Annotated in this window: 55 protein-coding genes, 1 tRNA gene and 1 other annotated feature (1 of these 57 running past the window's edge); of the genes, 32 read left to right on the plus strand and 24 right to left on the minus strand. The window is 55.1% G+C overall.

What is annotated here, in order from left to right; genetic code table 11:
• The 6 genes from LBW88_RS18865 to LBW88_RS18890 form a co-directional block, all read left to right on the plus strand.
• On the plus strand, positions 1-262 hold the end of the coding sequence (locus LBW88_RS18865) for an alpha-hydroxy acid oxidase (protein WP_224933700.1). Its footprint begins 779 nt before the window's first position; 262 of the gene's 1,041 nt are visible here — the last part of the coding sequence; its start codon lies beyond the left edge, outside the window; the stop codon is at positions 260-262.
• Entirely contained in the window at positions 262-1,185 is a 924-nt protein-coding gene (locus LBW88_RS18870) for an ABC transporter substrate-binding protein (protein ID WP_224933699.1), read from the plus strand. The genes LBW88_RS18865 and LBW88_RS18870 overlap by 1 nt, the downstream gene beginning before the upstream one ends.
• A complete protein-coding gene (locus tag LBW88_RS18875; RefSeq protein WP_224933698.1) occupies positions 1,185-2,561 on the plus strand; it encodes a dihydroorotase in 1,377 nt (458 codons plus the stop codon). Before LBW88_RS18870 ends, LBW88_RS18875 begins: the two co-directional genes overlap by 1 nt.
• A gap of 14 nt (positions 2,562-2,575) precedes the next feature.
• Positions 2,576-3,337, plus strand: a complete 762-nt coding sequence (locus LBW88_RS18880; protein ID WP_224933697.1) for a GntR family transcriptional regulator — start codon at positions 2,576-2,578, stop codon at positions 3,335-3,337.
• Positions 3,338-3,373: 36 nt separating this feature from the next.
• Positions 3,374-4,489 carry a mandelate racemase/muconate lactonizing enzyme family protein gene (locus LBW88_RS18885; protein ID WP_058961141.1) on the plus strand — a complete coding sequence of 372 codons (1,116 nt, stop codon included), beginning with the start codon at positions 3,374-3,376 and terminating at the stop codon, positions 4,487-4,489.
• A gap of 172 nt (positions 4,490-4,661) precedes the next feature.
• Positions 4,662-5,657: an acyltransferase gene (locus tag LBW88_RS18890; RefSeq protein WP_224933696.1), complete on the plus strand. Its 996-nt coding sequence runs from the start codon at positions 4,662-4,664 to the stop codon at positions 5,655-5,657.
• Here the strand turns inward: LBW88_RS18890 and LBW88_RS18895 are convergent.
• The 3 genes from LBW88_RS18895 to xylA all read right to left on the minus strand — a co-directional run bounded on the left by LBW88_RS18895 (position 5,642) and on the right by xylA (position 9,590).
• A complete protein-coding gene (locus LBW88_RS18895) occupies positions 5,642-6,574 on the minus strand; it encodes a GlxA family transcriptional regulator (protein WP_224933695.1) in 933 nt (310 codons plus the stop codon). The two genes, LBW88_RS18890 and LBW88_RS18895, sit on opposite strands and share 16 nt — an antisense overlap.
• 232 nt (positions 6,575-6,806) lie before the next feature.
• Positions 6,807-8,249, minus strand: coding sequence for a xylulokinase (gene xylB / locus LBW88_RS18900; RefSeq protein ID WP_224933694.1), 1,443 nt, complete (start codon positions 8,247-8,249; stop codon positions 6,807-6,809).
• Between the two features lie 18 nt (positions 8,250-8,267).
• Positions 8,268-9,590, minus strand: a complete 1,323-nt coding sequence (xylA, locus tag LBW88_RS18905; RefSeq protein ID WP_224933693.1) for a xylose isomerase — start codon at positions 9,588-9,590, stop codon at positions 8,268-8,270.
• A 296-nt stretch (positions 9,591-9,886) separates the two neighbouring features.
• Here xylA and xylF point away from each other — a divergent pair, with 296 nt between their 5' ends.
• From xylF to LBW88_RS18935, 6 genes are all read left to right on the plus strand, one after another.
• Entirely contained in the window at positions 9,887-10,879 is a 993-nt protein-coding gene (xylF, locus tag LBW88_RS18910) for a D-xylose ABC transporter substrate-binding protein (RefSeq protein WP_224933692.1), read from the plus strand.
• Between the two features lie 26 nt (positions 10,880-10,905).
• Positions 10,906-12,426 carry a xylose ABC transporter ATP-binding protein gene (locus tag LBW88_RS18915; protein ID WP_224933691.1) on the plus strand — a complete coding sequence of 507 codons (1,521 nt, stop codon included), beginning with the start codon at positions 10,906-10,908 and terminating at the stop codon, positions 12,424-12,426.
• Positions 12,419-13,600, plus strand: coding sequence for a xylose ABC transporter permease XylH (gene xylH / locus LBW88_RS18920; RefSeq protein WP_224933690.1), 1,182 nt, complete (start codon positions 12,419-12,421; stop codon positions 13,598-13,600). Before LBW88_RS18915 ends, xylH begins: the two co-directional genes overlap by 8 nt.
• Before the next feature lie 93 nt (positions 13,601-13,693).
• Positions 13,694-14,872 (plus strand): D-xylose utilization transcriptional activator XylR, encoded by a 1,179-nt coding sequence (gene xylR, locus LBW88_RS18925; protein WP_224933689.1) that lies wholly within the window; start codon positions 13,694-13,696, stop codon positions 14,870-14,872.
• Between the two features lie 61 nt (positions 14,873-14,933).
• Positions 14,934-15,028 (plus strand) — tRNA-Sec (locus tag LBW88_RS18930).
• Between the two features lie 263 nt (positions 15,029-15,291).
• Positions 15,292-16,143, plus strand: a complete 852-nt coding sequence (locus LBW88_RS18935; protein ID WP_224933688.1) for a helix-turn-helix transcriptional regulator — start codon at positions 15,292-15,294, stop codon at positions 16,141-16,143.
• On the opposite strand, the gene LBW88_RS18940 is transcribed toward LBW88_RS18935, so the two are convergent.
• A complete protein-coding gene (locus LBW88_RS18940; RefSeq protein ID WP_224933687.1) occupies positions 16,097-16,495 on the minus strand; it encodes a helix-turn-helix domain-containing protein in 399 nt (132 codons plus the stop codon). The genes LBW88_RS18935 and LBW88_RS18940 overlap by 47 nt on opposite strands.
• A gap of 192 nt (positions 16,496-16,687) precedes the next feature.
• Here LBW88_RS18940 and LBW88_RS18945 point away from each other — a divergent pair, with 192 nt between their 5' ends.
• Positions 16,688-17,065 carry a DUF1360 domain-containing protein gene (locus tag LBW88_RS18945; RefSeq protein WP_224933686.1) on the plus strand — a complete coding sequence of 126 codons (378 nt, stop codon included), beginning with the start codon at positions 16,688-16,690 and terminating at the stop codon, positions 17,063-17,065.
• A 2-nt stretch (positions 17,066-17,067) separates the two neighbouring features.
• Here LBW88_RS18945 and LBW88_RS18950 read toward each other — a convergent pair whose 3' ends face one another.
• Positions 17,068-17,532, minus strand: a complete 465-nt coding sequence (locus tag LBW88_RS18950; RefSeq protein WP_224933685.1) for an Rrf2 family transcriptional regulator — start codon at positions 17,530-17,532, stop codon at positions 17,068-17,070.
• Positions 17,533-17,603: 71 nt separating this feature from the next.
• Complete coding sequence (locus tag LBW88_RS18955; protein ID WP_224933684.1) at positions 17,604-18,674, minus strand: alpha/beta hydrolase; 1,071 nt, start codon at positions 18,672-18,674, stop codon at positions 17,604-17,606.
• Between the two features lie 96 nt (positions 18,675-18,770).
• On the opposite strand from LBW88_RS18955, the gene LBW88_RS18960 reads away from it, so the two are divergent.
• Positions 18,771-19,904, plus strand: a complete 1,134-nt coding sequence (locus tag LBW88_RS18960; protein WP_224933824.1) for an EpsG family protein — start codon at positions 18,771-18,773, stop codon at positions 19,902-19,904.
• A gap of 238 nt (positions 19,905-20,142) precedes the next feature.
• Positions 20,143-21,183 carry an acyltransferase family protein gene (locus LBW88_RS18965; RefSeq protein ID WP_224933683.1) on the plus strand — a complete coding sequence of 347 codons (1,041 nt, stop codon included), beginning with the start codon at positions 20,143-20,145 and terminating at the stop codon, positions 21,181-21,183.
• Positions 21,184-21,254: 71 nt separating this feature from the next.
• Here the strand turns inward: LBW88_RS18965 and LBW88_RS18970 are convergent, their stop codons facing one another.
• Positions 21,255-22,247: a LacI family DNA-binding transcriptional regulator gene (locus tag LBW88_RS18970; protein ID WP_224933682.1), complete on the minus strand. Its 993-nt coding sequence runs from the start codon at positions 22,245-22,247 to the stop codon at positions 21,255-21,257.
• Between the two features lie 402 nt (positions 22,248-22,649).
• Between LBW88_RS18970 and LBW88_RS18975 the strand changes: the two genes are divergently transcribed.
• A complete protein-coding gene (locus LBW88_RS18975) occupies positions 22,650-24,113 on the plus strand; it encodes a sugar porter family MFS transporter (protein ID WP_224933681.1) in 1,464 nt (487 codons plus the stop codon).
• A 15-nt stretch (positions 24,114-24,128) separates the two neighbouring features.
• Here LBW88_RS18975 and LBW88_RS18980 read toward each other — a convergent pair whose 3' ends face one another.
• From LBW88_RS18980 to LBW88_RS18995, 4 genes are all read right to left on the minus strand, one after another.
• Positions 24,129-25,262, minus strand: a complete 1,134-nt coding sequence (locus LBW88_RS18980; protein ID WP_224933680.1) for an ROK family protein — start codon at positions 25,260-25,262, stop codon at positions 24,129-24,131.
• A gap of 16 nt (positions 25,263-25,278) precedes the next feature.
• Complete coding sequence (gene dnaC, locus LBW88_RS18985; RefSeq protein ID WP_224933679.1) at positions 25,279-26,019, minus strand: DNA replication protein DnaC; 741 nt, start codon at positions 26,017-26,019, stop codon at positions 25,279-25,281.
• Positions 26,019-26,555, minus strand: coding sequence for a primosomal protein DnaT (dnaT, locus tag LBW88_RS18990; RefSeq protein ID WP_224933678.1), 537 nt, complete (start codon positions 26,553-26,555; stop codon positions 26,019-26,021). Before dnaT ends, dnaC begins: the two co-directional genes overlap by 1 nt.
• Before the next feature lie 92 nt (positions 26,556-26,647).
• On the minus strand, positions 26,648-27,340 hold the full coding sequence (locus LBW88_RS18995; RefSeq protein WP_224933677.1) for an autotransporter domain-containing protein: 693 nt from the start codon (positions 27,338-27,340) through the stop codon (positions 26,648-26,650).
• Between the two features lie 142 nt (positions 27,341-27,482).
• On the opposite strand from LBW88_RS18995, the gene LBW88_RS19000 reads away from it, so the two are divergent.
• From LBW88_RS19000 to LBW88_RS19040, 9 genes are all read left to right on the plus strand, one after another.
• Positions 27,483-28,043, plus strand: a complete 561-nt coding sequence (locus tag LBW88_RS19000) for a DNA-3-methyladenine glycosylase I (RefSeq protein ID WP_224933676.1) — start codon at positions 27,483-27,485, stop codon at positions 28,041-28,043.
• A 110-nt stretch (positions 28,044-28,153) separates the two neighbouring features.
• On the plus strand, positions 28,154-28,816 hold the full coding sequence (locus LBW88_RS19005; protein WP_224933675.1) for an OmpA family lipoprotein: 663 nt from the start codon (positions 28,154-28,156) through the stop codon (positions 28,814-28,816).
• Between the two features lie 161 nt (positions 28,817-28,977).
• Positions 28,978-29,982: a LacI family DNA-binding transcriptional regulator gene (locus LBW88_RS19010; protein WP_224933674.1), complete on the plus strand. Its 1,005-nt coding sequence runs from the start codon at positions 28,978-28,980 to the stop codon at positions 29,980-29,982.
• Between the two features lie 58 nt (positions 29,983-30,040).
• Positions 30,041-31,066 (plus strand): LacI family DNA-binding transcriptional regulator, encoded by a 1,026-nt coding sequence (locus tag LBW88_RS19015; protein ID WP_224933673.1) that lies wholly within the window; start codon positions 30,041-30,043, stop codon positions 31,064-31,066.
• A 122-nt stretch (positions 31,067-31,188) separates the two neighbouring features.
• Positions 31,189-31,938: a sugar phosphate isomerase/epimerase family protein gene (locus LBW88_RS19020; RefSeq protein ID WP_224933672.1), complete on the plus strand. Its 750-nt coding sequence runs from the start codon at positions 31,189-31,191 to the stop codon at positions 31,936-31,938.
• A 7-nt stretch (positions 31,939-31,945) separates the two neighbouring features.
• On the plus strand, positions 31,946-32,887 hold the full coding sequence (locus LBW88_RS19025) for a sugar kinase (RefSeq protein ID WP_224933671.1): 942 nt from the start codon (positions 31,946-31,948) through the stop codon (positions 32,885-32,887).
• 141 nt (positions 32,888-33,028) lie between these two features.
• Complete coding sequence (locus LBW88_RS19030; protein ID WP_224933670.1) at positions 33,029-34,309, plus strand: MFS transporter; 1,281 nt, start codon at positions 33,029-33,031, stop codon at positions 34,307-34,309.
• Between the two features lie 67 nt (positions 34,310-34,376).
• Positions 34,377-35,351: a glyoxylate/hydroxypyruvate reductase GhrB gene (gene ghrB / locus LBW88_RS19035; protein WP_224933669.1), complete on the plus strand. Its 975-nt coding sequence runs from the start codon at positions 34,377-34,379 to the stop codon at positions 35,349-35,351.
• An 82-nt stretch (positions 35,352-35,433) separates the two neighbouring features.
• A complete protein-coding gene (locus LBW88_RS19040; protein WP_224933668.1) occupies positions 35,434-36,675 on the plus strand; it encodes a valine--pyruvate transaminase in 1,242 nt (413 codons plus the stop codon).
• Between the two features lie 408 nt (positions 36,676-37,083).
• On the opposite strand, the gene LBW88_RS19045 is transcribed toward LBW88_RS19040, so the two are convergent.
• Positions 37,084-38,535 (minus strand): PLP-dependent aminotransferase family protein, encoded by a 1,452-nt coding sequence (locus LBW88_RS19045; RefSeq protein ID WP_224933667.1) that lies wholly within the window; start codon positions 38,533-38,535, stop codon positions 37,084-37,086.
• Positions 38,536-38,717: 182 nt separating this feature from the next.
• On the opposite strand from LBW88_RS19045, the gene LBW88_RS19050 reads away from it, so the two are divergent.
• The 6 genes from LBW88_RS19050 to LBW88_RS19075 are packed head-to-tail and all read left to right on the plus strand — an operon-like array spanning position 38,718 to position 44,440.
• Positions 38,718-40,184: a hypothetical protein gene (locus LBW88_RS19050; protein WP_224933666.1), complete on the plus strand. Its 1,467-nt coding sequence runs from the start codon at positions 38,718-38,720 to the stop codon at positions 40,182-40,184.
• A 17-nt stretch (positions 40,185-40,201) separates the two neighbouring features.
• Positions 40,202-41,479: an ATP-grasp domain-containing protein gene (locus LBW88_RS19055; RefSeq protein WP_224933665.1), complete on the plus strand. Its 1,278-nt coding sequence runs from the start codon at positions 40,202-40,204 to the stop codon at positions 41,477-41,479.
• Positions 41,467-42,177, plus strand: coding sequence for a class II glutamine amidotransferase (locus LBW88_RS19060; protein WP_224933664.1), 711 nt, complete (start codon positions 41,467-41,469; stop codon positions 42,175-42,177). Before LBW88_RS19055 ends, LBW88_RS19060 begins: the two co-directional genes overlap by 13 nt.
• A 5-nt stretch (positions 42,178-42,182) precedes the next feature.
• Entirely contained in the window at positions 42,183-42,983 is an 801-nt protein-coding gene (locus LBW88_RS19065) for a 2OG-Fe(II) oxygenase (RefSeq protein ID WP_224933663.1), read from the plus strand.
• A gap of 27 nt (positions 42,984-43,010) precedes the next feature.
• On the plus strand, positions 43,011-43,511 hold the full coding sequence (locus LBW88_RS19070) for a YbaK/EbsC family protein (protein WP_224933662.1): 501 nt from the start codon (positions 43,011-43,013) through the stop codon (positions 43,509-43,511).
• 23 nt (positions 43,512-43,534) lie between these two features.
• On the plus strand, positions 43,535-44,440 hold the full coding sequence (locus tag LBW88_RS19075; RefSeq protein ID WP_224933661.1) for an EamA family transporter: 906 nt from the start codon (positions 43,535-43,537) through the stop codon (positions 44,438-44,440).
• 56 nt (positions 44,441-44,496) lie between these two features.
• Here the strand turns inward: LBW88_RS19075 and ibpA are convergent, their stop codons facing one another.
• Positions 44,497-44,913: a small heat shock chaperone IbpA gene (gene ibpA / locus LBW88_RS19080; protein ID WP_100701655.1), complete on the minus strand. Its 417-nt coding sequence runs from the start codon at positions 44,911-44,913 to the stop codon at positions 44,497-44,499.
• Positions 44,907-44,978: a sequence feature (ROSE (Repression Of Heat Shock gene Expression) occurs in the 5'-region of heat shock genes and acts as an RNA thermometer to modulate expression.), on the minus strand. It overlaps the preceding gene by 7 nt.
• A gap of 212 nt (positions 44,979-45,190) precedes the next feature.
• Here ibpA and LBW88_RS19085 point away from each other — a divergent pair.
• On the plus strand, positions 45,191-45,538 hold the full coding sequence (locus LBW88_RS19085; RefSeq protein WP_167141026.1) for a YceK/YidQ family lipoprotein: 348 nt from the start codon (positions 45,191-45,193) through the stop codon (positions 45,536-45,538).
• Here LBW88_RS19085 and LBW88_RS19090 read toward each other — a convergent pair.
• From LBW88_RS19090 to LBW88_RS19140, 11 genes are all read right to left on the minus strand, one after another.
• The gene (locus LBW88_RS19090) at positions 45,516-46,778 is read right to left on the minus strand and encodes a DUF3748 domain-containing protein (RefSeq protein WP_224933660.1); all 1,263 of its coding nucleotides are present in this window, start codon (positions 46,776-46,778) and stop codon (positions 45,516-45,518) included. The two genes, LBW88_RS19085 and LBW88_RS19090, sit on opposite strands and share 23 nt — an antisense overlap.
• Before the next feature lie 227 nt (positions 46,779-47,005).
• Complete coding sequence (locus tag LBW88_RS19095) at positions 47,006-48,298, minus strand: MFS transporter (RefSeq protein WP_200573994.1); 1,293 nt, start codon at positions 48,296-48,298, stop codon at positions 47,006-47,008.
• A 344-nt stretch (positions 48,299-48,642) separates the two neighbouring features.
• Positions 48,643-49,791, minus strand: a complete 1,149-nt coding sequence (gene dgoD, locus LBW88_RS19100; protein WP_084932873.1) for a galactonate dehydratase — start codon at positions 49,789-49,791, stop codon at positions 48,643-48,645.
• The gene (locus LBW88_RS19105) at positions 49,788-50,405 is read right to left on the minus strand and encodes a 2-dehydro-3-deoxy-6-phosphogalactonate aldolase (protein ID WP_224933659.1); all 618 of its coding nucleotides are present in this window, start codon (positions 50,403-50,405) and stop codon (positions 49,788-49,790) included. Before LBW88_RS19105 ends, dgoD begins: the two co-directional genes overlap by 4 nt.
• Complete coding sequence (locus tag LBW88_RS19110) at positions 50,389-51,264, minus strand: 2-dehydro-3-deoxygalactonokinase (protein ID WP_224933658.1); 876 nt, start codon at positions 51,262-51,264, stop codon at positions 50,389-50,391. The genes LBW88_RS19105 and LBW88_RS19110 overlap by 17 nt, the downstream gene beginning before the upstream one ends.
• Entirely contained in the window at positions 51,261-51,959 is a 699-nt protein-coding gene (locus LBW88_RS19115) for a FadR/GntR family transcriptional regulator (protein ID WP_224933657.1), read from the minus strand. Before LBW88_RS19115 ends, LBW88_RS19110 begins: the two co-directional genes overlap by 4 nt.
• A 451-nt stretch (positions 51,960-52,410) precedes the next feature.
• Positions 52,411-53,220, minus strand: coding sequence for a sugar-phosphatase (yidA, locus tag LBW88_RS19120; protein WP_224933656.1), 810 nt, complete (start codon positions 53,218-53,220; stop codon positions 52,411-52,413).
• A gap of 88 nt (positions 53,221-53,308) precedes the next feature.
• Positions 53,309-54,598, minus strand: coding sequence for an MFS transporter (locus LBW88_RS19125; RefSeq protein WP_224933655.1), 1,290 nt, complete (start codon positions 54,596-54,598; stop codon positions 53,309-53,311).
• Positions 54,595-55,089, minus strand: a complete 495-nt coding sequence (locus LBW88_RS19130) for a YhcH/YjgK/YiaL family protein (protein WP_224933654.1) — start codon at positions 55,087-55,089, stop codon at positions 54,595-54,597. The genes LBW88_RS19125 and LBW88_RS19130 overlap by 4 nt, the downstream gene beginning before the upstream one ends.
• A 72-nt stretch (positions 55,090-55,161) precedes the next feature.
• The gene (locus LBW88_RS19135; RefSeq protein ID WP_224933653.1) at positions 55,162-56,085 is read right to left on the minus strand and encodes a dihydrodipicolinate synthase family protein; all 924 of its coding nucleotides are present in this window, start codon (positions 56,083-56,085) and stop codon (positions 55,162-55,164) included.
• Between the two features lie 43 nt (positions 56,086-56,128).
• A complete protein-coding gene (locus tag LBW88_RS19140; protein WP_224933652.1) occupies positions 56,129-57,325 on the minus strand; it encodes a PfkB family carbohydrate kinase in 1,197 nt (398 codons plus the stop codon).
• Between the last annotated feature and the right edge of the window lie 8 nt (positions 57,326-57,333).

The following is a 57,333-nucleotide window of genomic DNA, read 5'->3' on the forward strand; positions in this document are numbered from 1 at the left end:
TTTGCAGGCGGTCACTCGCGTGCCGCTGCTGCTGGATGGCGGCGTGCGCTGCGGCAGCGATGCGGTGGTGGCACGTTGCCTGGGCGCCTCACTGTCACTTAGCGTGCGACCGATCATCAGCGCCCTGGTAGCCGGTGGCGAAAGCGCAGTGTTCGATCTGCTCTCCGGCTGGATCAATGAAATCACCGCTATTAGCCACTGGTGTGGCGTCAGCGACATGTCCGCGCTCAACGGCAGTTTTGTCACGGAGGTGCGCGGCTGATGCAAACGTTAATCTTCAATCAGGGTGATGCCAGCGAATCACGCATCTATTACTGCGCCCACTATCTGGCCGACAGCCTCGGCTTCTTCGCCGCCGAGCAGTTGCAGGTCACTTTCACCACCAGCGCGTCTGGCGGACACACCGTGCAGGGCGGACAAGTGCCTGCGGTGCTCAACCGCGAAGCAGACCTCACGCTGGGCGGGCCGATGGTGGTGATGAAGCATTACCAGCAGCACGGCGCTGAGTTGCAGTGCTTTTGCGCCTCGGTTGCCGCCAACCCGTGGTTTCTGGCGGCAGCAAAGGCACAACCCGATTTTCAGCTGAGTGATTTGCGCGGCAAACGCGTGCTGGATGTCGGTAACGTTGGCACCGCCACACTGACCTTCCGCTGGCTGCTGGCACAGCATGGTTTGCTGGATCAGGTGGCGTTGATTGCCGGTAGCGGCGATCAGGCTCGCGATTTCGCGGCAGTGGCCAAGGGTGAAGCCGATTATGCGCTGCATGCCATGCACATGCTGGCACCGGCGATTGCCGCTGAGCAGTTGAGCAGCATCAGCAGCCTCGCCACGCTGTGCGGCAAAGTCCCCTGGAGCGCCTATATCGCGCGTGCCGATGTGCTGATTGAGAAAGCCGCAGCCTTTGCTGCCTTCTCACGCGCCATTCAGCAGGCACTGGCGTGGATCGCCACCCATGATGCCGAAGCACTGGCGGCGAGCGTGCAGCACTCTTATCCCGATTATCCGATCGATGCGCTGATCACCGGCTTAGCTGCTTATCAGCAAGCCCACGTCTTCGCGCCAGACTGCCTGATTCCAGCAGGTGAGTTTGACCACTTCAGCCAGTTGCTGAGCGCTATTGGCTGGTTGGATCCTTCTCAGCCCGTACCCTATCGCGAACTGGTCACACAAGCAGGAGCAGAATGATGAAACAACTCATTATCAACGGCCTGGTGGTGACAGAAACCCGCGCCGCACCGGCCGATGTGCTGATCGAAAATGGCAAAATCAGCGGCCTGCTGATGCCGGGTGCCATCGCTGACGGCGTTGATGAAATTATTGATGCGCAGGGTTTAATCATCGTGCCCGGCGCGATTGATGTGCACACCCACTTCACCGGCTCACATGATTTCCCCGAGCAGGAGTTGCGCGAAGGTACGCGTGGGGCGGCCGCCCACGGCGTCACCACCATCGTGGAGATGCCGCACTCGTTACCGCCTGCCACAACACTGGCGAACTTCTCCGCCAAGCAGCGCTGGCTGGCGGAGAACAGCTCGGTGGATTACGCCATGTGGGCCGGACTGGATGGCCGCAACGTGCACGAGTTAGCGGCGCTGGATCAAGCCGGTGCACTGGCGTTCAAAGCTTTCCTGTGCAGCGGCGCTCCCAACGGCGAAGCCACTGATGAGAAAGGCTTACCGCGCCTCGACGATGATGGCTTGCTGCGTGCGATGCGTGAACTGGCCACCTTTGACGGTTTGATTGGCGTCCACGCCGAAAACCACGACATCCTGATCGGTGCCGGCAGCGAACTGCGCCGCGCCGGACGCAAAGATACGCGCGCCCATGCGCTGGCCGGGCCAGAAATCGCTGAGATCGAAGCCGTGGGTCGCGTATTGGCGGTGGCGGAAGAGACCGGCGCACGCTGCCACATCGTGCACGTCAGCTCTGCGCGCGCCGCCGAAACCATCGTCGCCGCCAAAAACAAGGTACGCGCCAGCTTCGAAACCTGTCCGCACTATCTGATTCTCGATGAAGACGATCTGGTGCGCATTGGGCCGAATGCGCGCTGCGGCCCGCCGATCCGTCCACGTCCGGTGGTCGATGCACTGTGGCAGGTGCTGCTGCGCGGTGATGTCGACATGATCGCCTCCGACCACTGCCCCTACACCCCAGCGCAAAAACAAGCCGGCGAAGCCAGCATCTGGGACGCCGGCATGGGGCTAACCGGCGTTGAAACATTAAGTCCGATGTTCTTCAGCGCAGCGCATATCGATCGCGGCCTGGCCCTCACGGAGTTTGCTCGCATGACCGCCAGCGGTCCGGCCAAAGCCTTCCAGCTGTGGGGCAAAAAAGGGGCGATTGCGCCTGGCTTCGATGCCGATTTGGTATTTATCGATGCGCAGCAGAGCTGGATCGTGGAGGGGGAGAATTTCCAGGGGCTTGGCAAGTGGAGCGCATTTGAAGGCATGCGCTGTCAGGGTAAAGTGGTGCGCACACTGATTCGTGGTGTCACGGTATTCCAGGATGACCAGATGCAGGTTGCACCCGGCTTTGGTCAGTTCGTGACCCGACAGGTATAAACAGGACAATCACCATGGCAGGAAAATCATCCACCCCAAGCCGTAAAAGCAGCGCACCGCTGGCGCAGGAAGCCGCTTCAGACGGCAACTGGCAAGCCGCGCGTCCGCGCACGCTGGTCGATCACGCGGTTGACGCGATTCTCAGCGCCGCTTCACGCGGGTTGATTTTGCCCGGCGATCGCATCGTTGAGCCGGATTTAGTGGCGAAGCTCGGCATGAGCCGCGTGCCGATCCGTGAAGCGCTGCGCATTCTCGAGAGCCAGGGCATCGTCACCAGCGAGCCGTATAAAGGCATCCGTTTGATGGAGATTTCTCATCAGCGGCTGGAGCAGATTATCGATGTGCGCATCCCGCTGGAGACGCTGGCCTGCCGCCGCGCCATCGAAGCCGGACGCAACGGTGCCGAGCAGCTCAGTCAGCTGTATCAGGGTGTGACGCAGATGCAGACCATGATGCAAAACGAAGATGTGTATGGCTTTGCTTCAGCGGATACCGATTTCCATCGCACGCTGTGCAGCTTCGCCCACAACCCGGTATTGAGCAATTTGTGGGAGTCGATTGCGCGCCAGCTGACGGTGATTTTCGGCCTCTCCACCATGGGCAAATCGATGAGCGACATCATCGAAGAGCACCAGCGGCTGATCAACGTGTTCGCCGAAGGCGATATCACACAGATGACCGGTGAGATTGAAAACCACATCCGCATTCAGGCGCTGGATGTGGATTACGAGACCTTGATTATGCAACGCCGACAGCAGCGTTCCGCTGTGGGCTGATGCTTTATTGATTGCCTTTATACCAGGAAAACCACGATGAAGATCACCAACGTTGAAGCGTTTTATCTGCGCCTGCCGGTTATCGAGCAGCGCACAGACAGTTCGCAGGATGCACTGCTAATCAAAATCACCACCGATGCGGGCATCACCGGTTGGGGTGAAGTGGATGGCAGCCCGTATGTCACCAAAGCCATCATCGAAGCGCCCTATTCGCACACCATGGTCACTGGCCTGAAATCGCTGCTGATCGGCGAAAATCCACTGGAAACCGGCCGCCTGTGGAAGAAGATGCACAAAGCCACCATCTACTACGGCCGCAGTGGCGCGGTGCTGCAGGCAATGGCAGGCATTGATATCGCCCTGTGGGACATCAAAGGCAAAGCGCTCGGCAAACCGATTGTTGAACTGCTGGGCGGCGCGATGCGCGACAAAATGCGCGTTTACTCCTCCAATATGTTCCAGTACAGCGTGGAAGAGACGGTGGCGCGCGCGCAGCACGCCATCGACACCGGCCACACCGGCGTGAAATTTGGCTGGGAGCCGTTTGGCACCGATGAAGCGCTGGATCTGCGTTATCTGGAAGCGCTGCGCACCGCGATGGGCGATAGCGTGGATTTGATGCTGGATGTCGGCCACGTCTGGGATGCCAAAACCACCGTGCGCCGCAGCCAGCGCTATGAACATCTCAATCTGTTCTGGATCGAAGAACCGCTGCACCCGGATAACTACGCCGGTTACGGCCAGGTGTCTGCTGCCTGCCAGCAGCACATCGCCGCCGGTGAGCAAGAGTGTTCCGTGGTCGGCTTCCAGCGCCTGATTGATGAAGGCGGTATCGACATCGTGCAGATCGATCTGACGCGCACCGGCTTTACTCAGGCGATGGAGATCGCCAGCTACGCGCACAGCCGTGGCCGCAAAGTGTGTAACCATAACTTCACCACCGACATCAACACCGCCGCATCGCTGCATTTCCTGTGTGCGATTGAGAATGCGCTGGTGATGGAGTATTGCGTGGAGCCGGGTGAGATCAGCCGCTCGCTGGCGAAAAACCCGGTGCGCATTGCAGATGGCTATGCGTGGTTGCCGAGCGAGCCAGGTCTGGGCGTTGAGCCGAACGAAGCGGTGATCGAGAAGTTTCTGGTCCGCGATTAAATTGTAGGGTCGCCATTTATGGCGACCTGGTCATCCGGTGCGCATAAATGCGCACCCTACGGAAACCACTCTTAACTAACCAAGAGTGATCCGAATTTCTGTCCCAAAGGTTGTTGACGCATCACGCTATGACTACCCTTCTTCGCACGGACGTATTGCCGACGAGGAAGCCATGTCGCAAAAAATACACTGGATCGATAACTTGCGTGCGGTTGCCTGCCTGATGGTGATCGTCATTCACACCACCACCTGGTACATCACCGGCCCGATGGCCGTCACGGGGTTCAGCTGGGACGTGGCGAACCTGCTCAACTCGGCGTCGCGCGTCTGTGTGCCGCTGTTCTTTATGATTTCAGGCTATCTGTTCTTTGGCGAACGCAGCGCACAAGGGCGGCATCTGCTGCGCATCGTGCTGTGCTTGCTGTTCTACAGCGCGGTGGCGCTGGCCTATATCACCTGGCTGACGCCGATCAGCGAGGGCCGTTCGCTGTTGAAGCTGCTGCAAAAACCAGTGTTCTATCACCTGTGGTTTTTCTTCGCCATCATCGGCATCTACCTGCTGTCACCATTGATTCAGGTGAAAAGCGTGCAGCCGCGCTACGTGGCATTGCTGGTTGTGGTGCTGGCGGTGCTGGCCAATCCCAATACCGTTAGCCAGTCGCTTGGCCCCTTCCACTGGCTGCCGGTGAATCTTTACGTCAGCGGCGACAGCATTTACTACCTGCTTTACGCGCTACTGGGACGGGCGATTGGCTGCATGGACACCGATAAACGCGGCATCAGTTGGTTAGCGGGATTAGGTTTTATCGCCTGCTGGATTGGTATCGCGTTAGGCACCAAACAGATGCTGGAGATCAACGGGGCATTTAACGATACCTGGTATCTCTACTGCGGCCCGTTGGTGTTTATCGCCGCCATCAGCTTGCTGGTGCTGTTCAAGAATGCACTGAACAGCCGCACGCTGCCGATGCTAGGGACGATTTCGCGCTACTCGCTACCGATTTACGGTTTCCACGCGCTGTTTATCCACTATCTGCGCACCAACCACTACGACGATATGTCTCGTCCATGGATCGATCTGCCGTGGGTGTTTGGTATTACGCTGATCGGCAGCTTACTGCTGGCGATGTTGTTAAAACGCGTGGATAAACATCATCTGGTGAGCTGATCGTCCCAGCGCTGATGCGCACGACGCAGCTGGCGTGCCGAGGAAAATCCGGCCGCCAGCGCGGCTTTCTCTGCCGCTTCGCCCTGCTGCTGGCGCTGGCGCGCAATCACCAATCTCAACTGCTCATGGTATTCGCGCACGCTGATCCCCAGATGCTGGCGGAACAGGCGCGTCAGGTGGCGTTCACTGACGTGCGCGCGATCGGCCAGCGCGGTCAGTGACCAGTCATGTTCGGGATGGGCAATCATCACGTCCTGTGCACGGTGAATCGCCGGATGCAGGTGATTGCGATAACGCAGCCACGGCGACAGCTGCGGATCGTCACCGGAACGCCGGAACCACACCACCATTTCCCGCGCCACCTTCAACGCCAGCGGCGCGCCACACAGCCGGTTGATCAGATGCAACGCCAGATCGATACCCGCCGTGATACCTGCACTGGTCCAGATGCCATGATCTTCCACGAACACGCGGTTATCTTTCACTAATGCGGCGGGAGCAGCGGCTTTGAGTCGCGGTAACACATCATGATGGGTAGTGCACTGCACGCCATTCAGCAGTCCGGCCTGCGCCGATAGCAGCGCCCCGGAACAGATGCAAACTAATGTGATGCGTTTAGACAGGATGGCGGACTGTTGTGAACGGAGCCAGTCGCGCGCGGCGGCGGCAGGTGCCGTATCGAACCAGACTTTGGAGTCATACACACCGGGCACCACCAGCAGACTGTTGTCAGGCAGTTGCTCGGGCAGCGGCGCAATATCCGCAATCGTCATGCCGGTGGAGCAGCGCACGCTGGCTTGCGGGCCTATGTAATGCAGAGCAAAGAAGCCATCCGCCAGTTGCAGGGTTTCCGCCGGGCCAGTGAGATCGAGCGCCATCACGCCAGGAAGAACCAGGAAATAAACAGGCTGCGGCATTAAAGACTCCAGATGGGGTGATGTATTGTGCCCACAGCCTCTTCATCGCAGAGAAGAACAGACCAATGGCCGACGTAACGTTGCTGCTGCCTCAGCCTTTATGAATGTCTTCGCCTTCTGTTGAAGGGAGAGCGCTAAGGACAATTCAGGCCATATAAAACACACCCGAATTGCCCATCATAGCGAAAAAAATATAAAAACCACGACCTAATCCGGCCATCACCTAACCGAATCAGGACATCAGCGGTTGAAGCTGCTGATACAGCTGCGCAAATTTTTCACGCTGCGGCTGCCAGGCTTGATAACGTGCGCTATCCGGCTGATGACGCTGCACCAATTCCGGCGCGGGCCACTCGCTGTGTGGATCAATCGCCAGCTGCGCCAGACGTGCCGCACCGAGCGCCGGTCCCACTTCGCCACCATGGCAATAATCCAGCGTTAATCCGCTGATGTCCGCCAGCATCTGCCGCCAGTAAGCACTGCGCGCACCACCGCCAATCAACATCACGGTATTCGGTTGCACCCCGCACTCATGCACCGCTTCCATGCCTTCTGCCAGCGCAAAGCCCACCCCGGCCAGCACCGCGCGCGCCAGCTCAGGACGTCCATGCTGATGAGTTAAACCAAAAAATGCGCCCTGGGCTTGTGGATTGTTGTGCGGAGTACGTTCACCGGAGAGATAAGGCAGGAACCAGATCGGTGCCGCGCCACGGCTGGCTTTTTCCGCTTCCGCCAGTAGCTCGGGTACATCTTTGCAGCCGGTGAGCGTGGCTGCCCAGTCAAGACAGGATGCGGCACTCAGCATCACTGACATCAAATGCCAGCGGTTGGGCAGCGCATGACAAAAACTGTGTACCGCACGCTGCGGGTTGCTGAGATAGCCGTCGCTCACCAGGAAATACACCCCGGACGTGCCGAGTGACAGCATGCCCTGACCCGGCGCCACCATGCCAACCCCCACCGCACCCGCTGCGTTATCGCCACCGCCTGCGACGATCGGCACCGCGTTCAGATGCCAGCGTGCAGCGACGTCTGGCGACAAGGTGCCAGTGATCTGGTCGCCTTCATAAAGCGCAGGCATCTGGCTGCGATTCAGATCGCAAGCGCTAAGCATCTCATCACTCCAGTCGCGCTGCGCCACATCCAGCCACATCGTGCCGGCTGCATCGGACATGTCGCTGGCGAAGTCACCGCTCATACGCCAGCGCAGGTAATCTTTGGGCAGCAGAACTTTCGCCACCTGTGCGAAGACGTCCGGTTCGTGCTGCTGCACCCATAACAATTTGGGCGCAGTAAAGCCCGGCATCATCAGGTTACCGGTGATCTGGCGCGAATTGGGCACGCGCTGCTCCAGTTCCCGACACTGCTCACCGCTGCGCCCGTCGTTCCACAGAATCGCCGGACGCAGTACCTGATTTTCGGCACCCAGCAAGGTGGCGCCATGCATCTGGCCGCTCAGACCAATGGCCTTCACGCCGCTGAGATCGTGCTGCTGCGCCAGCGCCTGCATCGCTTTATCCGTGGCACTCCACCAGCTTTCGGGATCCTGCTCGCTCCACAACGGCTGCGGACGCGACACCTGCAATGGCGCGGTCTCCACCGCGATGACGTGCCCTTGCGCATCCAGCAACACCACCTTGACGCCAGAGGTGCCTAAATCGATCCCGATAACCATGTTTAGCTCCTGAAGGAATTAGAAATCATAAAGATAGTGATTCACCAGGTTTTCCAGCTGCTCCTGGCGTCCGCTGCGGTGTTGCGGATTCAATTGCTGCTGCTGAGCATGCGCGGCCAGTGACGCCAGCGAAAACTCGCCTTTCAAAATTTGCTGGCCGAACTCACCATTCCAGCCGCTGTAACGCTGCGCCACGCGTTTATCCAGCTCACCATCCTGCACCATGCGCGCGGCCACTTTCAGCGCCAGCGCCATGGTGTCCATGGCCCCAATATGGCCGTAGAACAGGTCATATTTATCGGTGCTTTGACGGCGCACTTTGGCATCAAAGTTTAAGCCGCCGGTGGTAAATCCGCCCGCTTTGATGATCTCGTACATCACCGGCGCATTCTCTTCCACGCTGACAGGGAACTGGTCGGTATCCCAGCCGCACTGCACATCACCGCGGTTAGCATCCACCGATCCAAAAATCCCTAATGCAATCGCCGTCGCAATCTCATGATGGAACGAGTGCCCTGCCAGCGTGGCGTGGTTAGCTTCGACGTTAACTTTGATCTCTTTCTCCAGACCAAACTGTTTCAGGAAGCCGTAGACCGTCGCCACATCGTAGTCATATTGATGCTTAGTGGGTTCCTGCGGTTTCGGCTCTATCAGCAGCATGCCCTGGAAACCAATTTTGTGTTTGTGCTCGACCACCATCTGCATAAAGCGGCCAATCTGTTCCCGCTCCTGGCGCAGATCGGTATTCAGCAGAGTTTCGTAACCTTCGCGTCCGCCCCACAGCACGTAGTTCTCACCGCCCAGCGTCTGTGTGGCCTGCATCGCGCTGCACACCTGTGTCGCGGCCCAGGCAAAGATTTCCGGATCGGGACTGGTGGCCGCGCCGGCACCGTAACGTGGATGGGTAAAGCAGTTCGCCGTGCCCCACAGCAGCTTCACGCCGGTTTCCTGCTGTTTTTCCAGCAGCTTGTCGGTCATGGCGGCAAAATTTTCACGGTAGCTGTGCAGTGAATCGCCTTCAGGTGAGACGTCGACATCATGGAAGCAGTAATACGGCACATTCAGTTTGTGGAAGAACTCAAAGGCCACGTCCGCTTTTTGTTTCGCCAGCTGTAACGCATCGCCATTTTTCTGCCACGGGCGATCAAACGCCCCAACACCAAACATATCTGCGCCGTTCCAGCAGAAGGTGTGCCAGTAACACGCGGCAAAGCGCAGATGCTGCGCCATGGTTTTACCGAGGATCACTTCGTCGGGATTGTAGTGACGAAACGCCAGTGGGTTGGTGGATTTGGCCCCTTCATAACGAACGCGATCGATCTGGTCGAAATAAGCGTGCATGGTTTGCTCCTTAGCATCAGACCCGAATGGTCAGCAGTGAATCATTATTTTGCTAAGGGGTTGGCATTAAGCTCAATTACGATATTTCACACTCAAATTAAGATAATTATTAATTGTGCGCAGGCTCGCAAAAAACAGCAAACTCAGACCCCGATCATAAAACAGAAAATAAACAAAAAAACGTAATAGCAGGATAAAAATCAGTAATTGATGTTGCCTGAAACTCAGGGCAACAATTCATCCGCCTGGTTCATAGCCTTACAACGACAATAGCCTCAACCTACAGGATGACCATGATGAAAATGAAACACACGCTGTTAGCCGTCTGCGCTGCGCTGGCCCTGTTCAGCCATGCCGGTGTGGCGAAAGAAGTGAAAATCGGCATGGCGATCGATGATTTACGCCTGGAGCGCTGGCAGAAAGATCGCGACATTTTTGTTAAACAAGCCGAGTCTCTGGGTGCCACGGTTTTTGTCCAGTCGGCCAACGGCAATGAAGAAACTCAGATGTCGCAAATAGAAAATATGATTAACCGTGGTGTCGATGTACTGGTGATCATTCCTTACAACGGTCAGGTATTAAGTAATGTGGTGGCGGAAGCCAAACGCGAAGGCATTAAAGTGCTCGCGTATGACCGCATGATAAATAACGCTGATATCGATTTTTATATTTCCTTCGATAATGAAAAAGTCGGCGAATTGCAGGCTGAAAGTATTGTGAAACAGGTGCCTAAGGGTAACTATTTTATGATGGGCGGCTCGCCAGTGGATAATAACGCGCGCCTGTTCCGTGCCGGACAAATGAAGGTGTTAAAACCCTATATTGATAACGGTAGCATCAAGGTGGTTGGCGATCAGTGGGTGGACGCCTGGTTACCCGAGAACGCGCTGAAAATCATGGAAAATGCGCTGACAGCCAACGGCAATCACATTGATGCGGTCGTCGCCTCCAATGACGCCACGGCAGGCGGGGCCATTCAGGCGCTGAGTGCGCAAGGTCTGGCAGGTAAGGTAGCAATTTCGGGTCAGGATGCCGACCTGGCCGCCATCAAACGCATCATGAACGGCACACAAACCATGACGGTGTATAAGCCGATTACCGAACTCGCCACTGAAGCCGCCAAAATTGCCGTGGAACTCGGCGATGACAAAAAGCCCAGCAGCAATAGCACGCTCAATAACGGCCTGAAAGAGGTGCCGTCGCGCTTGCTGACACCGATTCAGGTGAATAAAGACAATATCGAAAGCACCGTGGTGAAAGACGGTTTCCACAAACAAAGCGATCTCTAAGCGCCAGCTGCGAGGGAGAAACAGCGATGCTGCTGGAAATGAACCACATCACTAAGCGCTTCGGCGCGGTGAAAGCGCTGGACGACATCAGCCTGCGGCTTGAGGCGGGCGAAGTGATGTCACTGTGCGGCGAAAATGGCTCTGGCAAATCGACGCTGATGAAAATCCTGTGCGGACTCTATCCGCACGGCGATTTTGACGGTGAGATTCACTTTGCCGGCGATCCGATTCAGGCCCAAACCATTCGCGACACCGAACGCAAAGGCATTGTGATTATTCATCAGGAGCTGGCATTGGTGCGTCAACTCACAGTGATGGAGAACATTTTCCTCGGTGCTGAGTTGGGCCGCTTTGGCATGGTGGATGATGAAACCATGACGTTGCGCTGCCAACAGCTACTGGCGCGGGTGAAGCTGGATGTCTCGCCCGATACCAAAGTGGGCGATCTGGGGCTGGGCCAGCAGCAGTTGGTGGAGATTGCCCGTGCGCTTAACAAGCAGGTGCGACTCCTGATTCTCGATGAACCCACCTCCTCACTCACCGAGCAGGAGACCGAGGTGTTACTCAGCATCATCAACAACCTGCGCGAACACGGCATTGCCTGCATCTACATCTCTCACAAGCTCAATGAAGTGAAAGCCATCTCTGACACCATTTGCGTGATCCGCGACGGGCAGCATATCGCCACACGCCCGGCGGCGGGTCTGAGCGAGGACGACATCATCACCATGATGGTGGGCCGTGAACTGACGGCCCTCTATCCCCATCAGCCCCATGAGATTGGGGAAACGATACTGGAAGTGAAGAACCTCACCGCCTGGCATCCGGTTAATCGCCATGTGCGCCGGGTGAATAACGTTTCGTTCAGTTTGAAGCGTGGTGAGATTCTCGGTATTGCCGGGCTGGTCGGCGCCGGTCGTACAGAGACAGTACAGTGCCTGTTTGGCGTCTGGCCCGGTCGCTGGCAGGGGGAGATTTCGATAAACGGCAAGCCCGTTAAGATCGATGACTGTAGCGAAGCCATTGCCCACGGCATTGCCATGGTGCCGGAAGATCGTAAAAAAGATGGCATTGTGCCGCTGATGGCGGTGGGCAAAAACATCACGCTGGCGGCGCTCGATCAATTTAGCCATCGCCTTTCTACGCTGGATGAAGCCGCCGAACAGCAGGCGATCAACGATGCCATTCGCCGCCTGCGCGTCAAAACGTCCTCACCGGAATTAGCGATTGGACGACTCAGCGGCGGCAACCAGCAAAAAGCCATTCTGGCTAAGTGCCTGCTGCTCAACCCCAAAATCTTGATCCTCGATGAGCCCACGCGTGGCATCGATGTCGGCGCACGTCAGGAGATTTACCTGCTGATCAATGCGCTGGTGCAACAGGGTATCGCGGTGATTGTGATTTCGTCCGAGCTGCCCGAAGTACTGGGCCTGAGCGATCGCGTTTTGGTGATGCATGAAGGGCAAATCAAAGCCGATTTGATTAACAACCATCTGACTCAGGAGCAGGTGATGGAAGCCGCTCTGCGGAGTGAACATTATGCTTAAAACTGAGAGTACGCAAAGCCTGCCGGGCACGCCTGGCAAGCCCGCACCGGGTAAATTTCCGCGATTCAATCTGCAAGTCTTAGTGATGCTGGGCGCGATTGTGATGATCGCGCTGTTCTTCACCTGGACTACCGACGGCGCCTGGCTGAGTCCGCGCAACGTCTCGAACCTGCTGCGCCAGACGGCGATCACCGGCATTCTGGCAGTCGGCATGGTGTTTGTGATTATCTCCGCCGAGATCGATCTGTCGGTAGGATCAATGATGGGCCTGCTCGGCGGTGCCGCGGCGATTTTCGATGTCTGGCTGGGCTGGCCGCTCCCGCTCACCATTGTGGTCACGCTGGTCATGGGCCTGCTGCTCGGCACCTGGAACGGTTGGTGGGTCGCCTACCGCAAAGTGCCTTCATTCATCGTCACCCTTGCAGGCATGCTGGCGTTTCGCGGCATTCTGGTGGGGATCACCGATGGCACCACCGTCGCCCCCACCAGCCCGGCGATGTCACAGATCGGGCAAAGTTATCTGCCGGGCGGCGTGGGCTTCGGCTTTGGTTTTGTTGGGCTGGCGCTGTTTATTCTCTGGCAGTGGCGCTTGCGTCTGCGTCGTCAGCAGTTGGGACTGGCCCAACCGGCAGCAACGAGCACAGTGGCGCGTCAGGCGATCACCGCCGTGCTGGTACTGGGTGCGATCTGGCTGCTGAATGATTATCGTGGCGTACCTACCCCGGTGTTGCTGCTGGCACTGCTGTTGCTGGCGGGTATGTTTATGGCGACGCGCACTGCCTTTGGTCGCCGGATTTACGCGATTGGCGGCAACATCGATGCCGCACGACTTTCCGGCATTAACGTGGCCCGCACCAAGCTGGCCGTTTTCGCCATTAACGGTGTGATGGTGGCGATTGCCGGGTTGATCCTTAGCTCGCGTCTCGGTGCCGGTTCGCCTTCTGCCGGGAATATCGCTGAGCTGGATGCGATTGCAGCCTGCGTGATTGGCGGCACCAGCCTCGCGGGCGGTGTGGGCTCAGTGGCCGGCGCGGTGATGGGTGCCTTTATCATGGCTTCGCTGGATAACGGCATGAGCATGATGGATGTCCCTACCTTCTGGCAGTACATCGTGAAAGGCGCCATCTTGCTGCTGGCAGTGTGGATGGATACCGCCACGCGTCGCCGGGTGTAATCGCGTGGGCGATCACACTGTGGCGCAAACCATTTCTGCTCTCCTTACCGCCGTGCTATGCAATGCGCTGAGGGTTTAAAGGGACGCGCCACCATGCATGAGAAACGTTACCGCATTACGTTACTGTTCAACGCCAACAAGGTGTATGACCGCCAGGTGGTCGAGGGCGTAGGCGAGTATTTGCAGGCTTCGCAAACCGACTGGGATATTTTCATTGAGGAGGATTTTCGCTGCCGTATCGATAACATCCGCGAGTGGCTGGGTGATGGCGTGATCGCGGATTACGACGACAGCTCGATTGAAACGCTGCTGGCGAATGTTCCAGTGCCGATTGTCGGCGTTGGCGGCTCCTATCATCAGCCGCAGGACTATCCGCCGGTGCATTACATCGCCACCGACAACGCCGCGCTGGTGGAGAGTGCCTTCCTGCATTTGAAAGAGAAAGGCATCAACCGCTTTGCGTTTTATGGTTTGCCGGCAGCCAGCGGCAAACGCTGGTCGCAGGAGCGCGAACAGGCGTTTCGCCAGTTAGTGATGCGTGAACGTTATCAGGGCGTAGTGTATCAAGGCATGGAAACCGCTCCCGAGAACTGGCAACACGCGCAGAATCGCCTCGCCGACTGGCTGCAAACCCTGCCGCCGCAAACCGGCATTATCGCTGTCACCGATGCGCGTGCGCGTCACCTGCTGCAAGCCTGCGAGCATTTGAAAATTCCGGTGCCGGAGAAGCTCACGGTGATCGGGATCGATAATGAAGAACTGACACGCTATCTCTCCCGCGTGGCGCTCTCGTCTGTGGCGCAGGGCACGCGCCAGATGGGCTATCAAGCCGCGAAGCTGCTGCATCGTTTGTTGAACAAGCAATCCTTACCGCTGCAGCGCATTCTGGTGCCGCCCGTCAAAGTCATTGCCCGTCGCTCCACTGATTTCCGCTCACTGAACGACCCCGCAGTGATTCAGGCCATGCACTACATTCGTTTCAATGCCTGCAAAGGGATTAAGGTGGAACAGGTGCTGGATGCGATCGGCATGTCACGATCCAATCTGGAAAAGCGTTTTCGGGATGAGACCGGCGATACCATTCACGCCATGATTCACCGTGAAAAGCTGGAGAAAGCGCGCGAGCTGTTGGCTTCTTCATCGCTGAACATCAATGAGATTTCGCAGATGTGTGGCTATCCGTCGCTGCAGTATTTCTATTCGGTGTTTAAGAAGAGCTACGCCAGCACACCCAAGGAGTATCGCCAACTTCACGGCGAGAACGTGCTGTAGCGCACGGGTAAGATCAAGATTTCGCGCTGGGTTATGGCTATAATTGCGCGGCATCTTCAAAGGAAGATCGTCGTCTCCGGTGAGGCGGCCGGATTTCAAATCCGGTTGGGGCCGCCAGCGGTCCCGGGCAGGTTCGACTCCTGTGATCTTCCGCCACCTTCATCTTACTGTTACTCATTTCTAAATGATTGGCTTAGGCAACCTGTCAGTCATCATTACAAGTTGGAAAATTTCAGCCTGAGGATGTAGAGCAAGGTTGGCAATTTACTTCTGCACTCTTCTCCGCCACTTGTTCCAATCTCTTTACCTCGCCTGCACAATGCAGTTATTCGTTAAAACCGAACAACTGAGCTCTGTTTAAAAATCAGCTTGTTCATGATTCTATACTGTCTTTCACGCTGGCTATTGCGGAATCACCCATGCTCATCCATCCCACCGACAAACTCACCTTCTCCGGCGATCCGCGCGCGGATGAGCTGCGAAAGCGTCTGCTGCAACCCAATGCACCCAAAGTGATTGCGGCGGCGTTATCTAAGCAGTTAGATCGCGAAAGTCGCACCCATAGCCATGCCGCCGGACAGCTCTATTGCCTGAAGCAGGGAATGATGACGGTTAACACGCCATCGGGCATCTTCGCCAATCCGCCGCGCCTGGTGGGCTGGATTCCGCCGCACTTCGAACACGCGATAATCGGACCGGGTCGCGTGCTCGGCTGGACGGTGTTGGTGGATGAAGCACTGACGGCGCCGCTTCCGAAACATCCGGTGTTGCTCTCCTGCCCGTCAGTGCTGGAACCGCTGGCTGAGCGGCTGGCAAATTTGTCGCCGGATAGCTGGGGCAGCGATCGTTACAATCGGTTATGCGACGTATTTCTCGATGAGTTGTATGAGTCCACCGAGCATGCGCTGACGCTGCCGCTCCCCGATGAGCCACGTCTGCGGCAAATCGCGCGCTTGTTGATGGACAATCCGGCGGATACGCGCACCGGCCCCGAACTGGCGCAGTGGGCGGGATTGAGTCCGCGCAGCCTGAGTCGACACTGGGCGAGCGCGGTGGGCATGAGCCTCTCGCGCTATCGCCAGGTATCGCGACTGTTGAAATCACTGGAAGGGCTGGCCGACGGCAAAAGTGTGCAGCAGGTAGCGTGGCAGGTCGGCTTTGACAGCGTGAGCAGTTACATCAGCGCCTTCCGCAGCGCGTTTGGTTCGACGCCCGGCAAATACTTTACGCCGCCTGACGCGTCTGCGGTTGCAGCATCAGAAGACTCGTAGGCCCATCAATGTCCGGCAGGCTGTACTGATATTTACGACGAAACGCACCGGGCGGCATATCGTACAGTCGGCGGAAGGTGCGGCACCATGTCTGCTGCGACTCAAAACCATATTTAATCGCAACCTCCATCAGCGGCATGTGACCGTTCATCAACGCAATCGCCGATGCCGTGAGTTTGCGTTCACGAATATAGCTGCCTAGCGCAATACCGGTATGGTGACGGAACATTCGTTGCAAATGCCACTGCGAATAGCCTGCACGACGCGCGACGGTCTCCAGCGTCAGTCGCTGTTCAATATTGTCTTCGATCCAGAGCATCAGTTGATGCATACAGGCTGCCTGAATATCCATCTTTCCTCCTGATGGCGGATTAAAAAGTCAGCAGCATTATAAAAAAGCCTCAGCTGGCTATGTTTAGCGTTAAAGCCAATAAATAACGATATCTCGCCAAAATTACGCACGTGTCTTTCGGGCTCCACGCTTGCAGCTTACACTATCATGTAATATTGTAAGTTACATGATAAATGCCTGACAGGAGAATGTATGAATAGTTGGATGACTTCAGACGTGGGAATCTGTGTTGCGATAGCGTTGGCAGCGGCCAGTATCGCCATGACCCTCACCCAAACCGAGCTGTTTGCTGGCTTACGCGCATGGACCGCCAAAAAGCACGCGTTACTCGGCCATCTGTTTCACTGTTTTTATTGCATGAGCCATTGGACGGTGCTCGCGGGCATGCTGATTTATCGCCCTGCGCTATTGCACAGTGACATGGCATTGGTGGATTGGGTGATGACGGCGTTCATTACCCTGACCCTTACCACATTTATCAACGGTCTGATGTTTAAGGTCTTTCAGGCCGCAGTGACCACGCATGTGATGAAGCATAATGCGCAGATCACTTTGCAGAAGCAGGATTAACGTTATTCGCGGCACAGCGGATGGGGCTCAGATTCCAGCCCCAGATTCGCCATTTTATTGAGGTAATCACCGGCAATGTCCGCCACGGTGATTTGGCTAAAGCGATTAAGTAACACCATTTCCGCTTCATTGAGTGCCTGATCCAGCCGCTCATCAACGGCATGTTCCACCAGACAAGGTGACGGATCGGCGGCGGGCCCGATGCTGAACAGCGCAGGCGAACCCATCGCCTGATACACATCCAGCAGCGTAATCGCGCTGAGTTCCACCTGCAGCTCCCAACCGCCGCCGTGCCCCTTCTCCGACACCACATAGCCTTTTTCGCGCAGGCCGGACATCATGCGGCGCACCACCACCGGATTGGTGCCCAACATTTTCGCCATCGCTTCCGAGGTGGCGCGTTTAACGTGCCGATCAAGATGAATCAAGGCGTGCAGGGAGCGGGACATTCGGTTGTCGCGGGGCATGGGTCATTCCTCTAAAGTTCACGACACTCTAGCAAAGCCGCCCGGCTGCAACAATTTATCCCGCCTTTTCGCTATGGCTTCACCAGGCTCGCCTGCCAGTCACTGAACAGGGTCAGCCAGTTTTTGGCGGGGATATTCTTTTTCTCGCCGGTGCCAAAACCATGGCCGCCCTGCTGGAAAAGATGCATCTCGACCTTCACCTTATTTTTACGTAGCGCGTCGAACATCAGTAAGGTGTTTCTGGGCGAGGCGGTGCCATCATCCAGCGCCTGTGCCAGGAAGGTCGGGGGAGTTTTATCGCTTACCCGGTTTTCCTGTGAATTCTGATCAATCACCGACTCGCTGATATCCTTGCCGTACATCGCCGTTCGGGTGCCGACATGGGTTACGCCATCTTTTAACGACAGCACCGGATAGATCAGGGCGCTAAAATCCGGTCGCGCCGGAATCTGATCCAGCTTATCTACCGCTGAATAATTGCTGGCATCCGCATTATTGCTAAGGTTGGCTGCGAGGAAAGCGCCCGCAGAAAAACCCATCACGCCAATCTGGTCGGCGGCGATGTGATAATTCGCTGCATTGCCGCGAATCATGCGCATGGCTCGTTGTGCATCAGAAAAAGCATTATTACGGTTAACCTCTGAACCCCCGCGCGGCATACGATAAATTAAAACAAATGAGGAATAACCTTTCTGGCTCAATACTTTTGCGACATCCAGCCCTTCAGCGTCCTGCATGATATAAGAAAAACCCCCACCAGGAATGATTAGCACGGCAGAATGATTATTCTTTCCCGCGGGAGGAACATAAATCATTTCTGGAGAATCAACATTTGTGACAGCACGATTATTGATGGCCGGGTTTTTGCTGAAATTAATAAATTTATTATTTCCTGACACTTCATTTGGCCAGATAGGAATTTCCTTATTGGCAAACGCAGCCGGAAGATACAGTAGAAACAATAGCGCAGTTAAATGAGGAAACTTCATCTCGATGGCTCCAAATCCTGAGTAAAAACAGTGACAAATGACAAAGCCTTGAGAAAAAACCAGGCTTTGCTGCGCAACACTTACCCCAGAGTGCATCAAATAAAAGGAATAGGCTGAGTAAAGTAACAAATAATATCTCTTACCTGCATTCACTATAATACCGGGCCAGAAAAAATTAGACTTTTCTCATGTTTACGTTAACAAGGCCATATGTTATAAGTAAATTTTAAACTATAAGAATCTGTGACCATGGGAATTTACTGGATCATAAGTCTTAGCCTGACTTTTGTCGCTATCGTCGAAGTCATGTTAAGTAAAAATGAAAACACAGCACAAATCAGATCATACGTTTATTTTGTTGCCGTTGTAGTGCTTTTTACTTTCGGCGGCATTCGTGGTCTGGGTACGGGACTCGATGATTTCCAGTATCGTGATTTCTTTGTTCATTTCGTCGATAAAATCACTATTGAAGGATTCTGGCGTACAGCAGACGAATTCCGTTACGAACCGGCGATATATGCTATTGCAGGCTTAACACGTATATTTACCGCTAACCCCGATATCTTTATGTTTGTCTTTACGGTCATTGCCGTGTGCGTTAACGCATGGTATTTCCGTAAACTGACACCGTTGCCGATTGTCGCATTAGCTGTCTACTCCGCGCACTTATTTATCAACAAAGACATGAACCAGATTCGATTTGGCTTATGTTCCGCCTTCTTAATGGGCTTTGTTTATCACATGTCCCGGCGCAGTAAATCCGGGATGATAACCACCTTTATTCTTTCCTTCATCAGCCACGCCACAGGGATTGTTGCTCTCCTGATTCCAATGGCGATGATTGTGAGGAAAAACAAATACATTCCTATTATCATTGTCGTCGCCAGTTTACCTCTCGCCTTTATGGGGAGTTCAGCGCTGATCGCGCTGCTTTCCAGTCATCTGGGCGGATTAGGTGACAGGGCCATGGGCTATGCTAATCAGGAGTCAACGCAGGATCAGGGGATTTTTACCCTGTCAAACCTGAAGAATATTGGCTTTGTGTTTATCTTCAGCTTTATGCTGCTGAGTGACAGAATCAAAAACTTCGATCCGGTGAAGTTTAATACTTATTACATCATGGTCATTACCTTCGCGCTTGGTGCGGGATTGAGGATGGCGCTGCAGGATTATGCATCAGGCGGACGTTTAGCGAACTTCCTGCTGCAAGTTGAACCGGTGCTTATTTCCCTGTGTATCTGGGAAACCAAAAAATTGAAAAAGTTGATCGCTGTAGGTGTGACAGTGTTAATGGTGCTCTATTATCTTTATTACAATACCATTTCAAGCAAACAGTCGATTACCGGTTATGAAGTTTCACAAACCTTCAAGATATTCCGCTAAGCCGCGAAAACGCTAACCTCTGGTTAGCGTTTTTTGTTTTAATCTCAGATAAAACTGATGGACGCATAAGGAAAGTCTGAATGTTTTTATGGTCCTGGTCATTGCTTGCTTTTTGATTTATTTAAACCTCTAATAGGCTCATATCTGCGCCAGCAGAGTTCGGAGTTTTCTTATTAGAGCGACACTCGTTTATTCCTGATTTTACTGGCGCGACGTCACTCATTGAAAGAACGCAAATATGAACGAAAAAAACAATTTTGACATCGTCCGATTCTCCCTTGCCTTTATCGTGATGCTGGTGCATAGCGCAGAAGTGACGAGAAACGTCGATATTCGTTTTCTCGGGCACTTTCTAAATAGTGACTTTGCAGTAAAAGGATTTTTCGCAATAAGTGGTTTTCTTATTGCAAAAAGTTACTTAAGAAGTAAATCACTCACGTCCTATTTTATTAAGCGTGCGCAACGTATCTTGCCTGCTTATATATTTGTCATCATTCTGTGCTTCGTGATCGGGATGTGTCTGACGACGCTACCGCTGATGGATTTCCTGAAAAATAAAGAAACCATCAAGTATCTCGTCGCAAACTTCTCTTTCCTGAACTTCATTCAGGCGTCGTTGCCCGGCGTGTTCACCAACAACCCGAATCAGCCGATGGATGGCTCGCTGTGGACCATCAAAGCTGAACTGACGCTGTATGTGCTGCTGCCGCTGGTTGTTCCGATGATGAAGAAAAACCCGCTTAAAGTGTGGGGCGCGATCTTCGTTATCTCATGCGCCTGGTTCTTCTACTTCACGTCGGTGTACACCGGGCCGAAAGCCGATACCCTGGCGAAGCAGTTTGTCGCGCTATCGTCTTACTTCTTCTTTGGTAGTCTGCTGGCGGTTTATCAACCAGCTTTTGATCGCCTGAAAGAGATTACGATTGTTTCTCTGGTGGTGTTCCTGCTGTTTAAATCGACCGACTATGCCTTTCTTATCGAGCCGGTGGCGTTCTCATCGGTGGTGATTCTGTTCTGCACCAACCTGTGCAAAGAGGTCAAAATCAGTCAGTACGGCGACCTCTCGTATGGCATGTACCTGTATCACTGGCCGATCATTCAGGTTCTGCAACACTTCGGCGTGTTCGATGCCAATGCTTTCCTGGGGTTGGGATTGACCATCGTGATTACGCTTGCGCTGGCTTACACCTCATGGAATGTGCTGGAGAGTCGTTTCCTGAAACGTGCGCACCATACGCAGCCACCTATTACTCCGCCGACCACCACTGCACGTGATTGACCCGTGTGATTGATAAGTAGGGTGATGAAAAAACCCCCCTTCAGGTTATCCGGAAGGGGGGTTTTTCGTACTTAGATAGTGGCGCCCATTGAGAGCCGGTAATGCAGGTTAACCTGTTCGATAGTCGGCTGCTGGTTGATCTTCTTCAGCACAATCTCAGTGGCGACTTTTCCCATTTCAAAGCGTGGCGTGATGACGCTGGCTAAGCGCGGCGTGGTGGCCTGGCCAATCTCCAGCCCATGAAAACCGGCAATCGCCATGGTCTGCGGCACCGCAATCCCCGCCGCCTGACACTCCTGTAATACGCCGACGGCCAGGTCATCATTGGTGCAGAGAATCGCATCCATCTCAGGATAGAGCTGACGTGCCAGCGTCATCATGCCAGTACCAATCGATACTGAAGAAACCTTGTTTGGCACAATACGCCCCGCCGGGAAGCCCGCCGCTTCCACCGCATCACGATAACCGGCATAGCGCTGCTCATCGCGGCGGTCGGACATCGAACCAAAATAGATCACGCGCTGTTTGCCGCTGGCCAGCAGCATCGAGGTCATATCGTAACCAGCACGATAGTTGTCAAAACCGACGTTAATACGCCCGCTGGCTTCCGTCAGCCCCATCACTTCCGCCACCGGAATATTGGCTGCATTGAGGTATTTCTCGGCGCGCACGGTGTGCACTGATTCGGTGAGGATCAGCCCTTTGATGTTAAACGCCAGCACGGTGGCGATCTGTTCTTCTTCACGCTGGGCGTTGTAGTCGTAATTGACCACCAGCGTCTGATAGCCGTGTGCACTGGTGACCGACTCAATGCCCGCCAGCAGATCGGCAAAGATTTGGTTGTTAAATGAGGGAACCAGCACGCCGATGCGCGGCTGGCTTTGATTGGTTGTGGTGGTGTTGTCGCTATCGGGGACGTAGCCGATCTCAGCAATGACGCTGGCGATTTTCTCCGCCGTTTCCGTTTTAACCTTTTCCGGGGTACGTAAATAACGGCTCACCGTCATTTTGGTGACGCCCGCCAGGGTAGCAATATCGTCCAGAGTGATGCGCTGCGTTTTCATTGCGACGTCCGCAAAGAGGGCCTTTCAATCAACGTATTATGCCCGTTGCCCGGCAAAAAATGAAACGGACGTGCAACAGCGGTCAGGCAGAGAAATGTTGACCGTTTGACAGAATAAAAATTTCACAATACTGCAAGAAAAAACAAGAATCGTCATGCCATGCCAACCACACCTGATAAAAAACCTATCATTTCAGCCAAATATGGCCCTGCCGTTAATATTGCCATCAGCAATTTTCGCAACGTCCTTCACACTTTCTGGAAAAAATGATCCAAAAACCATCATTTAGAACATATATTCCATGATGATGACCTCGAGTGACAACGCTGAACATCGATAACCTACACCACTCCTCTTTCTGAACACGTAACGTTCAGGCCGTAGAGACAAGGGGCTATAACAATGGATACCAGGCAAAAACGCTACAACATGAAGTATGTCATTCTCTGCTGTACCGTCGCGGCATTTGGCGGACTGCTGATGGGCTATGACTCTTCAATTATCTCCGGTGCAATCGAACCTCTTAGTGAATATTTCCAGTTAACCCCCGCCGAAACCGGCTGGGCCGTTTCCAATATTCTGCTGGGTAGCTTAGTGGGCTGCTTTATCGCTCCCCGCCTGAGCGATAAACTCGGGCGCAAAAAATCACTCGCCATTACCGCACTGCTTTTCACTGTTTCGGTGATCGGAACGGCGATCGCCCACAACTTCACCGTGTTTGTGCTGTTCCGCATCATTGGCGGACTGGCGATTGGCCTCGCCTCGGTGATTTCGCCGATTTATCTGGCGGAGCTGTCGCCTTCGAAGTTTCGCGGTCGCACCACTGCTCTCTATGCAGTCTGCTGCGTCGGTGGACAATCGGTGGTGCTGCTGACCAACTACTTCATCACCAAATCGACGCTGCCCGAGGTGATGGTTAACATGGGCTGGCGTTACATTCTGGCCACCGCGCTGGTGCCTTGTGCGCTGTTCATCTTCTTCATCGCCTTTATCCCAGAATCTCCGCGCTGGAACGTGCTTAAGGGCAAATACGATGAAGCGCTGGATACGCTGACTAAAATTTCTAATCGCGAACATGCCGAAAGCGTGTTCAATGAAATCAAACACTCCTTCTCAGACAAAGCCGCGCATCAACATAAATCGCGCCTGCGCCTGGATAAAACCACCATTCCACTGCTGGTGATCGGTATCGGCCTGGCGGTCGGTAACCAAATCAGCGGCATTAACGTGATTCAATATTTTGGGCCGACGCTGTTGAAGAACGTGGCAGGCAGCACCGATTCGGCGTTGCTGCAGACTTTCTGGCTGTCGATTTGTCAGTTTATTGGTGTGCTGGCGGGGATGATGCTGATTGATAAAATCGGCCGCCGTAAGCTGCTGTTGCTGGGTGCCATCACCTCCTGCATCTGCCTCGCTTACTCGTTCATCGCTTTCTATTATCACCTGCCGGGTATGCTGGCGGTGGTGGGTCTGTTTGCCTATATGATTTTCTTTGGCATGACCTGGGGTCAGATTGTCTGGACCGTGCTGGGCGAAATCTTCCCTACTGAGATTCGTTCAATCTGTGTCGGGATTTCCATCTGTGCCATGTCGATGGCGAACTTTGTCATCAGCAGTACCTTCCCGATCATGAACAGCAGCCCAATGCTGCTGGATATGTTCCACGGTGGCTTCCCACTGCTGCTGTTCGCGATTTTCTCGCTGGGTATGTACTTCTTTACCTTCCGCTATCTGCCAGAAACCGCGGGCGTGTCGCTGGAGAAAATTCATGGGCTGGTGCTGGAGAAGTTTAACGTTGAAGCGGATTTGCCGCAGAGCACCTCAACGACCAAATCCAGCGAGTCATTTGATATTCCACGGCATTAATGTGATGAAGCGCGCCTACGAAATGGCGCGCTCATATTGTTCAATTACCGCCAGCGCTAAACCGTTGGCGGGATCGATACGCTGCGGCAGGAAGTGCAGCTGCGTATGAGAGAAGGTAAAGGCCAGCGTGCTGGCCTGTGCCGTTTCTGCAACCGCCTGGATAAATGCCGGATGCGCATTCCACGGCCCATCAATAATAATGCTCGCCGGATTCACCAGTTGCATCACATGGCTTAGAGCGTGGCCGAGATGCTGACCCGTTAACGCCATCACCTCACTGACGATCTGCGGTTCACTGGCAGCGTTCTGCCAGCGCAATCCTGTTTTACGCTGTCCCAGCTGCTGTTGAATCGCGGGCTGACTGATCAGGGTTTCCAGGCAGCCTGAACGACCACAACTGCATCGCAACCCTTTAGGTTGCACCTGTAAATGACCAATCTCCCCGGCGGTCCAGCTGCTGCCGACAAACACTTCGCCCTGCTCCACCAGCGCTCCGCCGACCCCTTCACCAATGCGCAGATAAAAATGACTTTGTGATTTATCCAGATTGAGTTGCTGCACCGAGAGCAGCGCGGCAGCCTTGACGTTATGCATGATACGCAGCGGTAAGCGGCAGGCGCTGATCAGCGGCGTCAGGACATCAACATCCTGCCAGCCAAGATGGGCGGAAAAGTGCACCCTGCCGCGCTGTGGATCGATAATGCCGGGAAAGCCCACGGCGATGCCCAGCAATTCAGGATGCGCGGCGTGCAACGTCTGGCACACTTCCACCAGCTCATGCAGCAGTTGCTCAGGTTCGGCGGTCGGCGTTTGCCAGGTCTGCTCCGCAATCACCTGCGAGAAGTAATCACAGACGCGCCAGTGGATGGCATTACGCTCCACCATGATGCCGGCGCTTTTCAGCTTTTCCGCGCGCAGCGAAATTTCGATTTTAGGCCGTCCGGCCGCTGCCACGCTAACCGGGCCGAGTTCATTGATCAGCCCCTGCGCCAGCAAATCATCGACAATCAGGGAAACGGTGTTTTTACTCAGCTGCAGCGCCAGTGCTAAATCCTGGCGGGACGTGATGCGCGTGCTGCGCAGTTGCGTCATCACGCGCTTAAGGTTGTTCAAACGGAGTAATGCGGGACCTTTACCGGCTGCTTTCATCGCGCACCCACCTGACTCAATACTCATCACCGCGTACACGGCTGCGATAGCTATCCCAATCGAAGCGCACCCACAAACTGGTGCCGAGACGCATACGATCCATCACGCGCTCGCCTAATAAGCCATTCATTCCTGCCGGGTCAAGATTCGACAGCATACCGGTCGGGCGTTTTGACGATGAGCGACGATCGACAATCTGATTGATGATCACTTTTTCGTAGCGGGATTCACTCTGCATGCCGATCTCATCGATCACCAGCAGATCCACATGGCTGAGATCCTGCAATAAACGCTCTTCGGTGAGATCGCTGCCGCCGCTGAAGGTGCCTTTCATGCTCGACATCAAATCCGCCACGGTGACAATCAGCACGCTTTTGCCGCGCAGAATAAGGTCATTACCGATGGCGGCGGCCAGGTGGTTTTTCCCGGTGCCAGGGCGACCGGAAAACACAAAACTGGCGATGCTGTTGTCAAACCCGGCGGCATATTCCCGCGCCAGCGCCAGTGCTTTGCGCTGACCGTCATTCTCGACACGATAGTTATCAAACGAGCAGTTCATGTGCAGCTCACGGATACCGGAACGCCCCATGATACGCTGCATTTTCATGGCGCGGTTTTCCCGCACGATGGCTTCAGAGCGCAGGCGGCCCTGTTCCTGATTCCACGCCAGCAGCTCTTCACCGTTTTTGAATTTCGGTTGCACATCCGCAGGCATAAATTTTTTCAGGCGACTGAAAAGATCATTCGGCGTTTTCATCACTCACCTCGGAATCCATCGGGGATATCATATTGAGTATTGCTGATCTGGGTGACATCGCGCTTCGGCTGACCGCCATTGGCGGCACGGTTCATTTGCACGCTGCGCGCCAGTTTCTGCTGCCACTGCACATGGTGGAACAGTCGGCCTTCGGCCTGCCAGTAAGCCACAAAGGTGGCCAGTTCGGCCGCGGTCACCGGTTCACTCAGCGTCACGCCCCAGATAGCGGCCTGACGTTGAAAGTCCTGATCAGGCTGCCAACCCTGATACATGGCAAATTTGCCCACCGGTGTAGCGATCGGTGCCGCATCGGTATGGAACAGGCTGTCATCCAGCGTGACATCATTTGGCTGCTGCGCTGCGGCTTCCAGCGCCAGCAACTGTGCCAGACGCTGCGGTGTCAGCGCATAAAAAGCGGGCGCATTATTGTGCAGCACCGCCAGCACGCCGTTATCGGCCTGCTGCAACACGGCAAGCGGATCCTGGCAAAAGCCATCCAGCCCCACCAGCGTTGAAGATAAGATTTTAACTGACATGAAGAAACCTGACGTTGACCAACCCGGAGCGCCGATAGGTTCAGCGCTAAGCGGTCAGTGTACCTGTTTTAACGCGTTGGATCGCGCAGGAATTAGAAGCTGGCGCTGACGCCAAGGCTGTAAATAAACTGTTCACCGCTGACCACCGCCCCGGTTTGTGAGAAGGAGGCGAAAGCCGCCATATTTTGCCCAAACGGCACATTGGCTCCCACGCTGACATCCATCCAGTTGCTTTCATGACCGATCTCTTCGGGGCGATCGCGCAGAGCTGATACGTTGTCTTCGTTTAATTGATGGCTGTAGCTAACCTGTGCCCAGGGTGAAATCCAGTCAAGGGTGGAATCAAGGCGCCAGCCCACCGAGGCAATATGCCCGGCGTGATTGCCATCAACAAATTCACACTTCGGGCAGCTCAAGCGGGAATCATCCACCGCAAATTGCGCCACCGGACCGGTACGCAGCGTGGAATTCATCGGCATCTGCCAGCCTGCTGAGTAGCGGTTGGCAAACGGGGCATTCCCCACACTGGCTTTTTCACTGTGCAGCACCATCGCGCTCTCATCCGGAGAATTAAGCGCGGCATCCATCAGACTGACATCACTGCTTTCTGTAAACTTCAGGTGATTACTGGAAATTTTTTCAGCAAGTATCGCATTGTAATCCGGCACATAATCGGCGCCGGACTCATCCCAGGCGTAAGCCGGCAGCGCCGTAAATAACAGCCACACACTGCCAAAAGCCAGCATCAGATTGTGCTGGCCTGTCCGCTGACTTTTCTGCAACATGAAAGACTCCTGACGAGCCAGAAAGGGAACGGGCGTTAAGATTCAGGTTTTTTGATTATCGGCACCCATTGATTAACTATTAATCGATTCTGCAATACGTCAAGGGATTAACAGTATTTTCCTCATGCTTAGGGAGAGTAATATGCAACGTTGTGGCTGGGTAACACAGGATCCGCTCTATCTGGCGTACCACGATAATGAGTGGGGCGTACCACAAACTGATAAGCAAGCCTTATTTGAAATGATCTGTCTTGAGGGACAACAAGCGGGTTTATCGTGGATTACCGTGCTGAAAAAACGTGAAAACTATCGTCGTGCGTTCCACGAGTTTGATCCTCACGCCGTGGCGTTGATGGATGAAGCCGACATGCTGCGCTTGCTGCAAAACAGCGGAATAATTCGTCATCGCGGCAAGCTGGAGGCGATCATCCATAACGCCAAAGCCATGCTGGCACTGGAAGCCGAAGGCGAAGACTTTTCACGCTTTGTCTGGTCATTTGTCGATAATCAGCCGATTTTGCACCGTTACGCTGATTACACGCTGGCGCCCACCACCTCCGAGCCTGCGATTGCGCTCTCTAAGGCGTTAAAGAAGCGTGGTTTTAAATTCGTCGGTCCGACAACCTGCCATTCATTTTTACAGGCGTGCGGGCTGATTAACGATCATCAAACCAGCTGTTTCTGCCATCCCGATAATCTTTAAAGCAAATCTTTACACTTTAAGACTGACCCTCACGCATTTCCCCATTATTGAACGGCATAATAGTGCCGTTTTGGGGCATTTTCCCCGTGTGATTTTGTGAGGGATTTTCAATGAAAAAGCGTAGTTTGACGCTGGCCTTGTTACTCAGCGGCAGCGTAGTGCTGTCAGGTTGTACCACCAATCCTTATACCGGTGAATCGCAGGCCGGGAAATCCGGTATCGGCGCGGGCTTAGGTGCCGTGCTGGGCGCGGGCGTTGGCGTGTTGTCATCATCGAAGAAAGATCGCGGCAAAGGTGCGTTGATTGGTGCCGCGTCAGGGGCTGCCGTTGGCGGTGGCGTCGGGTATTACATGGACGTTCAGGAAGCGAAGCTGCGCGATAAAATGCGCGGTACCGGCGTCAGCGTGACGCGTCAGGGCGACAACATCGTGCTGAATATGCCGAATAACGTCACCTTTGACTCTAATAGCAGCAACCTGAAACCAGCAGGCGCCAATACGTTAACAGGTGTCGCGATGGTGCTGAAAGAGTATCCTAAAACCGCCGTCAATGTGGTGGGTTACACCGACAGCACCGGTACACGTGCGCTGAATATGCGCCTGTCGCAACAGCGTGCGGAGAGTGTGGCCAGTGGCCTGATTCTGCAAGGCGTAGCGCAGAACCGTCTGCGTACGCAGGGCATGGGCCCGGATAATCCGGTGGCCAGCAACAGCACCGAAGCGGGTAAAGCACAAAACCGCCGTGTCGAGATCACGCTGAGCCCACTAGGTTAATCCCCATCGCCGGTCTGCTTCTGCAGATCGGCGTTTCCACACGTTTTTACACCGCATTAGACGCTTTTTGTATCAGATAACGCTCTATAATCGTCAACCAATAGAGCCGTAAAATACTTTATGCTAGCGTGATCAAAATTTGATCAGTGGAAAACGTCATTATGTCGCTCAAAGCCATTGCCGCTGCCCTCGGCCTCTCTGTTACCACTGTGAGTCGTGCGCTAAATGGCTATGACGACGTCGCGGCCGCCACGCGTAAACGTATTGAAGAAGAAGCCACCTCGCGCGGCTATCGTCCTAATGATGCCGCGCGCCGTCTGAAGACCGGCCGCGCCAATGCTGTCGGGCTGGTTTTCCCGGTCAGCACAGCCTCGCTGAATGACAGTTATTACAGTGAAATGCTGCTAACGCTGGATCAGCGCCTCGCTCAGCATGACATTGATTTGATGATTCTGCCGGACAAGCCGCAAGACAAGCACCGCACGCTGATGCGTTTATTACGCGGTGGCGCGCTGGATGCGCTGATTCTCACCCATACTCAACCACACGATATCCGTCTGCAGCGTTTGCAGCAGAAAGGCTATCGCTTCCTCACGCTGGGCCGCAGTCAGCTGCCGGAACCTTATGCCTGGTTTGATTACGACAATCATGCTGGCACCCTGCTGGCCGCTGAACACTGTTTGCAACAAGGGCTGACGCGGCTTGCCTATCTGGGCGGCAACGAGCCTTGCACGTATATCCTCGATCGCCGCCATGGTTTTATTGATGCCCTCACGCAGCATCAACCGCCGATCGCGCCCACCATGTTGGCTGCGCTGCCGATGACGCGCCGTGCCGGTTATCAGCAAACACAGCGCTGGCTGGCGCAGGATATCGCGCCTCAAGCCATCATCACCGATTGTGCCCCGCTGGGGGAAGGTGCGGCCATTGCGTTGCAGCAAGCCGATCGTCTCAGCGGCACGCGGGCGATCCCTCTCTACGTCTACGATGGCTTGCCACATGACTCCATTGTCGATCATCCGGTGAACGCGATTCTGCAACTGTCGCAGCAGCGCATTGGCGAACGCGTGGCCGAAATGGTGCTGCAACTGCTGGAAGGCGCACCGCTTGAGGAGCTTCAGACGCTGTGGCAACCGATGCTGCGCCTCACTTCTGATGCACAATGATTGCGTGTGCGCCGTGCTGTGATAGTCTTCGCCTGATTTTATTATTCAGGTGTATGCAATGAAAACCAGGCCGCCACGAGCCACAATCAGTGACGTTGCCCGCACGGCAAAAACCGGTAAAACCAGCGTTTCCCGCTATCTCAATGGCGAATTGAACCTGCTCTCGCCCGATCTCAAAGCCCGTATTGAACAGGCCATCGCCGATCTCGATTATCGCCCCAGCCAGATGGCGCGCGGCCTGAAGCGTGGCCGCACACGACTGATTGGCCTGATCATCGCGGATATTACCAATCCCTACTCGGTAGATGTGCTGAGCGGCATTGAAGCGGCCTGTCGTGCGCAGGGTTTTACGCTGCTGATGTGTAACACCAATAACGAAGTCGATCGTGAGCAGTATTATCTGCAACTGCTGAGCAGTTACCAGGTCGAGGGCATCGTGGTGAACGCGGTCGGGATGCACGAAGAAGTGCTAAAACGCCTGCAGCAGTCAATGCTGCCCATGGTACTGATTGACCGTAAAATTCCTGACTTCGCCTGTGATGTGGTCGGCCTGAACAATCCCGAAGCCGCGCAAATCGCTACCCAGCATCTGCTGGACAATGGTTACGATGCCCTGATGTTCCTCAGCGAGCCGCTGGGCAGCGTTAACACCCGCCGTGAACGCCTTGGCGCGTTCTATGACACCAGCAAAGCCCACACCGGAGTGATGGCAGAAAACGCCGAAGTCCCCTTGCACCAGCCAGATCAGCTGGAGCAGGTGCTGCGGGAATTTCAGCAACGCCACCCTGGCAAACGCTGTGCGGTGATGGCCGCCAACGGTGCGCTGACCTTGCAAGTGGCGCGCGCCTTGCAGCGCCTCGAACAACGCTGGGGTGAAACCATCGGCCTGCTTGGCTTTGATGAGCTGGAGTGGGCTGCATTGGCGGGCGTGGGCATCACCACCCTGAAACAGCCCACCTGGCAGATTGGCTATGCGGCGCTGGAACAGGTGATTGCGCGCATTGACGGCAATGAACAGCCAATCAGCGAGCAGGTTTTCCCCGGCGAGTTGATTGTGCGCGGCTCCAGCCAGCCGCTGCGTTAATCCCCCTTTCTCCGGCTCACTTCGTGAGCAGGATCATAATTCCACACTCTCTGCCTTTCATTTGGAACCGGTTCCATTTAGGTTTTTTATAACACCCTTACCGAGTTCAATGGAGAGACAACATGGCACATCCGGAAATCATCGTGGTCACCGCCGCCTATGGCACGCAGAAAGTCGCCGAGTCAGGTGGCCAAAGCGCACTGCTGCCGCTGATTAAAGCCGCTGGCGCCGATGGCGTTGAAATTCGCCGTGAGCTGTTCAGTGAAGATGATCTGCTACGGTTAAACTCATTGAACAAAGCGATTGCTCAACAGCAGCTCAGCGCCAGCTATTCGGTGCCAGAAGCGTTGTGGCTGGAAGACGGCTCGCTCAACCCTCGCCTGGGGCAATTCCTGCTGGAAGCCGAACAGATTGGCGCTAAACGGTTGAAAATCGCCCTCGGTCATTTTGTCGATCTTTCTGACGCTTCGCTGGCTGAGGTGCTGGCCGCATCGCCGGTGACCGTGGTGGTGGAAAACGATCAAACGCCAGACAGCAAGCTGGCCCCGATGCAGAACTTCTTCCATCGTGCCTGCGATGCCGCCTTGCCGCTGGATATGACCTTTGACATGGGCAACTGGCAGTGGACCGGTGAAGACGCCATGCAGGCCGCAGCTCAGCTCAGCCGCTACGTCAGCTACATTCACGTTAAGGCCGCCGTGCCGCATGGCGAGAGCTTCCGTGCCGTGGCGCTGGACGAAACTGACGGCAGCTGGCGTGCATTGCTCAAGGCACTCCCTGCCGATGCGCCGCGCGGCATCGAGTTCCCGCTTGAAGGCGAAGATCTGCTGGCCGTGACGCGCCATTACGTCGATCTGCTGCGTGCGCTGTAAGGAGTTGATGATGAAGCAACTGGATGTGGTCACCATTGGCGAAGCGATGGCGATGTTTATCGCCCAGCAAAGCGGGGATCTCGCCGCCGCAGAAGGCTTCGTCAAACGTATTGCCGGTGCCGAACTGAATGTGGCGATCGGCCTGGCGCGCCTCGGTTTGCAGGTGGGTTGGGTCAGCCGCGTTGGCGATGACAGTTTTGGTCGTTTCACGCTGCAACAGCTGGCGAAAGAGAACGTCGATCACCACTGCGTGACCACTGATTCCCGCTATCGCACCGGATTTCAGCTCAAGTCGCGCGTCGATGACGGTTCCGATCCGGAAGTGGAATATTTCCGCGCCGGCTCCGCCGCCAGCCATCTCTCGCCAGACGATTTCGACGCCGATTACTTCGGCAATGCGCGCCATCTGCATTTGAGTGGCGTGGCTGCCGCCCTCTCCGACAGCTCGCTGGAATTGACCAAGCACGCCGCGAAAGAGATGCGTTCACGCGGCAAAACCATCTCCTTCGATCCCAACCTGCGCCCGGTTCTGTGGCGCAGCGAGGCGGAGATGCGTAAGCAGCTGAATCTGCTGGCAGAGTACGCAGATTGGGTGCTGCCGGGTGAGAAAGAGGGTTTGATTCTCACCGGTTATCGCCAGCCGGAAGCCATCGCTGATTTCTATCTGGATAAAGGCGTGCGAGCGGTGGTGATCAAAACCGGCTGCGACGAAGCCTGGTATAAAACCGCCGACGGTGAAAAGGGCAATGTCGCCCCGATTCTTGTCGACAACGTGGTGGATACCGTGGGCGCGGGGGATGGTTTTGCCGTGGGCCTGATCAGCGCACTGCTGGAAGGCAAATCGCTGCCGCAGGCGATTTTGCGCGGTAACAAAATTGGTTCGCTGGCGATTCAGGTCGCGGGCGACAGTGAAGGGTTGCCGACGCGCGCAGCGCTGGGCGATTTTTAATTAAGCGGTTGCCTTCATTGGCGATGCTGCAGGAAGGGTCCGCATTTATGCGTTCCTGATTAACAGGTCTGTCTCTACACAACCCGATTATTTCGAGGCGCATCCATTGAATGTGCCCGCCTCAAAACAGAGGAGTCACCCATGAAATCGCAGACAATCGCGCCAAAACGCTGGTGGTTTATCATGCCCATCGTGTTTATCACCTACAGTCTGGCGTATCTGGACCGGGCGAACTTTAGCTTCGCCTCTGCCGCAGGGATTAATGACGATCTCGGCATCACCAAAGGCATGTCATCGCTGCTGGGTGCCCTGTTCTTCCTTGGCTATTTCTTCTTCCAGATCCCGGGCGCGGTGTATGCCGAACGCCGCAGCGTGAAGAAGCTGATCTTCTGGTGTCTGATTTTGTGGGGCGGCTGCGCCTCGTTAACCGGCGTGGTGAGCAATATCCCGATGCTGGCGGCGATTCGTTTTGTGCTCGGTGTGGTAGAAGCGGCGGTCATGCCCGCGATGCTGATTTACATCAGCAACTGGTTCACTAAGTCGGAGCGTTCGCGCGCCAACACCTTCCTGATCCTCGGTAATCCGGTCACGGTACTGTGGATGTCGGTGGTTTCCGGCTATCTGATTAACGCCTTCGGCTGGCGTGAAATGTTTATCTTCGAAGGCATCCCGGCGGTGATCTGGGCCGTGGCCTGGTGGTTCCTGGTGCAGGATAAACCGGCACAGGCCAAATGGATGAGTGACGAAGAGAAAGCCGCTCTGCAGGCACAGTTGCAGAAAGAGCAGGAAGGCATCAAAGCGGTACGCAACTATGGCGAAGCTTTCCGCAATCGCAACGTGATCATTCTCTGTATGCAATATTTCGCCTGGAGTATTGGCGTGTACGGTTTCGTGCTGTGGCTGCCTTCAATTTTGCGTAACGGCACGCAGATGGGCATGGTGGAAGCGGGTTGGCTGTCTGCGGTGCCTTATCTGGTGGCGACCATTGCGATGATCGTGGTGTCGTGGGCATCTGACAAAAAGCAAAACCGTAAGCTGTTTGTTTGGCCGCTGCTGCTGATTGGGGCGCTGGCGTTCATCGGTTCATATTTGGTCGGCTCCAGCCACTTCTGGCTGTCGTATGCCCTGCTGGTGATTGCCGGTGGCGCGATGTACGCCCCCTACGGCCCGTTCTTCGCCCTGATTACTGAAATGCTGCCACGCAATGTTGCCGGCGGTGCCATGGCGCTGATTAACAGCATGGGCGCACTCGGTTCCTTCATCGGATCGTGGATTGTAGGCTATCTTAATGGCGCAACCGGCAGTCCTGCCGCCTCTTACATCTTTATGGGTGCCGCGCTGCTGGTGTCGGTGTGGCTGACGTTAATCGTCAAGCCTGCAGAGAATAAGACATCACCGATTCATGGGGCGAGGCACGCCTGAAAGCGTAAAAAATGACTTTTTCGGGGCGGCTCAGGTCGCCCGTCACACGTTCTACAGGGAGCAAATGATGAAACCTGCTGTGATTCTTTATAAGAGCCTGCCAGACGATCTGCGCGCTAAACTTGATGCCCATTTTACCGTGACCGAAGTGCATGACGTCTCCCCCGAAACCGTGCAACAACATGCCGCACAGTTTGCAGAAGCACAGGGTTTGCTGGGGTCAGGCGGCAAGGTAAATGGTGATCTGCTGGCAAAGATGCCTGCACTGCGCGCCTGCTCCACCGTTTCCGTGGGCTATGACAATTTCGATGTTGAAGCACTGAATCAGCGCAACGTATTGCTGATGCACACCCCAACCGTTCTGACCGAAACCGTGGCCGATACCATGATGTCTCTGGTGCTGAGCACTGCACGTCGCGTCACCGAGTTGGATAAATGGGTTAAAGCCGGTGAATGGAAGAAGAGCATCGGGCCAGAGCGGTATGGCGTGGATGTGCATCACAAAACATTGGGTATTCTCGGGATGGGCCGTATTGGTCTGGCGCTGGCACAGCGTGCGCACTTTGGCTTCGGCATGAATATTCTCTACAACGCACGCCGTCAGCATGAAGAGGCGGAAACCCGCTTCGGTGCGCGTGCCTGTGACCTTGAAACGCTGCTGAAAGAGAGTGATTTTGTCTGTATCAGCCTGCCATTGACTGAGCAGACGCATCATATGATTGGCGCAGCACAGCTCAAGATGATGAAGCCTAGCGCCATCCTGATTAATGCGGGTCGTGGTCCGGTGGTCGATGAGCAAGCGCTGACCGCGGCTTTGAAGGACGGCACGATTCACGCTGCCGGTCTGGACGTGTTTGAAGTTGAACCGGTGCCCGCCGATGCGGAGTTGCTCAAGCTGCCGAACGTGGTGGCGCTGCCGCACATCGGTTCTGCCACCCATGAAACGCGCTACGGCATGGCGCGTGATGCGGTGGATAATCTGATTGCTGCGCTGAGCGGCAAAGTTGAGAAAAACTGCGTTAACCCGCAAATCCAGGTCTAAGCTTGCTGCTTTAGCCATTGCGCCTGCCCGTGGCGGGCGCTATGGTGGTTGCCCATTCCCGATTACAATGTTTTAACTTCCTATGTCCTTTTCTCAGTTCGGCGACAAATTTACTCAACATTCCGGCATCTCACGTCTGATGGAAGACATGGGTGAAGGCCTGCGCACGCCTGGCACCATTATGCTCGGCGGCGGTAATCCGGCGCAGATCCCGGCCATCAATGACTATTTCAATCAGCTGCTGCTGCAGATGCATCAGGACGGCAAACTGAGCGAAGCGCTGTGCAACTACGATGGTCCGCGTGGCAAAACGCTGCTGCTGGATGCGCTGGCGAAAATGCTGCGTGAAGAGCTGGGCTGGCCGATTACCGCGCAAAATATTGCGCTGACCAACGGCAGCCAGAGCGCGTTTTTCTATTTGTTCAACCTGTTTGCTGGCCGTCGTGCCGACGGCAGTAAAAAGCGCGTGTTGTTCCCGCTGGCGCCGGAATATCTCGGTTATGCCGATGCCGGACTGGAAGAAGATCTGTTTGTTTCCGCCAGGCCGAATATTGAGCTGCTGCCAGAGGGCCAGTTCAAATATCACGTCGATTTTGACCATCTGCCGCTGAATGAGGACGTGGGCCTGATTTGCGTGTCGCGCCCGACCAACCCAACCGGAAACGTGATCACCGATGACGAGCTGATGCAGCTGGATGCGCTGGCACAGCAGCACGGCGTGCCATTACTGATCGACAACGCCTACGGTGTGCCCTTCCCCGGCATTATCTTCAGCGAAGCCCGCCCATTGTGGAACCCAAATACCATTCTGTGCATGAGTCTGTCGAAACTCGGCCTGCCGGGTGCACGTTGCGGCATTATCGTCGCCGATGAGAGCACAATTAGCGCGATTGGTAACATGAACGGGATTATCAGTTTAGCGCCAGGCAGCATCGGCCCGGCGATTGCCACAGAGATGATTGTGCGCGGCGATTTGCTGCGTCTGTCGGAAGAGGTGATTAAGCCTTTCTATCAGGCCAAAGTGAGCGAGACGATTGCCATTCTGCGCCGTTATCTGCCGGAAGATCGCTGCCTGATCCACAAACCCGAAGGGGCAATTTTCCTCTGGCTGTGGTTCCGCGATCTGCCGATCAGCACCGAAGCGTTGTATCAGCGCCTGAAAGCGCGCGGCGTGCTGATGGTGCCGGGCCACTTCTTCTTCCCAGGTCTGGAACAGGAATGGCCGCATACGCATCAGTGCATGCGCATGAACTATGTGCCGGATGCGGAAAAGATTGAACGCGCGGTACAGATTCTGGCGGAAGAGTTGGAGAAGATTGGCTAAACCGATCTTTTAATACGCCTCTCGAATAAGATCGAGAGGCGTTGATGCATTATTTATTATTGTACCAGTCGTAAAATCGGAACAGATTTGAATAAAAACTGTAAATCCCCATCAACATAAATATCCAGGTTATCATCCCCAGAAAACCCGGCGTATTTATTGGGCTAAAAGGTAAAGACTCTCCAGAAAGCAGAACAAAAGTAATGCACCACAATATATCTATAACGAGTTTGCGCTTAGGATAATCCCACCCCAAAACTTTCATCACTAATCCTTGTCATCTATACGTTGGCCTGAAATATAAACCATGTGAAACAAGAATAAATTAGTGATTCCATTAACTGGTAGAGAATAATAAACACAGCAGCCGATGTTTATTTAAATTTGTGAACTACTTCCAAATAATCTCTATTTATCCGCCACCAGCGATAATTGGCACCACTCTGCCAGCTGTTTGATCGCCTCCTCCACTTCGGCATTCCAGCCAAAACCGGCGTTCAGTCGGAAACAGTGATCGTAGCGATGATCGGTGGCGAAGATGTGGCCGGGCGCGATGCCGATGCCCGCGTTGCGTGCTTTAAGAAAAAGCGCACGCACGTTCAACGCCTGCATCGGCATTTCCACCCACAACACGTAACCACCTTCCGGATCTGACACGCGCGTGCCCGCAGGGAAATAACGCAGCACCGCCTGGCGCATATGGTGGATCTGATTCTTCAACTCACGGCGCAGTTTGCGCAGGTGCGCATCGTAGCCGCCGCTGCGCAGCAGTTCGGCAATTGCTGCCTGTGACAGCACCGAGGTGCCCATGCTGGTGGTGTATTTCAGTGAGGCGATTTTGCGCATGTAGTTGCTGCTGTGTACCCAGCCAATGCGGATACCGGGTGCCACCGTTTTTGAGAAGCCGCTGCACAAAATGGCATTCGGGCTAAAGGCGCGCATCGGGAATGGGCGGCGATCGCCAAACGCCGTATCACCAAAGATGTCGTCCTCAATGATCACCACATCATTCTCATCGGCCTGGCGCGCAATATAAGCCTTCTGTTCGTTGGGAATGCTTTTCCCGAGCGGATTATTGATGTTGTTGATGGTGAGATACGCCTGCACCGCTTTGCGCTGAAATAGCGCGGTGAGTTTGCTGACGTTAACGTAACCTTCCGGCCCGGCTTCCACTTCAATCACGCGCAGATTGAGATTGTGCAGCATCTGTAACAGTACGAAATAGCACGGCGACTCTACGGCCACAATATCGCCAGGGCGCGTGGTGGCGCGCAGCGCAAGTGAAATGGCCTCGATGCAGCCGTTAGTGATCAGGATGTCATCAGCGTTGATATTGCAGCCATAATCCACCGCGCGGCGCGCAATTTCGGCTTTGAGCGGCGCATAGCCGGTGCCTTTCACCGTGTTACCGAGCAGCGCGGGTTTGCTGTACCCCATCTGCCGCATCAGCAATCCAATTTTCTTGACCGGATAGAGCGAGATGTCGCCATTGGCCAGGTCCAGCCGCACACGACAATCAGATCCCAGCATCGCCAGATGCAGCTCGGTTTGCTCATCCAGTGGTGCCACGTCGCGCGGCTGCTCGCTGTTAATGGCTGCAGGCAGCACTTTGGGAATCTGACGTGGTGCGACAAAAAAGCCGGACTTGGGACGCGCCACCGCATAGTGCTCATCCTCCAGCGTGCGTAATGTTTTCAGCGCGGTGGTCATGCTGACACTGTACTGCGTTGCCAGTGTACGCACCGACGGCAAACGGCTATCGGGCGGCAGCGATCCGCTGTGAATCGCCTGCTTTATCTGCTCTGCAATCTGACGGTAACGACTACTCTGACTCTCCTGTTCACCCGTTCCATCCGTCATCTGTTCCACCCTATATCGTGCTGATCTGTGCGTATCCATCAGATTACATTCAAAGTACTTTAGGCTGCATCTGTTAATTCAGCCTCAGACATTCATTCCGTTGCAACTTCGTGGCCCCTTTTCCTGCCCGTTGCCGCCAGCACGGTAACGGCGATTTTATTAGCCAAAGGATGAAGTGAAAAATGAATAATCTGTCCACCATGATGAGAGAAATTGAAGGTTATCTGACGCCCGCGATTATCGATTCTGCTCAACGCTGTTCTCAACGCTTACTTGCCGCCCTGCCCGATAGCGAAAACCCCGCTAACAATCGCGTGCTGCTCGCCTATGGCGGCGGGAAAGACAGCAGCTATATGGTGGCGTATGTGCGCTACATTCAGGGGCTGATTTGGCAGCAGCAGGGCAGCACCTTTCAGCTACGCATCAGCACCAACCGTCATGCGGCGATGAACGACAGCGTGATGGAGAATATTGATCGCGTGTACCGCGCGTTGCAGATCCACGATGATGATTTTACCGAATGCCTGGTGACCGATGGCCTGCAAATTCGCCACTTTGCGCGCCATCTGCCGATGCCCGACAGCGTGCGTCAGCAGAATCGCAACGATGTGCTGATGAATGGCCATCGCTTCCGTGCCGATGCGCGATCCACTTTCTGTAACGCCTGCAATCTCAGCATGGTGAACTCGTTTGGCCTTGCCGCGCACTACGAAGGCGGCGTGGATGTGATCATCACCGGTGATTCCCCTCAGGAGCAAACCGCTTACCTGGCCTGGGCGCGCCATCTTTCACGCCTGTTTGATGCGCCGATCGCCGACAAATCACGCGGCTTTAGCGGCTTTCTGCAAACCCTTGATGGCGTGGCAGAACGCTATTTCGCTGATATTTATGGTGCCGATCAAGTCACTCAAGCGCACCGCATCACCTGGCAGCTTGAGCGCGACCCGCTGTTCTTCAACATTTATCAGGACACCGCCTATGAAGCCGGTGCGCACTGGTCGCTACTCACCGAGTTCATGCACTTCCGCTTCGATGAGCTGATGTTCAGCTTCTCTGAATCGGACTGCGGTAACCCGACGTTAATGGCACATATTCGCGGTCTGCGAGCGGAGACGCTGATGCAGCGTAGCTACGCCGAAGGCATTCGCGAGTATGTGCGCTTTGCGCTCGGCCTGATGGAGAAGAAAGATTTCCCACCGCAGCTGATTGCGGAAATGGCGGCGCGTTATCAGGACGATGCGGCGATTGAACGTGCTCGCCAGCGCGCAGCGCAGTTTGCCGAACAGGCGTTTGGCCTCAACGAAACCCAGCTGGTGTGCATGATCTACTCGCCGTTTATTGCTGAAGGCCACCAGCTCAATGTCTGGCTGCGGCAGCTCAATCAGGCGCCCGATGAACAGGCGGTTCGGGCGCTGCTGCGCGGCGATAGCGATGACCTGCTGCTGGCACAGCAGCTGGAGCAACTCTCCGGCCTGACGATTGCGCAGATGCGGCAATGCTGGCGCAGCGCTCAGGTCAATTCACTGCTGGACGGCACGCGCGGCGATGCGCTCTCACGCGTGCTGCGTTTCGATCCGCACAAAGCAGTGATTCAGGTCAACAACGGTGCCTTGCAAGACATCGTCACTGAAGTGATCTCCGGGCGATAACCCGGTAAGGCAACGCGATGAGAAAGATTTTCCTGCAGATTGGCGCCACGCGTGACGGACAAAACCCGTACTGCGCGGTGGCAAAACGCGAAGGCTATTTTACCGTGCTGGCGGAGATGGGCGACTTTGTCGACTATCAAAGCTTGAGCATTCAGCTGCCGTTCGATCTGATTGTGCGTCTCGATCGCCCGGAAAATCCGTGGGATGTGTTACAAGCCTGCCTGCGCGCGGGGCTGTTGGAACATCCTCAGGTGGTGCTGGCGGGCTTTGAAGCCTACAACGCCAGCGCCGGTCGCGTGCGCGAACTGCTGGCGGGGCCGGATGCCGGCCCGAGCTTTATTCCGCCGGATAAGTACGCACAGCGCATGGCCCTGCGTAAAGCCTGGCCACGCTTCCCACAGCCGGAGTTTCGCTTCTTCGCCTCACCGCTGAGTATTCGTGACGCACGAGATGCCTTGCTGTATCCCTGCGTGATCAAACCGGTGGATGGCGGTGGCGGATTGGGCATCTGGCTGGTGGAAGAAGCCAGCCAGCTGGATGCGGTCATCGCTAAGCTGGTCGAGACCATGAACTACGGCGGACGCGGCTTCAGCGGCTTTATCGTTGAAAGCTGGTTGCCGGGCGACGAATATTCACTGCAAGGCGTAGTGGATAACGGTCACGCGGTGGCGCTCACCTGCTGTCAGAAGGTGATCGAACACCACATTGATGAAGAAGGCTGTATCAGCTTTTACGAATCCGGCCATGTGGCGATGGCCGCGCAACAGCTGCCTGCTGCCTTTGCCAGCTTGATGAGCTTTTGCTGCGAGACTTTTGGCTATCGCCAGGGCGCCTTCCATATCGATTTCATTATGGTGAACGGCGAACCCCACTTCCTTGAAATGGGCTTCCGCTTATCGGGCATGGGCGTGGTGAACCTGGTCGAGGAAGTCACCAGCATTAACTGGGCGGACGTAGCGTTTCAGATTGAAGCCGGGCGGGGTTTGCCTGCACTGCGCTTTCCGGATCAACCCCTGGCCATTGGCCGTCTGCGTCTGCGTCAGCGTCTGCAATATGACGCGGCGGAACGCTGGATTGCCCAACATCAGCGCGGCCAGCTATTGCCACCGCTTAATCTGCCCGCGCTGGCCGTTTCGCCACGATCCTCGCTCTACGCCGATCTCACCCGCCATGCCGGTATTCTCGCTACCTTCCGTCTTGCCGCAGACAGCCGTGACGATGTGCTGGCGGTGTTCCAGCAGATTCTCGACGTTCCGTCTTTAGCCACCCGGAGAGATCTTCTATGTGCAGAATGATTCTGGCATATGGCCAGTTTGATGCGGCAGCGGTACTGGACGCCGCACGCGCCATGAGCTGCGGCGAAACCGCGACGCATGACGGCCCGATCAAACAGCACCCGAATGGCTGGGGCTGTTTGTGGCTGGATCAGGGAAAGATTCGCACCCTGCATGGCACCGGCACCTTTGCTGATGCGCTGCCCGGCATTGATGTTGATGCACTGCGTCATAGCCGTTTTCTGGCGGTACATGTGCGCCACGCCACGCTGAGCAAAAATCATGGCATTGAGTTTTCTCATCCGCTGTGGCGCACCAGCGGCGCGACGCAGTGGTACATGATGCACAACGGCTTTTTACCTACGGTTTATGCCCAACTGGGCATGGCGGAATCGCGCTTTGACTCCGCCGAATACCTGGAATACATCGTTGATCAGGCGACGCCTGCCGATTTTACCCGTGACTACCTGCGCAGCAAGATGGCGCGGGTGGCACCCGGCGGCAGCGCGGCCAATGCCATTTTCGTCACGCGCGATAAGGCCTGGGCGTGGCAGTGGCATCCCGATGACACCCCTTATCCTGACTATTTTACGCTGCACCATTATCAAAACAGCCACACCACTTTTATCTCTTCTGAACCTATTACTGCATTGGGCACGGCGTCTGACTGGCGTCGCATGAGCAACCATGAACTTTATGAATTTCCATTGGGGGAGTGATCAACATGGCCATTTTCAATCAGATACGCGTTATCCATCCAAAGATGTTTGTTGAAAGCACCTGGCTGGATGACATCGTGACAGCGCGCGTACCGTTGCTGGTACTGCGCAACTTCCTCACGCCACAAGTCCGCGAAGCGGTGGTGGACGATCTGCAACAGTGTCGCGAACAAGTGCGTGTATCGCGTTATCCGAATGGTGCGCTGACCACGCTGGGCCCCTATCTGGCTAAACACACCGCCGCACCAGAAAACTACTTCACCGAGCTGCGCGACATTCAGCCTGCGCTGCCGCCGTCACTGCACTGTCTGCGTGACCAGGTTTACAACTGGGTGAAGCACTCATTACGTCTGGAGAGTCTGCAAACCGCCAGCGAGCCTGCGCTGGGTGATTACGCCGGTTCGATAGTCCGCTTCCATGCCAATGGCGTGGCCAACCCACTGCATAACGACAACATCATGCGCGATGCAGCGGGCAGTGGTTTGGCCGTCACCAACATTCTGCATCAGCTGAGCTGTGTGGTCTGTCTGCAGGAGTGTAATGCGGGTGGCGAGCTGCGCATTTTCAATAAGAAGTGGCATCCGGTGGATGAACGCTTCAAAACGCCGGGTGAACTCGGCTATCAGACCGGTGTGATTGAGCAAAGCGAGGCGTGTGAGTTCTCTCCTCGCAGCGGCGATATCTATCTGTTTAATCCTGCTTTTTATCACGAGATTGATCGCGTGGAAGGCGACACGCGCATCACCATGGGCTTTTTCTTTGGCCTGACCGACAAAAAAATGAAGCACGCCATAGCCTGGAGTTAACGCCGGGCCTTCGACGAGGAGATGGACATGAATACCTACGAAAAAATCACCGCCCTGCTGGATCAACACCACGCAGACTATCGCGTGGTGGAGCATGAGGCCATCGGTCAGACCGATGTGATCAGTGGCATTCGCGGCAACGATCTTAATCAGGCGGCCAAAGCGATGGTGCTGGAAGTGACCATGCCGGACGGTGCCGACGCGCGTTACCTGCTGGCGATTGTGCCGGGCGACTGCAAGATCAACTTCAAAAGCGCCGCGCGCGCCATTGGTGGCAAGAAGTCGAGCTTTGCCGCGCCAGAGAAAGCACAGGAGCTGACGCAGTGTGTGATGGGCGCGGTGCCGCCCTTTAGTTTTGATGACCGACTGGCGCTGCGCGTCGATACGCGCCTGCGTGATGTCGGCACATTATGGTTTAACGCCGGTGCGCTGGAGCGTTCCGTGGCGCTGAATGTGGATGATTTCTTTGGTGTTGTCGGCGATGACTGTTGTGCAGATATTGCCACTCCGATGACGGCGACTGCCTGAAACGGCTGCAGTAAGGAACGAGTATGTCAGTAAAAGATATGATGTTAGCCCTGTGCGTGGTGGTGGCGTGGGGCGTGAATTTCGTGGTGATCAAACTGGGCCTGCACGATATGCCGCCGTTTCTGCTGGCGGGATTGCGTTTTGCGTTAGTGGCGTTCCCGGCGATCTTCTTTGTGAAGCGGCCGCAGATCCCCCTGCGCTGGCTGATCGTGTACGGCATGACCATCAGCTTTGGCCAGTTCGCCTTTCTGTTTCTGGCGATTAAACTCGGCATGCCTGCGGGGCTGGCCTCACTGGTGTTGCAGGCACAGGCATTCTTTACGCTGCTGTTGGGTGCACTGTTACTGGCGGAGAAATTGCGCTGGAACCACATCGCCGGGATTTTAGTGGCGACACTGGGCATGTTTATGCTGGCAACCGCCGGCATGGAGGGGCAAACCACGGCAGGGATTACGCTGACCACCATGATGCTGACGCTGGCGGCCGCGCTGTCCTGGGGACTGGGCAATATCACCAACAAAATCATTTTGCGTAATCGTAAGGTGCCGGTGATGTCGCTGGTGGTGTGGAGTGCGCTGGTGCCGGTGGTGCCCTTTTTTGCCTGCTCGTGGTGGTTTGATGGCGAAGCGGCAATCGTCACCAGCCTGCTGAATATCTCGTTGCAGACCATACTTGCACTGATTTATCTCGCGTTTGTTGCCACCATTGTCGGCTACGCCATTTGGGGCAATCTTCTCGGTCGTTATGAGACCTGGCGTGTGGCGCCTCTTTCACTGCTGGTGCCGGTGGTGGGTATTCTCAGTGCCGCGCTGGTGTTGGGAGAAACCTTGTCATCACAGGAGATCCTCGGTGCGTCAGTGATTATTCTTGGCCTGCTGGTGAACGTGTTTGGTGGGATGGTGAGCCAGCGATTATGGGTGCGCACTTGATCTGCAGAAACAAAAACGCCGCATTTCTGCGGCGTTTTCTTCTCTACACAACATCCTTAATTCAGGATTTCAATCCGGCGCGGTTTCGCCTCTTCTGGAACGATACGTTCCAGATCGATGCTCAGCAGGCCCAGTTCGAGACGCGCATCGCGCACCACGATATGATCCGCCAGCTGGAATTTGCGCTCAAAATTACGCTCGGCGATACCCTGATACAGGTATTTGCGCTCCGGTTGCTCTTCCGGATGCGCGCCGCGAATAACCAGCACGTTGTCGTGTGAGGTGATATCTAACTCGCTCTGGGCAAAGCCCGCCACGGCAATGGTGATGCGATAGTGGTTTTCATCCACCAGCTCGACATTGTAAGGAGGATAGCCACCATTGGCCTGGTTCTGATTGGACTCAAGCAAGCTAAACAGACGGTCGAAACCAATAGCAGAACGATAAAGCGGAGTGAGATCAAAGTTACGCATAAAAAGACTCCTGAAAATCAGCAAGTTTTGGCAACCTTCCACCATGGACAGGTTGTGTGGCCCGCTGCTGTCCCTGTCGGCAACAGCAACGCTACCCAGAGGTAAAAGTGGGTGCGCTTTGATCGCTTTCAAGGGCAGTACGTATTTTTTTGCAGCAATTTTGACGAAATAGCATACACTCAGGAATTCTTCGCCTGCATAGCACGACATCGCCACAGAGCTTTGCTGCTGCAGGAGACACACTCCAGCCAGAGGTGATGGCTGTAGGGATGATGAAATGAAAATGATGAAAAGCTTTCCGCTCACCGGCCTGCTGGTCTGTGGCGTCTTGACTACTTCGGGTTGCTCCAGCGTCATGACTCACACCGGCGCCAGCCAGGGTTATTATCCCGGCACACGCGCCAGCGCGGATATGATTGCCGACGATAATACCAGTTGGGCGATCAAGCCACTGGCGGCCATCGATCTGCCGTTTTCTGCGGTGTTAGATACGATTCTGTTGCCGTGGGATTACTTTCGTTCTGACAATAATTCGGCGCATGACCGTGTGCTGCAGAGTGAAAAAATGGCTGGCACCGATGCCAGCCTGGCGACTGCCGCTGCTATGCCTTCGACGTCGCACTGACGCAGAACAGCTGACGCCAGCCCTCAATTTCCCGCATATATGCGATCTGTTTGCCGTCCGGTGACCACACTACCGCATCACCGGAAGGCGGCTGGCCGCTGCGTTTGGTTAAGCGTGTGCAGTGCCTGGTCGCTACCTCACAGCGCATCACGCTGTTATCGCAAATAAACGCGATTGCCTCGCCTGACGGCTGCCAGCTGAATGCAGACTGAATGCTGCTACTGAGCTGCGTGATTTGACGCGCTTCACCACCGTTGGGCGAGACACTCCACAGCTGTACGACATCATCATCGTCCTTCATCAGGAAGGCGATGGCACTGCCGTCCGGCGATGCGCGCAACCAGTGACGTGGCTGCAAAGCTAGTCCTTTGCTGTGGGTGATGCGGCGCTGCTGCACACCGGCAGGCGGCGCAGGCAGTTTATCCACCGTGCCCTGCAAGGGAGTTGCGCCAGGTTTGGCGTAATCGCTTAGCGCCTCGGGCAAATCCACCACAAACACTTCCGGTACTTTATCGCCGTTGGCAGTACGCGTATCGCCGATAAACGCCAGCGCCCAACGTTGCCAGCTGCCATCGGGTTTTCGATACCCACGCTCGCCAACCCAGCCCTCTTCATAAGCGCGGTCAATCTGATCGCTGCCCGGCTGCGGATCGCGCGTGGTCTGACTCACCAGCACGCAGTAATGGCTGCCATCATATTCCCGTGGATGCTGTTTCGGCGGACACACCGGGTGCAGCGGCACGGCCACGCCGACATTGCGCAGATCCTCACACGCATCTTTTTCATGCATCACATGGTCGTTATAGGTAAAGCTGAGGCGCGATCCGTCTGGGCTGAACACATGGACATGCGAGCCGCCGCGCAATGCACCGGGCGTATAAGGTGCAGTGATGTCGCAGGCGTCGAGGTTTTCCGCATTGCCCTGTTGCACGATGACGCCACGACGATGATGAAAATCGTAATGCCAGTGCGCATCCGGATGCTCCGGGCCATGGATACACACATAGCGCGGCGGCATGTCCGGGCTCACCGTCACCACGCCGACATGTGCACCCTCGCGAGCCTGATATAACACCTCGACTGCACCGCTCGCCACGTTGACGCGTTCGATGGTCAAGCTGGTAAATGACGCGCCGGAGGGACGCACATCAAACGCCAGCCACTGGCTGTCTGCGGTCCAGACGTTGATATTGGTGAGCTGATGCTGACGCTCTGCAAAGGTGAGTTGTTTTTCTGACATGGGGCAACCTTACATCCAACAGTTGCCGAACAAACTACGCGATTATGGAGGGAGGTGCAGCATGCGTGGCGCAATAAATTGCGAACGGTTGGCGCAATTCAATATGAATCGATGACGTAACGCATAGATGGCAGATTGCGCGATAAATCGTGAACAGATCGCGCAATAAATGGCGCCGCTACGCATCGTAGAGCGTTGTAGCGGCGCGATTTATCGCGCGTTATCGATCAACCAACCCGCTTCACATCCCCGACCAGCAGGATATAGGAGAGCGCGCCGACCAACGCCACTGCGGAGATATACACCAGCGCGGGGGCGAAGCCGTAATCCTGCGCCAGATAGCCCACCACCAGCGGTACTGTGATGCCGCCTAATCCCCCAATAAAGTTGAACATCCCACCGGTTAAACCGATCAGGCGAACCGGAGCCAGCGACGACACCAGCGACCAGGTAATCGAGGCGAAGCCGTTGCCGAAGAACGCGATGGCCATCAGCGTCATAATCCACACCGGATCGTTGGTGTAGTTAGCGCCCATAATGCAGGTGGAGATCAGCAATCCGCAGATAATCGGAGTTTTACGGGCAAACCCCAGTGAGCGACCGCTGCGCACCAGACGGTCCGCTACAATGCCGGAAAGGATCACCCCGACAAAGGCGGCGAGGAACGGCACGGTGGTCATAAAGCCCGCCGTCAACGCAGAGATGTGTTTTTCCTGCGTCAGATAGTTAGGGAACCAGGTCAGGAAGAACCACAGCGTAGATGTCACCGCGAACTGACCGAGATACACGCCGCACAGCTTGCGATGGAACACCAGTTTCCAGTCGGCAGCGGTGAGTTTGGTGCGCGTTTTTTTCGCGGCGGGTGCATCACCCTCCACCATCGCGCCACCTTCACGGATGTAGTCCAGCTCAGCCTGGTTAATGCCTTTGCTCTGATTCGGCGCCTGATAGAACTTGATCCACACCAGCGACCAGACAATACCGATAGCGCCGGTGATGATGAATACCCAGTGCCAGCTCAACAACTCCTGAATCCAGATCAGCAGCGGCGTCAGGAATGCGAGCCCCACAAACTGACCGGAAGTGTAAAACCCAACCGCAGAGGCGCGTTCACTTTCCGGGAACCAGCTGGTCACCAGACGATTGTTGGTTGGGAACGCGGGCGCTTCAAATATGCCGGTGATGGCACGCAGACCAATCAGCGAGAGTAATCCTGTGGCAAAGCCCTGGAATAAGGTGGCGACCGACCAGCCGAAGATGGCAATAAAATAGGTCAGGCGGGAACCAACGCGGTCAAGGAACCAACCGCCCGGGATCTGGCACAGCGTATATAACCAGGCAAAAGCGGAGAAGACATATCCCATTTCCGCTTTGCTGATACCAAACTCTTCCTGAATATGGGCAGATGCCACCGCTAAATTGGCGCGATCGACGTAGCAAATCACCACCGTAATAAAGATCATCAGCAGCGTGATATAACGACGCCGTGTTGGTTTGGCCTGAACAGCAGAGAGATCCATGGTGTTTCTCCGTAAAAGTCGTGTAGGGATAACGTTTTCGAATATAAAAACCGCGCAGGCGGTAAAGTTTGCGTGCCGGAAAAAGGCTGAGCGAGGCCCTATGCCTTATTTCACCGGCATACCTTTATCTAAAAGATTTTATAAATTCTTATACCTTCAATAATTCGTAGTGCAGGACAACAGCGTCAGATGACGCTTTTGAACAGCGCTTGCGCTGACCCAAAGGGTGAGGTCACAGGCCGAACCACCCGGCAAGGGTATGAATCCCTCAGGCGCTTACTCAAATAAGTGACTGGGGTGACTGAGCGCAGCCCACGCATCTGCAATTTGAAGTATGACGGGTATTACCATTCAGCGACCGATCCGTCTGGGAAACGCCATAATGGATTGCGCCAGTCCGGTGCATTTTTACTTCTTTCAATCACCAGCTCTTCGTTAATTTCCACGCCGAGTCCCGGTTTATTCAGCGGATAGAAGTGACCATCATCCATTTTGAAATCATCTTTATTGATGACGTAATCCAGCAGTTCAGCGCCCTGATTATAGTGAATCCCCATGCTCTGCTCCTGGAACACGGCATTGCGAGAGACGAAATCGACGTGGAGACAGGCAGCCAAAGCAATCGGGCCGAGCGGACAGTGCGGTGCCAGCGCCACATCGTAAGACTCTGCCATAGCGGCAATTTTGTAGCACTCGGTGATACCACCCGCATGCGAAAGATCCGGTTGCAGTATCGCCAGGCCACCCGCTTCCAGCACGCGTTTGAACTCAAAACGTGAGAACATGCGTTCGCCTGCCGCGATAGGGATATGGGTTTGAGCTGCCAGACGCGGATAGTATTCCGCCTGCTCCGCCAGCACTGGCTCTTCAATGAACAGCGGGCGATACGGCTCCAGCTCTTTAATCAGCACTTTCGCCATTGGCGCACTGACGCGGCCGTGGAAATCGAGGCCGAACTCAATCTCTTTGCCAAACGCTTCGCGAATCTGTGCCACGGTGTTCACTGCCGCATCCACTTTGCGTGCATTATCAATGATGCCCATCTCTTCGCAGCCATTCAGCTTGAAGGTGTCGAAGCCAATCTTGCGCAGTTTCTTGATGCCGTCGACGACTTCTTCCGGACGATCGCCGCCCACCCAGCTGTAAGCCTTGATGCTGTCACGCACCAGACCGCCAAGCAGTTGATACACCGGCACGCCCAGCGCTTTGCCTTTGATATCCCACAGTGCCTGATCGATACCCGCGATGGCGCTCATCAGAATCGGACCACCGCGATAGAATCCACCGCGATACATCACCTGCCACAGGTCGTTGATGCGTGCCGGGTCCTGACCAATCAGGTATTCCGACAGCTCATGCACGGCCGCTTCGACGCTGCGCGCACGCCCTTCTATCACCGGTTCGCCCCAGCCGACAATACCTTCGTCGGTTTCGATTTTCAGGAACATCCAGCGCGGCGGCAGGCGATAAGTGGTCAGTTTGGTAATTTTCATCGTACAGCGTCCTTATAAGCAGCAATAAATGCGCGAGCTTTCTCCACAGTGCGCGACAGCGGCTGGCCGGCGCGATAGAGATCGCTGCCCAAGCCCGCGCCAATGCAGCCTGCGGCCATAAATTCATGCAGGTTTTCCGGCGTCACGCCGCCCACCGCAAATACCGGCACGTCGGGTGGCAACACAGCTTTCAATGCTTTGATGTAGCCGGGGCCAAATGCCGAGGATGGGAAGATTTTCAGCGCCTGAGCGCCTGCCTGCAGGGCGGTGAACGCTTCGGTGGCGGTGGCACAACCGGCCGCAACCGTCATGCCTTTAGCCACAGCCTGGCGAATCACTGCTGCATCGGTGTTCGGCGTCACCACCAGCTTGCTGTTCAGCGTGGCCAGTTCATCGACCTGCGCCGGATTCAGCACGGTACCCGCTCCAATTAGCGCTTTATCGCCGAAAGTCTGCACCATTGCACCAATGCTTTTGGCCCATTCAGGAGAATTCAGCGGGATCTCAATGGCGTCAAAACCCGCTTCGATCAGTGCACCAACGTGCGCTTCCGCTTCGTCTGGCGTGATGCCACGCAGGATGGCGATCAACGGTAATTTAGTTTGCCAGGTCATCTGCAATACTCCTTATTCCATGCTGGAACGCGCGATCGCCTTCCAATGTGACTGAATCCACACCGATAAATTGCAGTGCCTGCTGATAACGCTGCGCCAGCGCGTTCCCGGCAATAATGATGATCGGTTGGCTGCGATTCGTGTGTTGCGTCATTAGCGCCACTTCATGACCAATCAACAGGCCAGATAAAAAATCGCTGATATGGCGGCGATCGCGTGCACCCAGGACGTGGGAAGCACGCACTTCGAACAGCCGGGAAAGGATCGATGCATCCTGACTGCCGACCGCTAAGCCTTCATGGAAAGCGGCGGAATGCTCTTCCTGCTCTGGCAAACCGGCACCAATCAATGACTGTTTCAGCAGCAGATGATGCAATTCGCCCGTCATCACCGTGCGGAAATCCTGCACACGCTGCTGCTCTACCTGCACCCACTTAGCATGCGTGCCGGGCATTACATACTGCGTTGCAGGTTGCAGTGCTAAGGCACCCAGCAACTGTGTCTCTTCACCGCGCATTACGTTGTAATTGTCAGCACGTTCGACGCTTAATCCCGGCACGATCCATGCTTTATCGTCGACGCGCGTTAGACGGCTGCTGAGTTGGTTTAGCGCCACCGGACAGGCCAGATAAGGCACCGAAAGCCAGCCTGCATTGCTGCCGACCATACCCGCCATCACCACCGGCACGTCATTTACCGGCCAGCCGTCGGTGATACTGGCAAATACCTCTGCGGGCGTACGTCCGCCAAGACGCGTGACGCCCGCTTCTGACCGGCGCTCATCAACGCAGTTGCCCTGCTGATAATGCCAGGCACGCAGATTGGTTGAACCCCAATCAATCGCGATATAGCTGGTCACATAATCTCCTTAAGTCGGGCGGTGGAACTGGCGATCATCGCTTTAGCCGCCTGCTCCGCTGCATCGCCATCCTGATGACGAATGGCATCAAATAGCGCTTTGTGTTCGGCTAAGGTGCGCGGCATGTTGCCGGAATCCGCCATATAGGTTTTCGCAAACACCGCTTTCTGTAACTGGCTGATTGCCACATTAAGCTGCTGCAATACCGGATTGTGCACCGAGGCCAGCACCGCTTCGTGGTAGCGGATATCTGCCTCGTTAAAGGCCTCACGATCCAGCTGATGAGCAACCATGTCGTTATAGGCTTGCTCAATCGTCGCCAAATCGTTTGAGGTCGCACGTTCCGCCGACCAGCGTGCAATCTGTGGTTCCACCAGCACGCGTACTTCACTCATGGCGGCAATCAACCTGGGGTCCTGATCGTGCGCCAGTGCCCACTGCAATACGTCGCTATCGAGGTAATTCCACTGATTGCGCGGGGTGACAAAGGCGCCACGATAGCGCTTCATCTCCATCAGCCGCTTTGCCATTAGCGAGCGAAACACTTCGCGGATGATGTTGCGCGAGGTGCTAAAACGCTCACACAACTCCGCTTCGGCTGGCAACGCGGCGCCCGGCACATACTTCCCTGCGACAATTTCTTCACCCAGCGTCAGAATGATGCGCTCGGTTTTACTTAATTGTTCTTGCGTCATGATGTTCCATTCAGTGAAAGACGGTAGCCCATCAGATTACTGCTTTCGACGCGTGAAAACTAACAGACACCTCACGTCATGACGCCGATTGTAGTACTAATGATATAAGTTGTACTACAATCTGGATCACATAATAGACAATCCAGATGCGCGGGAATGCGCACCAGACGAAATCGAACGGGTCATGGGTTGGGGCAGGATGTGTGACGTATCAGTGCGCATCCGGCAGAAACTGGGGGGCCGTTCGTTGGGTCATTATTTGCGTTGGATCAGCGCGCAACCGACGGAACTGGATTGATCGTTCGGTGGGCCATCATTTAGGGTGTATCAATGCACAGCTAACGGAAACTGGAACGCTCATGGGTAGTGTCGCCATTGATAACAACCAATCGGCATTTGCAGGATGAATTCAGAGAGGCGGACAGCAGCGCGCTGCCCGCAGAGAAGAGGATTACAGCACTAACTCTTCAATGGCATGCGCAACGCCATCTTCCATATTGGTTTTCGTCACAAACTGCGCGATGTGTTTAACCGAATCAATGGCATTGCCCATCGCCACACCGGTTCCGGCATACTCAATCATCGCCAAATCGTTTTCCTGATCGCCAATCGCCATCACTTCCGACTGCTGCAGACCCAATTTGTCCGCCAGCATTTTCACGCCGTAGCCTTTGTTGACCAATGGGTTGAGGATTTCGAGATAATACGGCGCGCTTTTCAGGATGGTGTAGCTTTCACGGGCACGCGCAGGCAGGCCAGCAATCGCCTTATCCAGCAGATGTGGCTTGTCGATCATCATCAGTTTCGGGAAGCGCGTGGCGGGGTCCATCTCCTCCACCGCACGGTAACGTACCGGAATACCGGTCAAACTGGCTTCATGGATGGTGTATTCGCTGATGTCTTTGTTAGGCGTATAGAGGAAGGATTTGTCGAACGCCTGGAAATGTACCCCGAGGTCACGCGCCAGCTGTTCAATGTAGAGATAGTCATCAAAGCTCAGCGTCTGTTCAGCCACGACATCACCGTTAACCGCGCTATGCACCAAAGCGCCGTTGTTGCTGATGCAATATTGGCCAGGCTGCTGCATATCGAGTTCCATCAGATAGCGCTCGATGCCGACCAGCGGACGGCCGGTTGCCAGCACAATGGAAACCCCTTTATCACGCGCACGACCAATCGCTGATTTCACTGCCGCCGTCACCTCGTGCTGCGGGTTGAGCAGCGTGCCGTCCATATCGATCGCAATCAATTTTATCGCCATAACATCCTCGGTTAAGTCAGAGTTTGTTTAATGCTAGCGCGATTCAGCTCACATTGACCAGTTAATCGACAACGGACGGCACTTCAGGTTATTTTGCGGTCAGCGGCTTGCGGACAAACAAACCATAGCTCAGCGCCCCCAGCATCAACAATCCCGCCCCCAGCAAGAATACGTTGGTAAATTTGCCGGTAGTATCCAGGATGATGCCCGTGACGATGGGTGCCATTGCTGCGCCGAGGAAGCCGCCAAAGTTCTGAATAGCACCCAGTGAAGCAACCTGAGATTTTGGTGCAATATCACTGGCCAGCGTCCAAAGTGCTCCTTGTGGCATCTGCGAACAGAAGTACCCCATGGCGAGGAGCGCGATTGCCAGCGGCGTACTATCCACGAAGGGGATCGGTGCCACGAAGCAGGCGGCCAGTGCTGCGCCAGTCACAATCGGAACTTTACGCGCGGTGATGGCCCGTACGCCACGACGTACCAATCGATCGGACAGCATACCGCCCACCAGCACGCCTAAAATGCCGGCGAAGAACGGAATCGAGGCGATCCAACCAGTGGCTTTGAGACTGAAACCCAGGGATTTTTCCAAATAGCCTGGTAGCCAGGTGAGATAGACCCAAATAGTGAACATGATGGAGAAGTTGCCGATCACCATAAACCACGTTGTGCTGTGACGGAACAGTGCACCCCAACTGGCCTGCGCCTTCTCTTCTGGTGCAGCCACACTGCGCTGCCCGGCATGCAGCAAGGCATCTTCACGCGCTTCGGGATCACGATAAAACTTCCACCACGCCAGCAGCAATGGAATACCCATCAGTCCAATGGCGACGAACATGCCACGCCAGCCCAGGGTCAGCAGCAGTACGGTCAAAATCGGTGGCGCGATAGCGTTGGCGATTTGCGAACCGGTATTGATGATCGCCGTGGGTAAACCGCGTTCGTTATCGCCAAACCAGCGATGGGTGATCTTGATACCCGAGGTGAAAAACGGCGATTCGGCGATCCCTAACATCATGCGTAAGCCATAGAAGAAGCTATAGCTGTTTACAAACGCCGCCAGCACAGTAAACGTGGACCATAAGCCGAGCGCCCATGAGAACATTTTCCTTGGACCAAACTTATCCACCAGCCAGCCTGCAGGCAGGTTTGCTAGCGCATAAGGCCAGAGAAATGCGGAGAGTAACAAGCCCATTTCGGTTTGCGAGAAGCCAAATTCAGCAGCAATAGTGGTGTTAGCGATGCTGAGATTCGCGCGGTCAAGATAGTTAACCACCGCCGCCAACAGCAGAAGGAGGACAATGCCCCAGCGCAGTTTGCCTATGGTTGTTGGCTGGGTAATGGTCGCATCAGATAAGGTATGCGAAGAGGGTTTCATGACGCCTCCTGCGGGGAAGAAAACAGGTCGAGATGGATTTTAATCACCGCTTTGCGAATCCGTTGTACTTCCGGCGCGGCACAGCACGGACGATGGACATCGTGTGGGAAAAACAGCGCGAACTGGCCCGGCGTTAGGGTGATCATCGATTCATTGATAGTGTCCTGATAAAACACCACATCTCGTTCGGTGCGCAAATCTTCGGTAATGACATGTTGCGGATGGGCGCGCGCCACGCCGATATTCTCACGTCCCTTCAGTAAATATTGGATATCAACATAGTTAAAGTGCGACTCCGCGCGACGATCGCTCGCTGGTTCGGTATCCATTTCCTGCACCAGACAGAACATCTGGTTGTTGGGCAGTAAATCGTATTTCCCTGCGTCCAGCTGGCTGAAATCGGTATCTGCAATCCAGCGAATAGCCTGGTCAATTATGGGATGAAAAGCATGGCGCTCACGCGTCCAGTCCAGTCGATCGCATACAATCATGATGTTTTCCCGTGTCGTTATCGTTAGAGGGTTCAGGTACAGCGGGAGGATAAACATCCTCCCTGAGAGGTTTTATTTGGTTACACGTGGCTGCCATAACGCGCTGCCATCACGGATTTGATCGAGCAGAACGCTCAATCCCCAGAATTTTTCCAGCACATTGTCTTTGTTCACCCGGCAGTGCTCACTGGCAAACGTGCCCAGTCGCTGGTGATAAATCTTGGCGTTTTTCGGATAGCCAAGCGTTTCCGTCACGGCGCTGAGCGACAGGAACAGCGACAGCTCATGAGCTTTTTCCGGCTGCTGTGCGCCGTGGTGATAAAGCCAGTGGTACAGACCCGGATGGAAGTTAGTGAACACACCGCTGAAACCTTTGGATCCCGCTTGCATCGCCGGCCAGGCAATTGCTGCATTGGCATTGATAATGGCCAGTGGCGTGCCCTGAGCCAGTTTGACGCGGCGCTCAACGGTGGGCAGATCGCAGCTCACATCTTTCAACACCACAAAACGGCCACTGTTGGCGCAGAAGCTGAACTCCTCATCACTCAACAGGCGACGATACGGCGCCGGGCACTCATAAAGCCCCAATGGCATGTCCGCGGGTAATGATTCCAACAGATGGTTGAGATGGGCATAGAATGTTTCACTGCCCTGATTTTGTGGGTCGAGGTGGTTGGTCACCAGTACCAAAGCATCAATCCCGGTACTGGCCATGGCTTGCAGCTCTTTAGTTTGCTCTGCCAGATCATCACTGATATGTCCTGAGGCGATGACGGGCACACGGCCTTCTACTTTCTGCACCACAAAGCGTGCCAGATCTACCCGCTCGTCGAGGCTGAGATATTGCATCTCGCTGGACTGACATACTGCAAACAGCGCATCCACGCCCTCTTTTAAGTACCAACCAATCAACTTTTCCAGTCCCGGATAATCAATCTGGTTATCCGGGGTAAACGGGGTCAGCATGACCGGTACAATGCCTTCAATCTTTTTCATCATCTCTCCTGTCAGCGAAGGACCGCTGTGATTAATTTTCTGATTAACGTTGTTGAAGTCGGGTTAGCACCTGCTGACGATCGGGCATGTTGCTTGCCCCTTCTCGCTCAACAGCCAGCGAAGCAAAAGCAGATGCCCAGGTCGCTGCTTGCAGCAAGCTTTGGCCCTGAGCGAGTGCCGCCGCCAGTGCGCCGTTGAAGGCATCACCCGCGCCTGTGGTATCCACACTGAGCGCAGGAAATGCCGGAATATGGTGAAATTGTTGGTTATCAAACAGCAGCGCACCGCACGATCCCATGGTGATGATCACTCTCCGCGCGCCCAACGCGACAATGGCCAGAGCAGCCGCGCGCGCGCTGGCGACATCATGGATTTCAATACCAGACAGACGCGAAGCTTCCGTTTCATTGGGCGTGAGCACATCAATCATCGGCAGACAGCTCACCACGTCAGGGGAAAATGGCGCTGGATTCATAATGACGCGGACGCCCATGGTGTGTGCGAGACGGATGGCGCTGCGGGTGGCTTCAAAGTTGTTTTCCAATTGCAGCAGCATCACGTTCGCATCGGTTAATTCATGCGTGAGTTCGGCAATCTCTTCGTCGGTTATGGTTTTATTGGCGCCCGAATAGATGGCAATCATGTTCTCGCCATTTTCTTGCGAGACATAAATGATGGCGCTGCCCGTTGGTTCGGCATCCGTCTGGTAAAGACGGAAGGAGTGAATGTCGGAGGAAGAGAGATGATCGAACGCGAATTGGCTGAATTGATCGGTGCCGACCTTGGCCACAAAATGGACGCGCGTGCCCGCACAGCTGGCTGCCATCGCCTGATTTGCGCCTTTACCGCCCGGCCCCAGCGTACTGCCTAACGCCATCAGTGATTCGCCACTTTGTGGAAATTGCGCCACTTTAGCCACGATATCGACGTTAAAAGCACCGAGAATGCAGACTTTACCCTGCTTACCGGATGATTTTACCTGGCCTTTACGGGACTGCAGGCGTTGCAGTAACACCTCAAAGTTGCCACTTTCACTAATGAGCTTCTCCTGCAAATTCCGGCGTAACGCAATCGCGCCACCATAGCAGCGCTGCACTAAGCCCTGCTGTGCCAATGCACTGAGATCGGTACGAATCGTTTCTCGTGTTACGCCGAGCTGGCTTGCCAGGCCATTAACCGTGACGCGCTCGTATTCATCAAGCCACAGCAAAATCTGGCTACGTCGTTCTTCCAAAAACATGCACTTTC

This window comes from Pantoea sp. alder81, from assembly GCF_020179835.1.
Classification (GTDB): domain Bacteria; phylum Pseudomonadota; class Gammaproteobacteria; order Enterobacterales; family Enterobacteriaceae; genus Pantoea.

Excerpts from the sequence above, each read along its gene's own strand:
- LBW88_RS18870 (WP_224933699.1), top strand. The coding sequence starts at position 262 with ATGCAAACGTTAATCTTCAATCAGGGTGATGCCAGCGAATCACGCATC.
- LBW88_RS18875 (WP_224933698.1), top strand. The coding sequence starts at position 1,185 with ATGAAACAACTCATTATCAACGGCCTGGTGGTGACAGAAACCCGCGCC.
- LBW88_RS18880 (WP_224933697.1), top strand. The coding sequence starts at position 2,576 with ATGGCAGGAAAATCATCCACCCCAAGCCGTAAAAGCAGCGCACCGCTG.
- LBW88_RS18885 (WP_058961141.1), top strand. The coding sequence starts at position 3,374 with ATGAAGATCACCAACGTTGAAGCGTTTTATCTGCGCCTGCCGGTTATC.
- LBW88_RS18890 (WP_224933696.1), top strand. The coding sequence starts at position 4,662 with ATGTCGCAAAAAATACACTGGATCGATAACTTGCGTGCGGTTGCCTGC.
- LBW88_RS18895 (WP_224933695.1), bottom strand. The coding sequence starts at position 6,574 with ATGCCGCAGCCTGTTTATTTCCTGGTTCTTCCTGGCGTGATGGCGCTC.
- xylB (WP_224933694.1), bottom strand. The coding sequence starts at position 8,249 with ATGGTTATCGGGATCGATTTAGGCACCTCTGGCGTCAAGGTGGTGTTG.
- xylA (WP_224933693.1), bottom strand. The coding sequence starts at position 9,590 with ATGCACGCTTATTTCGACCAGATCGATCGCGTTCGTTATGAAGGGGCC.
- xylF (WP_224933692.1), top strand. The coding sequence starts at position 9,887 with ATGAAAATGAAACACACGCTGTTAGCCGTCTGCGCTGCGCTGGCCCTG.
- LBW88_RS18915 (WP_224933691.1), top strand. The coding sequence starts at position 10,906 with ATGCTGCTGGAAATGAACCACATCACTAAGCGCTTCGGCGCGGTGAAA.
- xylH (WP_224933690.1), top strand. The coding sequence starts at position 12,419 with ATGCTTAAAACTGAGAGTACGCAAAGCCTGCCGGGCACGCCTGGCAAG.
- xylR (WP_224933689.1), top strand. The coding sequence starts at position 13,694 with ATGCATGAGAAACGTTACCGCATTACGTTACTGTTCAACGCCAACAAG.
- LBW88_RS18935 (WP_224933688.1), top strand. The coding sequence starts at position 15,292 with ATGCTCATCCATCCCACCGACAAACTCACCTTCTCCGGCGATCCGCGC.
- LBW88_RS18940 (WP_224933687.1), bottom strand. The coding sequence starts at position 16,495 with ATGGATATTCAGGCAGCCTGTATGCATCAACTGATGCTCTGGATCGAA.
- LBW88_RS18945 (WP_224933686.1), top strand. The coding sequence starts at position 16,688 with ATGAATAGTTGGATGACTTCAGACGTGGGAATCTGTGTTGCGATAGCG.
- LBW88_RS18950 (WP_224933685.1), bottom strand. The coding sequence starts at position 17,532 with ATGCCCCGCGACAACCGAATGTCCCGCTCCCTGCACGCCTTGATTCAT.
- LBW88_RS18960 (WP_224933824.1), top strand. The coding sequence starts at position 18,771 with ATGGGAATTTACTGGATCATAAGTCTTAGCCTGACTTTTGTCGCTATC.
- LBW88_RS18965 (WP_224933683.1), top strand. The coding sequence starts at position 20,143 with ATGAACGAAAAAAACAATTTTGACATCGTCCGATTCTCCCTTGCCTTT.
- LBW88_RS18970 (WP_224933682.1), bottom strand. The coding sequence starts at position 22,247 with ATGAAAACGCAGCGCATCACTCTGGACGATATTGCTACCCTGGCGGGC.
- LBW88_RS18975 (WP_224933681.1), top strand. The coding sequence starts at position 22,650 with ATGGATACCAGGCAAAAACGCTACAACATGAAGTATGTCATTCTCTGC.
- LBW88_RS18980 (WP_224933680.1), bottom strand. The coding sequence starts at position 25,262 with ATGAAAGCAGCCGGTAAAGGTCCCGCATTACTCCGTTTGAACAACCTT.
- dnaC (WP_224933679.1), bottom strand. The coding sequence starts at position 26,019 with ATGAAAACGCCGAATGATCTTTTCAGTCGCCTGAAAAAATTTATGCCT.
- dnaT (WP_224933678.1), bottom strand. The coding sequence starts at position 26,555 with ATGTCAGTTAAAATCTTATCTTCAACGCTGGTGGGGCTGGATGGCTTT.
- LBW88_RS18995 (WP_224933677.1), bottom strand. The coding sequence starts at position 27,340 with ATGTTGCAGAAAAGTCAGCGGACAGGCCAGCACAATCTGATGCTGGCT.
- LBW88_RS19000 (WP_224933676.1), top strand. The coding sequence starts at position 27,483 with ATGCAACGTTGTGGCTGGGTAACACAGGATCCGCTCTATCTGGCGTAC.
- LBW88_RS19005 (WP_224933675.1), top strand. The coding sequence starts at position 28,154 with ATGAAAAAGCGTAGTTTGACGCTGGCCTTGTTACTCAGCGGCAGCGTA.
- LBW88_RS19010 (WP_224933674.1), top strand. The coding sequence starts at position 28,978 with ATGTCGCTCAAAGCCATTGCCGCTGCCCTCGGCCTCTCTGTTACCACT.
- LBW88_RS19015 (WP_224933673.1), top strand. The coding sequence starts at position 30,041 with ATGAAAACCAGGCCGCCACGAGCCACAATCAGTGACGTTGCCCGCACG.
- LBW88_RS19020 (WP_224933672.1), top strand. The coding sequence starts at position 31,189 with ATGGCACATCCGGAAATCATCGTGGTCACCGCCGCCTATGGCACGCAG.
- LBW88_RS19025 (WP_224933671.1), top strand. The coding sequence starts at position 31,946 with ATGATGAAGCAACTGGATGTGGTCACCATTGGCGAAGCGATGGCGATG.
- LBW88_RS19030 (WP_224933670.1), top strand. The coding sequence starts at position 33,029 with ATGAAATCGCAGACAATCGCGCCAAAACGCTGGTGGTTTATCATGCCC.
- ghrB (WP_224933669.1), top strand. The coding sequence starts at position 34,377 with ATGAAACCTGCTGTGATTCTTTATAAGAGCCTGCCAGACGATCTGCGC.
- LBW88_RS19040 (WP_224933668.1), top strand. The coding sequence starts at position 35,434 with ATGTCCTTTTCTCAGTTCGGCGACAAATTTACTCAACATTCCGGCATC.
- LBW88_RS19045 (WP_224933667.1), bottom strand. The coding sequence starts at position 38,535 with ATGACGGATGGAACGGGTGAACAGGAGAGTCAGAGTAGTCGTTACCGT.
- LBW88_RS19050 (WP_224933666.1), top strand. The coding sequence starts at position 38,718 with ATGAATAATCTGTCCACCATGATGAGAGAAATTGAAGGTTATCTGACG.
- LBW88_RS19055 (WP_224933665.1), top strand. The coding sequence starts at position 40,202 with ATGAGAAAGATTTTCCTGCAGATTGGCGCCACGCGTGACGGACAAAAC.
- LBW88_RS19060 (WP_224933664.1), top strand. The coding sequence starts at position 41,467 with ATGTGCAGAATGATTCTGGCATATGGCCAGTTTGATGCGGCAGCGGTA.
- LBW88_RS19065 (WP_224933663.1), top strand. The coding sequence starts at position 42,183 with ATGGCCATTTTCAATCAGATACGCGTTATCCATCCAAAGATGTTTGTT.
- LBW88_RS19070 (WP_224933662.1), top strand. The coding sequence starts at position 43,011 with ATGAATACCTACGAAAAAATCACCGCCCTGCTGGATCAACACCACGCA.
- LBW88_RS19075 (WP_224933661.1), top strand. The coding sequence starts at position 43,535 with ATGTCAGTAAAAGATATGATGTTAGCCCTGTGCGTGGTGGTGGCGTGG.
- ibpA (WP_100701655.1), bottom strand. The coding sequence starts at position 44,913 with ATGCGTAACTTTGATCTCACTCCGCTTTATCGTTCTGCTATTGGTTTC.
- LBW88_RS19085 (WP_167141026.1), top strand. The coding sequence starts at position 45,191 with ATGAAAATGATGAAAAGCTTTCCGCTCACCGGCCTGCTGGTCTGTGGC.
- LBW88_RS19090 (WP_224933660.1), bottom strand. The coding sequence starts at position 46,778 with ATGTCAGAAAAACAACTCACCTTTGCAGAGCGTCAGCATCAGCTCACC.
- LBW88_RS19095 (WP_200573994.1), bottom strand. The coding sequence starts at position 48,298 with ATGGATCTCTCTGCTGTTCAGGCCAAACCAACACGGCGTCGTTATATC.
- dgoD (WP_084932873.1), bottom strand. The coding sequence starts at position 49,791 with ATGAAAATTACCAAACTGACCACTTATCGCCTGCCGCCGCGCTGGATG.
- LBW88_RS19105 (WP_224933659.1), bottom strand. The coding sequence starts at position 50,405 with ATGACCTGGCAAACTAAATTACCGTTGATCGCCATCCTGCGTGGCATC.
- LBW88_RS19115 (WP_224933657.1), bottom strand. The coding sequence starts at position 51,959 with ATGACGCAAGAACAATTAAGTAAAACCGAGCGCATCATTCTGACGCTG.
- yidA (WP_224933656.1), bottom strand. The coding sequence starts at position 53,220 with ATGGCGATAAAATTGATTGCGATCGATATGGACGGCACGCTGCTCAAC.
- LBW88_RS19125 (WP_224933655.1), bottom strand. The coding sequence starts at position 54,598 with ATGAAACCCTCTTCGCATACCTTATCTGATGCGACCATTACCCAGCCA.
- LBW88_RS19130 (WP_224933654.1), bottom strand. The coding sequence starts at position 55,089 with ATGATTGTATGCGATCGACTGGACTGGACGCGTGAGCGCCATGCTTTT.
- LBW88_RS19135 (WP_224933653.1), bottom strand. The coding sequence starts at position 56,085 with ATGAAAAAGATTGAAGGCATTGTACCGGTCATGCTGACCCCGTTTACC.
- LBW88_RS19140 (WP_224933652.1), bottom strand. The coding sequence starts at position 57,325 with ATGTTTTTGGAAGAACGACGTAGCCAGATTTTGCTGTGGCTTGATGAA.